This is a genomic window from Leptospira wolbachii serovar Codice str. CDC (assembly GCF_000332515.2).
Taxonomy (GTDB): Bacteria; Spirochaetota; Leptospiria; order Leptospirales; family Leptospiraceae; genus Leptospira_A; species Leptospira_A wolbachii.
The window spans coordinates 1,910,243-1,967,338 of record NZ_AOGZ02000014.1; the positions used below are offsets into that span (position 1 = coordinate 1,910,243).

General features: G+C 38.9%; 55 protein-coding genes and 1 pseudogene (2 of these 56 only partly in view). 26 read left to right on the forward strand and 30 right to left on the reverse strand.

What is annotated here, in order from left to right; translation table 11 throughout:
• Positions 1-1,114: the 3' portion of an acetate--CoA ligase gene (acs, locus tag LEP1GSC195_RS14420; RefSeq protein WP_015682692.1), read on the forward strand. Its footprint begins 851 nt before the window's first position; only the last 1,114 of its 1,965 coding nucleotides appear in the window; the start codon falls outside the window, past its left edge; the stop codon is at positions 1,112-1,114.
• On the opposite strand, the gene LEP1GSC195_RS14425 is transcribed toward acs, so the two are convergent.
• Positions 1,111-2,280, reverse strand: a complete 1,170-nt coding sequence (locus LEP1GSC195_RS14425; RefSeq protein ID WP_040506776.1) for a tetratricopeptide repeat protein — start codon at positions 2,278-2,280, stop codon at positions 1,111-1,113. The two genes, acs and LEP1GSC195_RS14425, sit on opposite strands and share 4 nt — an antisense overlap.
• 70 nt (positions 2,281-2,350) lie before the next feature.
• Between LEP1GSC195_RS14425 and LEP1GSC195_RS14430 the strand changes: the two genes are divergently transcribed.
• Positions 2,351-4,498 (forward strand): sodium-translocating pyrophosphatase, encoded by a 2,148-nt coding sequence (locus LEP1GSC195_RS14430; protein WP_015681155.1) that lies wholly within the window; start codon positions 2,351-2,353, stop codon positions 4,496-4,498.
• A gap of 119 nt (positions 4,499-4,617) precedes the next feature.
• Here LEP1GSC195_RS14430 and LEP1GSC195_RS14435 read toward each other — a convergent pair whose 3' ends face one another.
• From LEP1GSC195_RS14435 to LEP1GSC195_RS14475, 9 genes are read right to left on the reverse strand one after another with little or no spacing between them, the layout of a single operon-like run.
• Entirely contained in the window at positions 4,618-5,040 is a 423-nt protein-coding gene (locus tag LEP1GSC195_RS14435; RefSeq protein WP_015681209.1) for an Ig-like domain-containing protein, read from the reverse strand.
• Positions 5,041-5,061: 21 nt separating this feature from the next.
• Entirely contained in the window at positions 5,062-5,376 is a 315-nt protein-coding gene (locus LEP1GSC195_RS19595; protein ID WP_084597418.1) for a TRL-like family protein, read from the reverse strand.
• Positions 5,377-5,386: 10 nt separating this feature from the next.
• Positions 5,387-5,632, reverse strand: a complete 246-nt coding sequence (locus LEP1GSC195_RS14445) for a hypothetical protein (RefSeq protein WP_015682517.1) — start codon at positions 5,630-5,632, stop codon at positions 5,387-5,389.
• On the reverse strand, positions 5,629-5,946 hold the full coding sequence (locus tag LEP1GSC195_RS14450) for a TRL-like family protein (protein WP_040506778.1): 318 nt from the start codon (positions 5,944-5,946) through the stop codon (positions 5,629-5,631). Before LEP1GSC195_RS14450 ends, LEP1GSC195_RS14445 begins: the two co-directional genes overlap by 4 nt.
• A 3-nt stretch (positions 5,947-5,949) precedes the next feature.
• Complete coding sequence (locus LEP1GSC195_RS14455; RefSeq protein ID WP_015682065.1) at positions 5,950-6,765, reverse strand: hypothetical protein; 816 nt, start codon at positions 6,763-6,765, stop codon at positions 5,950-5,952.
• Positions 6,766-6,767: 2 nt separating this feature from the next.
• On the reverse strand, positions 6,768-7,619 hold the full coding sequence (locus LEP1GSC195_RS14460; protein WP_015682080.1) for an SGNH/GDSL hydrolase family protein: 852 nt from the start codon (positions 7,617-7,619) through the stop codon (positions 6,768-6,770).
• Positions 7,606-8,871 carry a dicarboxylate/amino acid:cation symporter gene (locus LEP1GSC195_RS14465; protein WP_015682755.1) on the reverse strand — a complete coding sequence of 422 codons (1,266 nt, stop codon included), beginning with the start codon at positions 8,869-8,871 and terminating at the stop codon, positions 7,606-7,608. Before LEP1GSC195_RS14465 ends, LEP1GSC195_RS14460 begins: the two co-directional genes overlap by 14 nt.
• A 39-nt stretch (positions 8,872-8,910) precedes the next feature.
• On the reverse strand, positions 8,911-11,754 hold the full coding sequence (locus LEP1GSC195_RS14470; protein ID WP_015680947.1) for a DEAD/DEAH box helicase: 2,844 nt from the start codon (positions 11,752-11,754) through the stop codon (positions 8,911-8,913).
• Positions 11,754-12,464, reverse strand: a complete 711-nt coding sequence (locus tag LEP1GSC195_RS14475; RefSeq protein WP_015681731.1) for a 7-carboxy-7-deazaguanine synthase QueE — start codon at positions 12,462-12,464, stop codon at positions 11,754-11,756. The genes LEP1GSC195_RS14470 and LEP1GSC195_RS14475 overlap by 1 nt, the downstream gene beginning before the upstream one ends.
• Positions 12,465-12,535: 71 nt before the next feature.
• Here LEP1GSC195_RS14475 and LEP1GSC195_RS14480 point away from each other — a divergent pair, with 71 nt between their 5' ends.
• A complete protein-coding gene (locus LEP1GSC195_RS14480; RefSeq protein WP_040506780.1) occupies positions 12,536-14,188 on the forward strand; it encodes a VWA domain-containing protein in 1,653 nt (550 codons plus the stop codon).
• A gap of 5 nt (positions 14,189-14,193) precedes the next feature.
• Here the strand turns inward: LEP1GSC195_RS14480 and LEP1GSC195_RS14485 are convergent, their stop codons facing one another.
• Positions 14,194-14,415, reverse strand: a complete 222-nt coding sequence (locus LEP1GSC195_RS14485) for a transcriptional coactivator p15/PC4 family protein (RefSeq protein WP_002972855.1) — start codon at positions 14,413-14,415, stop codon at positions 14,194-14,196.
• A gap of 1 nt (position 14,416) precedes the next feature.
• On the reverse strand, positions 14,417-15,340 hold the full coding sequence (locus LEP1GSC195_RS14490; protein WP_015681639.1) for an FAD-binding oxidoreductase: 924 nt from the start codon (positions 15,338-15,340) through the stop codon (positions 14,417-14,419).
• A gap of 189 nt (positions 15,341-15,529) precedes the next feature.
• Here LEP1GSC195_RS14490 and LEP1GSC195_RS14500 point away from each other — a divergent pair, with 189 nt between their 5' ends.
• Both LEP1GSC195_RS14500 and LEP1GSC195_RS14505 read left to right on the forward strand, forming a co-directional pair.
• A complete protein-coding gene (locus LEP1GSC195_RS14500; RefSeq protein WP_040506782.1) occupies positions 15,530-15,751 on the forward strand; it encodes a hypothetical protein in 222 nt (73 codons plus the stop codon).
• A gap of 14 nt (positions 15,752-15,765) precedes the next feature.
• Entirely contained in the window at positions 15,766-16,293 is a 528-nt protein-coding gene (locus LEP1GSC195_RS14505) for a DUF3015 domain-containing protein (protein WP_040506784.1), read from the forward strand.
• Here the strand turns inward: LEP1GSC195_RS14505 and LEP1GSC195_RS14510 are convergent.
• The 4 genes from LEP1GSC195_RS14510 to LEP1GSC195_RS14525 form a co-directional block, all read right to left on the reverse strand.
• A complete protein-coding gene (locus LEP1GSC195_RS14510) occupies positions 16,290-16,934 on the reverse strand; it encodes a hypothetical protein (protein WP_015682338.1) in 645 nt (214 codons plus the stop codon). The two genes, LEP1GSC195_RS14505 and LEP1GSC195_RS14510, sit on opposite strands and share 4 nt — an antisense overlap.
• Positions 16,909-19,089, reverse strand: a complete 2,181-nt coding sequence (locus LEP1GSC195_RS14515) for a TonB-dependent receptor plug domain-containing protein (protein ID WP_015681621.1) — start codon at positions 19,087-19,089, stop codon at positions 16,909-16,911. The genes LEP1GSC195_RS14510 and LEP1GSC195_RS14515 overlap by 26 nt, the downstream gene beginning before the upstream one ends.
• Positions 19,089-19,661 carry an HmuY family protein gene (locus LEP1GSC195_RS14520; protein ID WP_015682666.1) on the reverse strand — a complete coding sequence of 191 codons (573 nt, stop codon included), beginning with the start codon at positions 19,659-19,661 and terminating at the stop codon, positions 19,089-19,091. The genes LEP1GSC195_RS14515 and LEP1GSC195_RS14520 overlap by 1 nt, the downstream gene beginning before the upstream one ends.
• Positions 19,662-19,760: 99 nt before the next feature.
• Positions 19,761-20,315, reverse strand: a complete 555-nt coding sequence (locus LEP1GSC195_RS14525; protein ID WP_015682089.1) for a hypothetical protein — start codon at positions 20,313-20,315, stop codon at positions 19,761-19,763.
• A 236-nt stretch (positions 20,316-20,551) separates the two neighbouring features.
• Between LEP1GSC195_RS14525 and LEP1GSC195_RS20055 the strand changes: the two genes are divergently transcribed.
• From LEP1GSC195_RS20055 to LEP1GSC195_RS14540, 3 genes are read left to right on the forward strand one after another with little or no spacing between them, the layout of a single operon-like run.
• Positions 20,552-21,265 (forward strand): hypothetical protein, encoded by a 714-nt coding sequence (locus LEP1GSC195_RS20055; RefSeq protein WP_015681907.1) that lies wholly within the window; start codon positions 20,552-20,554, stop codon positions 21,263-21,265.
• Entirely contained in the window at positions 21,240-23,000 is a 1,761-nt protein-coding gene (locus LEP1GSC195_RS14535; RefSeq protein ID WP_015680844.1) for a sensor domain-containing protein, read from the forward strand. The genes LEP1GSC195_RS20055 and LEP1GSC195_RS14535 overlap by 26 nt, the downstream gene beginning before the upstream one ends.
• A 15-nt stretch (positions 23,001-23,015) precedes the next feature.
• Positions 23,016-23,981, forward strand: coding sequence for a M23 family metallopeptidase (locus LEP1GSC195_RS14540; RefSeq protein WP_015681865.1), 966 nt, complete (start codon positions 23,016-23,018; stop codon positions 23,979-23,981).
• Here LEP1GSC195_RS14540 and LEP1GSC195_RS14545 read toward each other — a convergent pair.
• Positions 23,946-25,001 carry a hypothetical protein gene (locus LEP1GSC195_RS14545; protein WP_015682405.1) on the reverse strand — a complete coding sequence of 352 codons (1,056 nt, stop codon included), beginning with the start codon at positions 24,999-25,001 and terminating at the stop codon, positions 23,946-23,948. The two genes, LEP1GSC195_RS14540 and LEP1GSC195_RS14545, sit on opposite strands and share 36 nt — an antisense overlap.
• Here LEP1GSC195_RS14545 and LEP1GSC195_RS14550 point away from each other — a divergent pair.
• A complete protein-coding gene (locus LEP1GSC195_RS14550) occupies positions 25,000-25,605 on the forward strand; it encodes a hypothetical protein (RefSeq protein ID WP_015681615.1) in 606 nt (201 codons plus the stop codon). The genes LEP1GSC195_RS14545 and LEP1GSC195_RS14550 overlap by 2 nt on opposite strands.
• A 22-nt stretch (positions 25,606-25,627) precedes the next feature.
• Here the strand turns inward: LEP1GSC195_RS14550 and LEP1GSC195_RS14555 are convergent, their stop codons facing one another.
• Both LEP1GSC195_RS14555 and LEP1GSC195_RS14560 read right to left on the reverse strand, forming a co-directional pair.
• Positions 25,628-26,602, reverse strand: coding sequence for an MBL fold metallo-hydrolase (locus LEP1GSC195_RS14555; protein ID WP_015682629.1), 975 nt, complete (start codon positions 26,600-26,602; stop codon positions 25,628-25,630).
• A gap of 25 nt (positions 26,603-26,627) precedes the next feature.
• Positions 26,628-27,209 carry a TetR/AcrR family transcriptional regulator gene (locus LEP1GSC195_RS14560; RefSeq protein ID WP_040506786.1) on the reverse strand — a complete coding sequence of 194 codons (582 nt, stop codon included), beginning with the start codon at positions 27,207-27,209 and terminating at the stop codon, positions 26,628-26,630.
• A gap of 183 nt (positions 27,210-27,392) precedes the next feature.
• Between LEP1GSC195_RS14560 and fliG the strand changes: the two genes are divergently transcribed.
• The gene (gene fliG / locus LEP1GSC195_RS14565; protein ID WP_015681495.1) at positions 27,393-28,406 is read left to right on the forward strand and encodes a flagellar motor switch protein FliG; all 1,014 of its coding nucleotides are present in this window, start codon (positions 27,393-27,395) and stop codon (positions 28,404-28,406) included.
• A 51-nt stretch (positions 28,407-28,457) separates the two neighbouring features.
• Here fliG and LEP1GSC195_RS14570 read toward each other — a convergent pair whose 3' ends face one another.
• Positions 28,458-28,946 (reverse strand): hypothetical protein, encoded by a 489-nt coding sequence (locus LEP1GSC195_RS14570; protein WP_015681699.1) that lies wholly within the window; start codon positions 28,944-28,946, stop codon positions 28,458-28,460.
• Between the two features lie 382 nt (positions 28,947-29,328).
• On the opposite strand from LEP1GSC195_RS14570, the gene LEP1GSC195_RS14575 reads away from it, so the two are divergent.
• On the forward strand, positions 29,329-30,282 hold the full coding sequence (locus tag LEP1GSC195_RS14575) for a glycerophosphodiester phosphodiesterase (protein WP_015680613.1): 954 nt from the start codon (positions 29,329-29,331) through the stop codon (positions 30,280-30,282).
• Here LEP1GSC195_RS14575 and LEP1GSC195_RS14580 read toward each other — a convergent pair.
• Genes LEP1GSC195_RS14580 through LEP1GSC195_RS14595 form a run of 4 tightly spaced genes read right to left on the reverse strand, consistent with a single transcriptional unit; the run spans position 30,279 to position 35,041 of the window.
• A complete protein-coding gene (locus LEP1GSC195_RS14580) occupies positions 30,279-30,629 on the reverse strand; it encodes a TRL domain-containing protein (protein ID WP_015682455.1) in 351 nt (116 codons plus the stop codon). The two genes, LEP1GSC195_RS14575 and LEP1GSC195_RS14580, sit on opposite strands and share 4 nt — an antisense overlap.
• Positions 30,626-30,949 carry a TRL-like family protein gene (locus LEP1GSC195_RS14585; RefSeq protein ID WP_040506788.1) on the reverse strand — a complete coding sequence of 108 codons (324 nt, stop codon included), beginning with the start codon at positions 30,947-30,949 and terminating at the stop codon, positions 30,626-30,628. Before LEP1GSC195_RS14585 ends, LEP1GSC195_RS14580 begins: the two co-directional genes overlap by 4 nt.
• A gap of 9 nt (positions 30,950-30,958) precedes the next feature.
• Positions 30,959-33,601 (reverse strand): aminopeptidase N, encoded by a 2,643-nt coding sequence (gene pepN, locus LEP1GSC195_RS14590; RefSeq protein WP_015681350.1) that lies wholly within the window; start codon positions 33,599-33,601, stop codon positions 30,959-30,961.
• Between the two features lie 15 nt (positions 33,602-33,616).
• Entirely contained in the window at positions 33,617-35,041 is a 1,425-nt protein-coding gene (locus tag LEP1GSC195_RS14595; RefSeq protein ID WP_015680857.1) for a peptidoglycan recognition protein family protein, read from the reverse strand.
• Between LEP1GSC195_RS14595 and LEP1GSC195_RS14600 the strand changes: the two genes are divergently transcribed.
• From LEP1GSC195_RS14600 to LEP1GSC195_RS14610, 3 genes are read left to right on the forward strand one after another with little or no spacing between them, the layout of a single operon-like run.
• A complete protein-coding gene (locus LEP1GSC195_RS14600; RefSeq protein ID WP_198012782.1) occupies positions 34,983-35,489 on the forward strand; it encodes a hypothetical protein in 507 nt (168 codons plus the stop codon). The two genes, LEP1GSC195_RS14595 and LEP1GSC195_RS14600, sit on opposite strands and share 59 nt — an antisense overlap.
• Positions 35,490-35,501: 12 nt before the next feature.
• Entirely contained in the window at positions 35,502-37,109 is a 1,608-nt protein-coding gene (locus LEP1GSC195_RS14605) for a GMC family oxidoreductase N-terminal domain-containing protein (RefSeq protein WP_015682192.1), read from the forward strand.
• A 44-nt stretch (positions 37,110-37,153) separates the two neighbouring features.
• Positions 37,154-38,737: a tetratricopeptide repeat protein gene (locus LEP1GSC195_RS14610; protein ID WP_015682741.1), complete on the forward strand. Its 1,584-nt coding sequence runs from the start codon at positions 37,154-37,156 to the stop codon at positions 38,735-38,737.
• Between the two features lie 71 nt (positions 38,738-38,808).
• Here LEP1GSC195_RS14610 and LEP1GSC195_RS14615 read toward each other — a convergent pair whose 3' ends face one another.
• Genes LEP1GSC195_RS14615 through LEP1GSC195_RS14630 form a run of 4 tightly spaced genes read right to left on the reverse strand, consistent with a single transcriptional unit; the run spans position 38,809 to position 41,595 of the window.
• On the reverse strand, positions 38,809-39,525 hold the full coding sequence (locus LEP1GSC195_RS14615; RefSeq protein WP_015682348.1) for a type I 3-dehydroquinate dehydratase: 717 nt from the start codon (positions 39,523-39,525) through the stop codon (positions 38,809-38,811).
• Between the two features lie 6 nt (positions 39,526-39,531).
• Complete coding sequence (locus LEP1GSC195_RS14620; protein ID WP_015680726.1) at positions 39,532-40,506, reverse strand: KpsF/GutQ family sugar-phosphate isomerase; 975 nt, start codon at positions 40,504-40,506, stop codon at positions 39,532-39,534.
• On the reverse strand, positions 40,503-41,042 hold the full coding sequence (locus LEP1GSC195_RS14625; RefSeq protein WP_015681212.1) for a UpxY family transcription antiterminator: 540 nt from the start codon (positions 41,040-41,042) through the stop codon (positions 40,503-40,505). Before LEP1GSC195_RS14625 ends, LEP1GSC195_RS14620 begins: the two co-directional genes overlap by 4 nt.
• Positions 41,029-41,595, reverse strand: a complete 567-nt coding sequence (locus LEP1GSC195_RS14630) for an LIC_10042 family TonB-like protein (RefSeq protein WP_015682005.1) — start codon at positions 41,593-41,595, stop codon at positions 41,029-41,031. The genes LEP1GSC195_RS14625 and LEP1GSC195_RS14630 overlap by 14 nt, the downstream gene beginning before the upstream one ends.
• Here LEP1GSC195_RS14630 and aroC point away from each other — a divergent pair.
• The 11 genes from aroC to LEP1GSC195_RS14685 all read left to right on the forward strand — a co-directional run bounded on the left by aroC (position 41,586) and on the right by LEP1GSC195_RS14685 (position 52,218).
• Positions 41,586-42,722, forward strand: a complete 1,137-nt coding sequence (aroC, locus tag LEP1GSC195_RS14635; protein ID WP_015682599.1) for a chorismate synthase — start codon at positions 41,586-41,588, stop codon at positions 42,720-42,722. The two genes, LEP1GSC195_RS14630 and aroC, sit on opposite strands and share 10 nt — an antisense overlap.
• 16 nt (positions 42,723-42,738) lie before the next feature.
• A complete protein-coding gene (locus LEP1GSC195_RS14640) occupies positions 42,739-43,479 on the forward strand; it encodes a response regulator (RefSeq protein ID WP_015681025.1) in 741 nt (246 codons plus the stop codon).
• 54 nt (positions 43,480-43,533) lie between these two features.
• Entirely contained in the window at positions 43,534-44,982 is a 1,449-nt protein-coding gene (locus LEP1GSC195_RS14645; protein WP_040506791.1) for a 2Fe-2S iron-sulfur cluster-binding protein, read from the forward strand.
• Positions 44,969-45,496 carry a NuoI/complex I 23 kDa subunit family protein gene (locus LEP1GSC195_RS14650; RefSeq protein WP_040506793.1) on the forward strand — a complete coding sequence of 176 codons (528 nt, stop codon included), beginning with the start codon at positions 44,969-44,971 and terminating at the stop codon, positions 45,494-45,496. The genes LEP1GSC195_RS14645 and LEP1GSC195_RS14650 overlap by 14 nt, the downstream gene beginning before the upstream one ends.
• A 105-nt stretch (positions 45,497-45,601) precedes the next feature.
• On the forward strand, positions 45,602-46,681 hold the full coding sequence (locus LEP1GSC195_RS14655) for a hypothetical protein (RefSeq protein WP_015681608.1): 1,080 nt from the start codon (positions 45,602-45,604) through the stop codon (positions 46,679-46,681).
• Between the two features lie 72 nt (positions 46,682-46,753).
• A complete protein-coding gene (locus LEP1GSC195_RS14660; RefSeq protein ID WP_015680863.1) occupies positions 46,754-47,968 on the forward strand; it encodes an acetyl-CoA C-acetyltransferase in 1,215 nt (404 codons plus the stop codon).
• Between the two features lie 178 nt (positions 47,969-48,146).
• Positions 48,147-48,482: a Zn-ribbon domain-containing OB-fold protein gene (locus LEP1GSC195_RS14665; RefSeq protein WP_015681379.1), complete on the forward strand. Its 336-nt coding sequence runs from the start codon at positions 48,147-48,149 to the stop codon at positions 48,480-48,482.
• 202 nt (positions 48,483-48,684) lie between these two features.
• Positions 48,685-49,023, forward strand: a complete 339-nt coding sequence (locus tag LEP1GSC195_RS14670; protein WP_232227806.1) for a hypothetical protein — start codon at positions 48,685-48,687, stop codon at positions 49,021-49,023.
• A gap of 133 nt (positions 49,024-49,156) precedes the next feature.
• A complete protein-coding gene (locus tag LEP1GSC195_RS14675; RefSeq protein ID WP_015682382.1) occupies positions 49,157-49,576 on the forward strand; it encodes an acyl-CoA thioesterase in 420 nt (139 codons plus the stop codon).
• A gap of 246 nt (positions 49,577-49,822) precedes the next feature.
• A complete protein-coding gene (locus LEP1GSC195_RS14680) occupies positions 49,823-51,574 on the forward strand; it encodes a hypothetical protein (RefSeq protein WP_015681909.1) in 1,752 nt (583 codons plus the stop codon).
• Between the two features lie 89 nt (positions 51,575-51,663).
• Positions 51,664-52,218, forward strand: a complete 555-nt coding sequence (locus tag LEP1GSC195_RS14685; protein WP_232227807.1) for a hypothetical protein — start codon at positions 51,664-51,666, stop codon at positions 52,216-52,218.
• A gap of 191 nt (positions 52,219-52,409) precedes the next feature.
• Here the strand turns inward: LEP1GSC195_RS14685 and LEP1GSC195_RS14695 are convergent.
• A pseudogene (locus LEP1GSC195_RS14695) lies at positions 52,410-54,037 on the reverse strand (glycoside hydrolase family 13 protein).
• A gap of 1 nt (position 54,038) precedes the next feature.
• Entirely contained in the window at positions 54,039-56,588 is a 2,550-nt protein-coding gene (locus LEP1GSC195_RS14700; RefSeq protein ID WP_015680978.1) for a [protein-PII] uridylyltransferase family protein, read from the reverse strand.
• 39 nt (positions 56,589-56,627) lie between these two features.
• On the opposite strand from LEP1GSC195_RS14700, the gene LEP1GSC195_RS14705 reads away from it, so the two are divergent.
• Positions 56,628-57,096 carry the 5' portion of a hypothetical protein gene (locus LEP1GSC195_RS14705; protein ID WP_015682660.1) on the forward strand. The gene runs 5 nt beyond the window's last position, so the window shows 469 of its 474 coding nt (coding positions 1-469); it begins with the start codon at positions 56,628-56,630; its stop codon lies beyond the right edge, outside the window.

The following is a 57,096-nucleotide window of genomic DNA, read 5'->3' on the forward strand; positions in this document are numbered from 1 at the left end:
GCTCGGTGCTAACCTTACGTTTGCAACAATTTTTGATTACAAAGAAACAGATACTTATTGGTGTACAGCAGACATTGGTTGGATTACCGGGCATAGTTATATTCTCTATGGACCTTTGTCGAATGGGGCAACTTCTCTTATGTTTGAAGGAGTGCCAAGTTATCCAGATGCAGGTAGGTTTTGGGATGTGATTGATAAATATAAAGTTACTGTATTTTATACCGCACCAACAGCCATTCGTGCTCTCATGCGAGAAGGACTAGACCATATCAAAAAAAGATCTCTCCAGTCTTTGCGATTGCTTGGTTCCGTTGGAGAACCCATTAACCCTGAGGCTTGGGAATGGTATCATACCAATATAGGAAAATCCAAATGCCCGATTGTAGATACTTGGTGGCAAACAGAAACAGGATCCATTATGATCTCTGGAGTTCCGGGAGCCATTCCGCAAAAACCAGGTTCGGCGAGTTGGCCGTTTTATGGAATTCAACCAGTTCTTGTGGACAATGAAGGTGTGGAAGTCAAAGGCAAAGGGGAAATCTCCGGGAACCTTTGCATTGCCAAACCTTGGCCTTCCATGATGAGAGGTGTGTATGGGGATTCCAAACGATTCTTTGATACTTATTTTTCTCAATTTAAGGGTTACTATTTTACTGGTGATGGGGCCAACAAAGACAAGGATGGATACTTTCGCATAACAGGCAGAGTCGACGACGTACTTAATGTTTCGGGTCACCGGATTGGATCGGCCGAAGTGGAAAGTGCCCTAGTAGAACATAAATCTGTCGCTGAGGCGGCCGTTGTGGGATTTCCACATGATATCAAAGGCCAAGGAATTTATGCCTATGTCACAGTGAAACAGGGAGTGACGACCAATGATGCCTTAAAAAAAGAACTGATTGCCATGGTAGAAAAGGTGATTGGTAAAATTGCAAGGCCAGAAGTAATCCACTGGGCTCCGGGACTTCCTAAAACTCGGTCTGGGAAAATCATGCGACGTATTTTGCGAAAAATTGCCAATAACGAATTTGATACACTCGGAGATATCAGTACACTAGCAGATCCATCCGTCGTACAATCGTTAATTGATGATAAAAAGAAATACCATAGTTAAAGATTTTGCGGGAGTGCAGCAAACGGTCCTATAACCCGCAAGAATTCCGATTCCTCAAATTCTAGATCGCGGTCTTTCAACTTTTGGCGGTATTGGTTCGCCATCGTCTGATCGCGGTTGGAAAACCAGTGGATACAAAAGAGTAAATACTCTCTATTTTTGCGGTAAGTAATTTGATGGTTTTCCAATTCGACTGCTGTGAGTTTATTTTGGTTTTGAAAATCCTTCACCAAGGAGTCGATTGCGAGAGTATCTCTATCTTTTCCGAGATTCGCATAACTTTGACGAATGAGAAATAAAATCTCTCCAGCATCTGATTCCGGATAAAATTTTAATAAATTATAGAAACCACGACGAAATAAAGCCAGAGCTTCCAAATACCTTTGTTTCTCCTGAAGATACACTCCATACCGAGTGAAGTATCTTGTTTCGTTTAAAAATACTGTGGTTGTCCATTGGTAGGCTTGTTCTAAAAGTTCAGATTGCCTTCCCCTTCTGGCAAGAATCAAAGTTTCATACATACCTTCTTCCCGAGGAAAGTACACTAAGTAACGTAAACTTAAATCATCCGCTTCTTTCCATTTTTTGTTTTTGATATTTTTTTGAAGGCTACTTTGCAAAGCATCCTTTTCGGAAACAAAGGTTTTGTCTGATTCTAATTTTTGGAAATACGATTCGTATTCTGATTCTAATCCTAATTGGCGCGCGAGGATGGCTGCGGTATACAATCTGTATTTTGCATTTGGTTTTTGTTCTAAATAAAATTTAGTATAGAACAAAGCCTCTTTTTGTTTCCTTTCTTTTTCATAAAAATCCGCAACATACAAAATCAAATCGAATTGGTCTTTTTTCTTTTTGAGTGACTCTTCATAAGAGTGGATTCCATCGAAGTGCTGTCCAAGTTTTATATGAGCTCTTGCTGATAGATTGTAGTATCGGTAGTCTGGATCTGGATTCAGTTCTTTGGCTTTGATGAGAAAATCAAAGGCTTTGGCTGGTGTTTCCGTGACAATTTTGTCCTCAGCCATCCGCAATAGATCTTCATAACCGTATAAGGCCTTAACAGGGTTCAGAACCTCTGTTTCTGCTAAATTTGGCCTGGAAACCAGAAATAGACTTGTTACCAGAACACCAAATTGCCATATTCTCCTAGACCGAAGTATCATCTATGGATTCTCATCGGTCATCTTCTAAATAATCTTAGAAATTCAAATAAACAATCTCAAAGAGGATCTCATGAATGTAGAGTTAATCATCATCGTCATGGCGCTTGTTTCCATTGCCACGGCGATTTTCTACGCAGCTCGGGTGGTTCGCATCCAAGTGGGCGGAGACGGTAGCGACGCAAAAGAAACCGCAAAGTTAAAAGAAATCTCCGCGGCGATCGCAGAAGGGGCCATGGCTTTCCTTCTCAGAGAATACCGAGTCATTTTGCTATTTATCAGTTTCATGACTGTTCTCATCTATTTACTTTTGGACAATCCGAAGACTGAGTTTAACGAAGGCATTTACACTGCTGTTGCTTTTGTATCAGGCGCCCTCATTTCTTGTCTTTCTGGTTTTATTGGAATGAAAATTGCCACAGCTGGTAACGTTCGTACGGCCCAAGCAGCAAAAACTTCCCTTTCTAAAGCCTTCCGAGTAGCTTATGATTCTGGAGCCGTTATGGGTTTTGGACTCATTGGTTTGGCTGTTCTTGGTATGATTGGACTTTTCCTTCTATTCACTGGAACAAACGTCGGTGTTGCCAAACACATCCTTATGGAATCACTTGCAGGTTTTGGTCTTGGTGGATCATCTGTAGCACTTTTTGGTCGTGTGGGTGGTGGTATTTATACCAAAGCTGCTGACGTTGGTGCTGACCTTGTAGGAAAGGTAGAAAAAGGAATTCCGGAAGATGACCCTCGTAACCCAGCAACTATTGCTGATAACGTTGGAGACAACGTAGGGGACATCGCTGGTATGGGTGCCGACCTTTTTGGTTCTGCTGCAGAAGCCACTTGTGCGGCTCTTGTGATTGGTGCCACGGCATCAGCCCTTGCAGACAACAACTCTGCTTTACTTTATCCTCTTTTGATTTCTGCGATTGGAATCCCTGCCTCTCTTATCACTACTTTCTTTGCGCGTGTAAAAGAAAATGGAAATGTAGAGAGAGTATTAAAATTCCAACTTTGGATCTCAACTTTTATAGTAGCTGCTGCTCTTTACTTTATTACTGACATCTTCATGATTGATAGTTTCCAAATTGGAGACAAAACCATCACAAAATGGAATGTTTATACATCAGTCGCATTAGGTTTGTTTGCTGGTATGTTCATTGGTTGGATTACTGAGATTTATACATCTCATTCATACAAACCAGTGCGTGAAGTAGCCGATGCTTGTGAAACAGGTGCTGCCACTAACATCATCTACGGACTTGCTCTTGGTTACAAATCTACTGTGGTTCCGGTAATCCTACTTGTGATTGTGATTGTTGTTTCCAATATCCTTGCCGGTATGTATGGAATTGCGATTGCTGCGATTGGAATGATTTCCACGATTGCCATTGGTCTTACGATCGATGCTTACGGTCCGGTTTCCGATAACGCGGGTGGAATTGCAGAGATGGCAGAACTTGGAAAAGACGTTCGTGACAGAACGGATACTCTTGATGCGGCGGGTAACACAACTGCGGCTGTAGGAAAAGGTTTTGCGATTGGATCTGCAGCTTTAACCTCACTTGCTCTATTTGCTGCTTTTATCACAAGAACACAAAATGCTACAAAGGAAATGGGAGAAGGTGCGGTTGACCTAACATCTATCGAACTTTTAGATCCACTTGTTTTTGGTGGTCTTCTCTTTGGTGCCATGCTTCCTTTTATTTTCTCTGCGATGACTATGAAGTCTGTAGGAAAGGCAGCTCTTGATATGGTAAAAGAAGTTCGTCGCCAATTCAAAGAAATCCCTGGTCTTATGGAAGGAACTGCAAAACCAGAGTATGCTAAGTGTGTAGATATCTCTACTTCTGCTGCTCTTCGTGAAATGATCCCTCCTGGTCTTTTGGTTCTTTTGAGCCCAATCGTTGTGGGTTATTTATTTGGTGTGAAGTCTCTTGCGGGACTCCTTGCCGGTGCCCTTGTTTCTGGTGTAGTACTTGCCATCTCTTCTGCTAACTCTGGTGGAGCTTGGGACAACGCAAAAAAATACATCGAAAAAACAGCGGGTGGAAAAGGATCTGAAAAACACAAAGCTGCGGTTGTGGGTGATACTGTTGGCGATCCATTCAAAGACACTTCTGGACCTGCGATCAACATCTTGATCAAACTTATGGCGATCACCTCACTCGTGTTTGCTGAATTTTTTGTAACAAAAGGTGGAATCGTTTTAAATTTCTTTAAATAGGAAATTAAAACAAATCCCGTTTCAGATAGAGGAGGCTTTCCTTTGGAAGTTTCCTTTTAAAATATTCTGATCTCTGAAAGGGGAAACTGTGGAGCCGGCGGAAACGTCGGCTTTTTTATTTATAAGGTTGTAAAACTAAAACTTGTATTAGTGCCGAGAGTCAACCCAAAGATGGATTGGATGTTTTGGTTAAGCGTGATAGTGTATGTCGTTCCTGTGATCAAGGCACTAGCAGGTGTAAGCGTAATCGTTCGGTTAGAAGCTCCACCTGTCAGACTCGGACAAGATGGGGAACAACTGATATTTGTATTGAGGGATGTCGATTCAACAGCTTGTGTCATGACAATGGTGATGGTGGGATTTAGTGAAACACCTGTTGCCCCATTGGTAGGAATTGTAGATTCAATAGTGAAATTTTCTGAGGTCTGTGTTACCAAAGGTAATACAAGGACACCCAAAAGAGAAGGTTTTGGCTCTGGAAGACAGGCCAAGGAGGAAAAAACAAACAGAAATAAGATTCGAATTTTCTTCCAGATGAGCATAGGTTCTAGTTTTAGTTTCGACTAATTTCCCTTGGTAACTGTGCATAGTTTTGCGTAAATCCCCAAGAAATTGTAACTTTCTAGTTCAATAGACGTAATTTCTTTAATATTTCCATTCTTTTGGGAAACTTCCACGGAAGCATCCCCCAAGGCAAGCAGACCTAGGTAGGACTTGGCGCAGGCAATTCCTTCTTTATTGGCAAAGAGTCCAGTTTCCATCATGCTGATCCTTTGGTCCTCAAAGAGTAAACCTTGGGTTCCGAATCCAGAACTTGCACAGGAAGATGTGAAGATAAAAATTATAAAACAGACGATTCGAAAACCCCGGAACTTCATTGAGAATTTTTTACTTTTTGAGTTCCTTATCCAAGGTTTCCGAAAGTTTGTTTTGTAGAATAATGATATCGTCATACAGTTTTTTTATTTGTTCTTCTTTCTTACGAATCTTTTCAGTAAGTTCATCTAATGATTTGTTAGATGCATTGATTTTTTTGGAATGAAATTCCTTTAATTTAGATTCTATTTCCTCGTAGATAAGTCCACTCTTCAGTTTTTTTGCAAATTCATTTAAAGAGTCAATATTCTGTTTCATCGTCCGGTGATACGTAAACAAAGTTCTTGGAAAAAGAAATATTGGTTTTTGTAATAATGGTCTAGACTATGGATTTCTTTAGGACGGGAATTGCGAGGTATGTAGTCTAAACTTGCGTTACCTATACTAACCAATCCGAAGTAATTAGTGGCGCAAGATTCAACGAAACTGTCGGTAACTGAAGGAACTTTTCCCGGTGAATACCAACCTTCTTGCCCTTTGTTTTGAAATAAGGTTACCGAAGGATTTCCAATTTGTACACTGAGACAATGAAGAAAGTGTAAGACCAACAGTAACATCCAAAGTTTTCTCATACGTTATTGATTTGTATCAAAAAAGTAAAAGTAAGAAAAACGAATTCCACGATCCATAGCATTGTCTTCTTTCGGTAAGATACCTAAGAGAAGAGAAAAACTAAATGTTCCAAAACTTTCAGTATTCATGGAGATACCGGGATAAAAATTAAAATACCTAAGATTTTTATCTGCGGCTCTATCAATTGGTTCCCTATATTCAATTTCTGTAAATATACGAACTAAATCTGCAATTGCAAAAGAGGGAGCAATACCTACTTGGTAGTACCTTTTGAATTCTTCCAAACTAGATTCTTTTCCATGTCGGTTAGTTTCTGTTTGGAACCGAAATTCAGACATGATTTGAAAGATACCGTATTTGTAACCGAGTCCAAAGTTGGGTCTGATTAAATAAAAGTCTGGATTTTCTCTTTCTCTGAACTCAGCATTCCTTTTTTTATCGTAAAGCCGTAACCCACCACCAATGAGAAATTGCGATGAGCCATTTTCAAAGACTTTACCATATTTGATTCCAGCATTCCAACGATCCCAAGTAACGTCTTTTGCCGTATCGGTTTGTGAGTAATCAGTGCGACCAATAGAGGAAATTACTGAAAGAGAATCTGTAAATTTGTATTCGCCTTCAATATTTATGTTTTTATTTATTTCTTTGACTCCATTAAAATCTTTATGCCAATAACCAACATTACCTCTTAGCTTTGTATACACGGCCACTGGTTCAATTTGAAGAGGGTGTGCAAAGCCAGTGTTTGTTGGTTGCGAGTATAAGGATGAAGTCAACAAAAGAATAAAAAAAGAAATGATTATTATATTTTTCATATTTAAAATCCTACATTAGTAATCGGATAGATTAATCTTGCAAATTTATCGGCAAGATAAGTATAACCTAAGTTATTTGCATGAATACAATCTAACATGAATTCGGCTCGTGAATTTGGTTTACCACCTAATGTATTTCTTAAATCTGCGTAGATGAGAGAAGGTTCTTCCCGAATGGTATCAAGAAGTAAGTTGTTAAATGCATCTAGTTGGTTAGAGGTAAACACAGCTGCGTCAGGAACAACAAGACCAATGCGATCAAACTTTGATTTGCATCCTTCGTCAGAACCAGCAATCACAGGAGTCATATATGGGTTGGGATAGTCGTATCCGTGGATGATCCATTTTAAAGGAGGACCCCCAAACCTGGAAATCTTGTAAGCGTTACCGGAAATGATCATTTGTTTGAGGTTGGCTTTGATGGTTGCAAATCGCTGTGCTTGAACGACTTCTATATTTCCGATATATTCAGAGAGGTTTGCTTGAATGTCATTTCCACCTAAGGATAGAATGATTACCTTCATGTCCGCACCACCTTGGTCTATGACTTGGAACTGGAGGCCTTGGCTGACTACCTGTTGTAAGGTTTTTCCACCAAGTGTAGCACCCACAAATTTATAGTGGAATCGATTTTCCAATTGAGGTCTGAGCGTTTCTACAGCTGGAAATCCGAGAAGGAGGTCTGTCCAACTATCACCAATGATACCAGTTTTTGCAGGTGTTTCACCATTACAAACTGCGTATGTAGTACAAAGTAGATTTGCTCCGACATCATCAAAGTAATCTTTTTTAGTATCACAATGGATAAGGAATACTACCATTCCTAACAAAACTGTGTATTTAATTTTTTTCATTGGGTTTAGTTTCCTTCCAGATATGGTCCATGATATATGCGCAGGATAAATCGCCGGTTAGATTTACTGAAGTTCTACACATATCTAAAAAGCGGTCAACTCCAAAAAGGATAGTGATTCCTTCAATGGGTATATGAAATGTATATAAGATGGAAGCAAGTATCACCAGTCCAACTCCCGGTGTCGCTGCAGTTCCAATCGAAGCTGCCGTGACCGTTCCAACTAACAAAAATAAGTCTATGGATGATAAATTTACTTGGTATACCTGACTCAGAAATACGGTCGCAACGGCTTGATACAATGCAGTTCCGTCCATATTGATTGTGGCGCCGAGTGGAAGGACAAAATCCGCCACAGTCTCTTTCAATTTTAACTTCTCTTTTGCGAGTTTTAAAGAATAGGGAAGCACGGAGCTGGAACTAGAAGTGGAAAATCCAAGTAACGGAATTTCGCGAACCTGGTTCAAAAAACGAAGGGGATTTTTTCCTGTAAAAAGCAGAATCAAAACAGAGTAGAAAACAAGGATACAAAAAAGTCCTAAAATTACTGTTCCAATATAAGAAACAAGTCCGAATAACAGAGAAAAGCCGATCTGGACCATTGCATAACTCATTAAACCTAAAACAGCCAAGGGAGCTAATTTCATTGCAGTAGCCACAACCCATAAGCAAAAACTTTCTAAGGAATGACAAAAAGCTTTTAAAGCGGCTCCTGTATCACGGGAAGTTAGAAAGAAAATCCCTAAAATCATACCAAAAAAAACTACTGATAACATTTGCTGTTTGGACCAAACATTGACTAGATTTTTAGGAATTATATTTGCGATTGTTTCTGGGACCGATTCTAAATTTTGATTTAACTTAGGATCTGAGTTGTTTGTGTTGATTTCTACTGATTGGGTTTGGATGTGATTTCCCGGTTTGATGATGAGTGTCAGTGAAATTCCGATACTTACGGATATAATTGTTGTGAATATAAAGTAGAGTAGAGTTTTACTCCCCAGGTTCCAAAGATCTTTTAAATTTCGTAAACTAGAAACACCGAGAGCGATAGAGACTATCACTAAGGGGATCATAATCATCTGAAGTAAATTTAAAAAAATATCTCCTGGGAGTTTCATCCACAGTAAATAAGGCTTCAAAGTAAGTGCAGATACAATTCCTGTTTCCGGATTTAGCAGGATTCCTAATAACAAACCTAACAATAAAGATACGAGAATTTGAATCCAGAATGCAATTTTGGGAAAGAACATTTCCAAAGTCTATCCTTTGGAAATCTAATGTAAATGAATTTAAATGCTGATGTAAGTTTGGAAGAGTCGAATTTTATGAAAAATTGTGGCACCATTTTTGATTTTGCGAATTTCCACAGTGTATTCGTCCTTTGCACGTTGGATTTCTTTCATTGTTTTGTGCAGAACTGCTTTTTTTTCAGGGCGATTGTCCCATTTGTAAGCGGCTTCTTGACGCATCAATTTTTCTTCTAGTTGGCGTATGGTTTTTTGGTGAGATAGTTCTACTTTGTATTCTTCTTTTTGGAATATGGACAAAGTTTCTTTTCTTAGGATTTCTTTTTTAATCTCTGCTTCCGATTCAACAATCGGATAACAATGGATAAATGCTTCTTCTAGTTTCGAAAGAGGGATTTCCTTTTCAGGAATATATGTTTTTACTTCTGTCCATTCCGGAGGTTTCTCCGTATATACTACAGTTTTCCTTTTTTTTAGATCAAATTCAATAAAGAAAAGATCCTTTCTTTTGAGAGAGAAGTCGAATTCTACTTGGAAAACAAAAAGGATTTTCTGTCCCAAGTTTTCTGAGATAAGATACTTTTTTTTGCGACCAACATCACTCTGAGTGAGTAGCTCCGTTACCTTCTCCACAAAAGGATGTCCGAATGCCAAAAATTCGAGAGAGTCATTGGTTAGAGCCAGGTCAGAATCGAAGGTAGCTTTTCTAACTTTGCCTTCTGTATTTTTGTAGTCGTAGGATCCTTTACTGATCTGTGTGAGAGTGCCGGGTAAATAGTTTTGAAAGAACTTGGATCCTTGCGCAACCACTTCTTCTAAATGGCTATTGTTCCATTCTCTTTCTTCCAGTGTATGATCATAATAATCTTTTAAATTAAAATCTAATACTTTAGGAGTTACGAGTGCATTGAGTTTTTCAAAACCTTTCTGAGCTACTTGTATCCGAAGATCAAATTCTGTTTCTAATTCTTCTTTGGTTTTAGTGCCGGTTACAAACTTCATTAGACTAGAATTAAAATCTAACTCTTCTTCGATAGTTCCGAGTAAGTCATCCGAAGCACCAATGGATTCTTCAAATAAACGGATTTTATTGGTGAGTACTTCTAAAATTCTTTCGGCAACTGTATCTTTAGAAGCAAAGTTAAAGATATAAACATTATCTTTTTGACCGAAACGATGGATCCTTCCGATTCGTTGTTCGATCTTCAGTGGGCTCCAAGGTAAGTCATAATTAAAAAGTATGTTTGCAAATTGTAAGTTACGGCCTTCCCCACCAGCTTCCGTACAAATTAAAATCTCGTAGTCTTCTTTGAATTTTTGGATGGCTACTTCTTTTTCATCCATGCTGAGGGAACCATGGAAGGGAGATACTTTGAAGTCTGGTTCTAATACAGATTGTAAGTGGTCTTGCGTGGTTCTAAACTGCGTGAAGATGATGAATTTTTTATGCCCTTCTTTTTTTAGGCGATAGAGTGTTTCTTTTAATTTTAAGGTTTTTTTATCTTCTTTGATTTGTTTTCCCAAATGGATGAGCCGATTGAGAGTGAACAACTCACGTTTGATCCTTTGGAAACTAGACATTTCTTCATCTTCTAATTCCGTAATAAATTCTTCGACACCTTCAGTTTCATCCAAATCCCAGTCGTCGAGAGTAGTTTCATGTTCCTTCATGTAATGGAATTTCGATTCCAACATAAATTTACGTTTTTGTAAAGCAGAGAGGAGGGCAATGACAGAGGAATCGAGTAATTTCTGAAATACCACCATTACAAAACCAATGGCTCGGTTTTTGGTCCCCATCGCCATATTGTATTCTCTTTTTACATACTCTGTAGTTTCGTCATAAAACGCGCGTTCGATGGGAGAAAGGTCAATCCGAACAGTCTTGGCAAATCGTTTGGTAAATCCACCCACTTCTACTTTTCTGCGGCGTAGGAGTACTTTAGATATCTTTTCCTTTAAGTCACCCTTTTGGCCTACTACATAATCATTAACGAAAGTGTGATAAGGCCCAAGGATATTTGGATCTACGAGGTGTAATAGATAAAAAAGTTCTTCTAGTTTTCCACGAAAGGGAGTGGCTGTGAGCAGAAGTAAACATTCTGTTTTACGTGCAATTTTTTCTGCAAAAAGATAACCACGTGTGATTTTCGAATAATCACGTCTGAGCCTATGGGCTTCGTCAAATACAACAATATCCCATTTGGTTCCTAAAATCTCTTCTGCATACTTTGGGTTTTTTATGAAATCAATAGAAGTGATGATTTTGTTAAAATTGCGCCAATGGTCTGGACCGTTTGTGACAAAGTTTCTTCTACGAACGATGGCAAATTCTTCGTTGAATTTGTTTTTCATCTCTTGTTGCCATTGGACAAGAAGAGGAGAAGGCGCAACCACGAGCACCTTTTTTAAGCCCCTTCGAAACATGAGTTCTTTAATGGCAAGGCCTGCTTCAATGGTTTTTCCAAGCCCCACTTCATCAGCAAGGATAAACCTTGGTTTTAAACTATTGGCTACAATGAAAGTGCACTCAATTTGGTGCGGAAGCAATCGAGTTCTGGAATTGGAAAGAGAGGATAATTTATTGAAATTATAAGTAAGTTTGAGTTGGCTTGCTGCTAGGGCTAAGTCCATGGCTTTGGGAAATTCTTCCCATTCGCGAAGTGATTCTGGATATTGATTTAAAAATTGTAATTGTTTGTTTGATTTATTGACTGTTCGAAAAATTTCCTTGGATTCAAAGAATAATTCAACCGAGGTGGCACTGTCTTTTGTGATTTTAGCAAGGCCTAACTCTGGTTCATCGATGAGAAACCCATACTCATTTGTTTGTTTTGGTTCAACCGTTGTTTCAAAATCTAAACTTAATTGAGTAGGGATGTCCATCAAACTCCTTTCTGATTTCCCCAAAGTACTTTGTGAATTTGTAGCGACAAACGACACTTAGGTGGGTTGTCTACTTTGATCCATTCAACAAGTTCTTTGGCATCCACTTCACCGTGGACTGGCGAATACAATATATTTGTCTGTATTTTTTGTTCGCGAATGACTTCGATACTTCTATCAAAGTCGATTCTATCTCGCACAACGAACTTGATTTCGTCAAGTGAATTATGTCTCTTTTCTAGAATCCTGAAATTTTCCTGATCCATACGATCTTCCATACCCGAACCAGGTAATTTGTAATCCATAGTGAAAATAAAAAAGGAATCTTCGGTAATCCGTTCGCTTCCATTAGTTTCTACACGGGATGCTGGGTAGGGCCTACCGACGTTCATTCTGTGTTCGTAGATCTGTTTGGCAAGCGCAGTGGAAAGATCGCGATTTTTTCCTTCTAAGGGTTCGCCTCCGGTGAGTAGTACTTGGTAGCCATGGTGCGGGTCTAATTTTTCTAGATCGTTCCAAACCGATTCCAAAGTTTTTTCTTCGCCTTGGTTCGGCCCAAGTGCGTAAGCTGTGTCACACCATAACGCTCTTGTTTCCGTTTTGCCACAACGTAAGGAACATCCAGCAAATCGTATGAAGACTGTGGGAATTCCTTGTGAAATTCCTTCCCCAGAAATGGAAGAATAGACTTCATGAATTTTTCCAAACATTGTATTGATTCTCTCTATGCCAGATTACTTTAAATTGTTCTTGCGAAAACATTTATTCAGAATTTCATTTTATGGTCATGTTCGTAGATGCCAAATTGGAATTTCCGTTAATTCAAGAAAAAGAGATACAAGAAAACCATCTCTTACTTCGATTTCGAACTCCTGCCAACCCAAAGATCGATGAAAGGAAACCTTTGGTGATTGGTCTTGCCGTGGACAAAAGTTGGTCCATGAAAGGTGAGAAAATGGAATCTGTGATTGATGCCTCTTGTGCCTTAGTCAATTGGCTTACAAGACATGATGCAGTAACCATCATTGCTTATTCGGCCGATGTCCAATTGATACAACCGGTGACTCACCTAACAGAAAAAGTTTCTGTTACTGACAAAATTAGGAACATTCAAGTAGCTACTTCTACCAATCTGAGTGGTGGATGGTTGTCCGCCTTAAAAAGTCTTAGCCAGTCGAAAATTCCAAATGCATACAAACGGGTTTTATTACTCACGGATGGAAATCCCACTTCGGGAATTAAGGAAAAAGAAGCCCTAGTTAAAATTGCAGCGGATCATTTGGCAATGGGTATCTCCACCACTACGATTGGGGTGGGAAACGATTTTAATGAAGAGATGTTAGTGGAAATTGCCAAAGCTGGTGGGGGAAATTTTCATTACATCGACAATCCAGAAAAGGCATCTGATATTTTTTTTGAAGAATTTGGTGATATTGGTGCTTTGTATGCACAAGCCATAGATGTAGAATTACAATTAGCTCCCGGTGTCCGTTTAAAACAGGTTTTATCCGAAACTTCACACCAAATAGCAGAAGAATTTGATGAATTTTTAGGAGATTCTAAAACTATTTCGAGGCAAAAAATCAATCTTCAGTTAGGTGATCTCAGAGCCGACGATATTCGCAATTTAGTATTACGTGTCGAAATTGATGACCGGGTAAACCAAGCGGAATCTCCTTTTTGTGAAGTGAATGTAACTTATTATAATTTGTTACAACAGAATGCCTTGGAATTAGTAAAAGAATCCTTTCGTTTTCCCAGAGGGAACCATCGAGGAAAACAAGATCCCGATGTTCTTGTGGAAATTCTGATAGCCAATGCAACTCTCGGTATCAGGGAAATTTCAGATTTTATCAAACGAGGTCATATAGACGACGCCAAAGTATTGTTATTTGGTCTTATCCAAGATATAAAAACAAACTTACATTTTGCTCCAAATGCACTGGGTTCAGTTCTCAATCGTTTACAAGTTTTGGAAACAAAAATTACAACCAAGTCGGATGATTTGAATAAACAACTGTTTATGAATTCCCAAATGATGATGAAAGGTCCGGAGAAGTTAGATTTGAAAGATGTGGTAGTTCACAACGAGATTTTTGAATACCGCACTGTAAGTGATATCGATTTGTATAAATGTCCTGAAATCAAACTTTTGATTGAACAAAAAATGTCGGAAGGATACAGATATATCATTTTTGATTTTGCCAATACCTCGCATATTGATTCGTCCGCAATTGGGATGGTGATTCAAATTGTAGGTTGGTTGAGGCGTCGTGGTGGAGAACTTGTGGTTGCCAACATTCATGATTCTGTAAAAAAGATTTTTGAAATCACACGGTTGTACAACCACATTCGAGTAGCAGAAAATGTCTCTTCTGCCAAAGAAGTGTTACAAAGGATTATTTATGCAAACGAAGGAGATGCAAACAAATAGTTGGTTTATGCTAACCAACGCTCTGCTTCTTCGATAGCCTCTTTCAATTCACCAACAAGAGTCGGTGCAATGGCGATCCCTTTTTGAGTGGGCTTCAGTTCTCCATTTGGATCGGTATACCAAACTCTAATATTAAAAAAAGTTTGGCCTTTGTATTCGGAGATCTCCACGCGGATGACTTCTCCTCGACCTTTGTCAATGTCTCGAATGATTCCTGTTTTTGCCATGTTAGTACGTCTCTACAAAAAGTTGTTCTTTTTCCTCTAGGTGTTTTTTGAATTCATCATACGAAAGATCAGTTGCGCAAGCAGACATGATTTCCTGTATCACTCCTTTTTCCATTCCCTTCGGACCGCCACAAATATAAAACTTACCGTTTCCATTGACAGCATTTTTAATCGCTTCGGAATTTTCTTTTACTCGGTGAGTAATGTACATTTTTCCGCCATCGAAAGAGTTTTTTTCCTCTCGGCTAATCGCTGTTATGAAGTGAAAATTAGAATGAGATTTTGCCATTCCTTCAAAATAATCGCGTAAAACAATTTCATCGGAATACGGTGCTCCATAAACCAACCAAACATTTCCTTGGAAGGCGATGAGTTTTTGAACGAGGAGTTCTTCCACCATTCCTAAATAGGGGCTGATTCCTGTACCTGTGGCAAAAAAGAAGATATCGCCGGAAAAATCCGTTTGAGGCAGTAAGAATTTTTTCCCGGCAGGGCCAGTCATTGTCACCGTGTCACCAGGTTTTAAATCACAAAGATAATTGGAACAAATGCCCTTATGAACAAGATTTCCATTTTCATCGTACACATTGTCGCGTTTGACCACAAATTCGATATTGTCCTTGGTTTGGCCAAAACTGAACGATGGTGAGGCGATGGAATACAAACGGATGGTAAACGACGGGTCAGCCGATCCTTTAGCTTGTTTTTCCGGATCTATGCCGGGTGGGATAATTCCTGCACTTTGACCGATCATATAGGGATAAGTGTTATGGTCGATAGCGATCGTGATTCTGTGGACTGCGGAATCCCCTTCCTTACTTGGGCGTTTTCCCTTACCGAGTTCGGGAGTCAAACGGATGTTCGCCACAACTTGGGCTAGGATGGGATTGGATTTCTTAAAGAGATTGATTTGAGGGGTAAGCAAAGTCGTCCTCGTAACAGGTGGTTTTTGGTCAAGTTTGGCATTCCGATAGTTCGGGAAAAGGAGAAGTTGGAGTTTTCATTTTTCCTCTTCGGAATTATGTCTCTTCCTTGACTCCATTTTTAGATTTTTTAAACTTTAGTCATTCCGGCCCCCTCGCCGATCCTATAGACAACCGGGAAAACAAACTGCATGAGATCGACTGAAGCACAAGAAAAGAAAACGTCACCATTTCCAAATACCGTCCTTCATCAAAAATTGGAATCATTCACGAATACAATGCTCCAATCTATGCAAACTAAGGTAAAAGAAGAAAAAACTTGGGCAGTTCTTTCGATGTCGGGAGAAATTTTAGCACACGGTCACCAACTTCCGCAAATCGATCGTAATTCTGATACGTTATTTTCAATCTAATTACGGAGGGTTCTATGTTTACCCGTAGTTACCGACTCTTTTTTAAAACTCAATTAACAGTTGTTAGCATATATTGTCTTATAATTTCTGTTCCCGTTTCTGCGGAACCTTACGGGATGGCAGGTTGCGGACTGGGTTCTATGGTTACTGTTTGGAAAAATGATATTGGCCAAGTTCTTGCTGCAACAACCAATGTTAGTTTTTCATCACAGACTTTTGGAATCACTTCAGGAACTTCGAACTGTACTACCGACGGAATTGTTCGAGCCGATCGAGCCCAAGAAGTATTTATCACTTATAATGAAGAACCATTGGAATTGGAAACCGCACGCGGAACAGGAGAAAGAATACGAGCGATCGCTTCTTTGTTAGGTTGTCCTACTCATAGTGTTGAACTGGGAAAGTTAATGAAAGAGAAACATTCCTTTATTTTTGATAAAACACAAGGTGTAGATTCATATTCCCGATCTAAGGTCATTCTATCTCGATTGAAATCAAAAATAGCCGAAGATTTTGATTTAAAAAAAGCCTGTTTGTATTAGTCGCGAATCACTCGAGAAATTTCTGAGTTGTATCGATGCGCCGCTTCCGTTTGGTTTAGATATCCAAAGGCACCTAGTTCAAATAAAAAGGCAGCTGTAATTCCATAGCCACCATCGGGAACATCGTCACATCCTTTTTTACCAGCAGGATGGATTTTCCAATCACGTGGATTGAGGAACTGAAAGTTTTCGGGACAAACCACGTGACCGTAATTTTTTCCATCAGCATGTCTTGCTTCGTGTAATAGAACAAGGATCCGATCCAATCGATTTAAACTAAAGAAAGCACGACCGAGTAAAACATCTCCATCATGATACATTGCTATGTATTCGCCAGTGGAACCAAAAGAATATTTTTTGATCCGTGATTGGATCCAGCGGGAAAGTTTTTTTCCTGAGAAACCAAACTTAAAAATAGATTCAAATTGTGTGAGACGATTGTAAGTAGATTTGTCGATTCTGATTCGTTTTGGTTCTAAAGTTTCTAAATAGGAGAACGATTCTTTTAAAACTTTAGATTGTTTCGCATTTAACTTTGATTCATCGGAGTACAAAGCAACTCCAGATAACCAATAAAGAACGATTACAATAAAAAATGTTTTCTGCGAATAAAGTTCAAAAAGTGGCTTGGAGTCCACCATAGTAAAACCTGGGACGAATAGGATTGTATGTAAGCTCGTATTGGTCTAGGACGTTGTCCACTCCTAAAAACAAAGACATCCTTCCGTCGAAGAATTTTTTCTCCATCCTTACGTTTAAGAGAGTAAATGGTTTTCCATATACAACTTTGTTGGTTTCCTCTGGAGTTTTTGTTTGTTGGTCGATGAGAGCTGTACTTGATCCCGCAGTAAATTCATTGGTTGTACTATAAAACGGCCGTTTGTCCAAACGTTTAGCACGAAGGGCAAATTCCCATCCACCGGGTGCATTCACAAAAAAGTTCATTGTTCCTTGGTGGAGCGCTCTTCCTTCTAAGGGTCTATCTGTTGTTAGGTCGCGAGTATCTGTTTGGTTGTAACCCAATTCCAAAGCAAAGTATTTGAGGAAACGAACCCGGGATCCAGCTTCCACACCTCTTGTATAGGCTCTTTGCACATTCTTTAATTGGAAATTGGCAAACTCGCTCGTTCTCGTTCCGAAACTGTATTGGATAAGATCGGTGATATCATTCCGAAACACGCTAAGTGAAAGAGTCCAAAATTTATAAGGAGTGTATTCAAGATCTGCATTGACCGTTGTTGATCTCTCTGGTCTTAATTTGTCGTTTCCATCTACAACATAACCAACACCTGGGTTTTCAAAACGTAAGTACAATTCTCGAAAAGAGGGAGGTCGAAATCCCTTACCGTAACTGGCACGGAAAACAAGGTCACTTGTGATATCCACTTTGGATGCAATTTTGGGTGTAGTCTGACCACCAAACTGAGAATCTACATCATGACGAACCCCTGGGACCAGCCGCCAAACAAAACCTTGGCGCCAAATGATCCATTCATCTTGAATGAAGGCTGCTCTTCTCGTTCTATAGGCATTCCTTCTTTGTAAACGATCCGATTGTAATTCTTCTGAATAGGATTCGACCCCAGCTGTCACCATGTGATCTTTATTAATTTCATGATCTACTTGAGCCACACCTTGGGAAGAAAATTCATTTGTAAATTCTTTTACGTCGAGTTCATTGGAATTTCGTTGGTCCAACTTATAGTGGTTTTCCCAACGAGAAAAGTTTCCACGTAAGGACACCATATTACGTTTTCCGTAGGTATATTCCATTGCACCTAACCCGAGAAAGTCGTTTGTGAGGTTAGTTCTATCGAAAACTCCACCATTGGATCTTGAATCAATTCCTGCTTGGTTACGATTTAAATAATTGATTCCTGTTTTAACCTTAAATTGACCATCTGGATTGAAGGTCATATTTCCACCTACGTTTGCATCTTGGAATGCATTTCCTGTTGTGGCTGGTGTTTTGGGATCTAAATCATAAGCAGCCGATTGGTTAAACCCACCAAAAAAATTAGAGGCTACAAAATTATTTTTGAAACCAACATCGGCGATCATATTCTTTTCGCCTTGGCTTCCAAAATTGGTTTGTCTTCCGTTTCCGTAAGAGGTTCGGAATTGGTAGTGTTCTGGTTTTTCTGCTTGTTTGGTGATGATGTTGATTACACCACCAATGGCATCGGCTCCGTATAACGAAGAGGAACTTCCTTTTACAATTTCCACCCGTTCAATGTTCTGAACTTTAAATCGAGTGAGATCAATGGTATTGTTCAACCTTCCCGCAACACGTTGTCCATCTACAAGAAACAGTACATATTTGGAATCAAGCCCGAGCATTTGGACTTGGGAACCGCCAAAAAAAGGAGTAACATTAATACCTGTTTGGGTTTCCAGCACCTCACCTAAGTTACGCGCACCAGTTTGTTCAATTCGTTTTCTAGAGATAACTTCTGTCGCAACAGCAGAATCTTTGAGTCGTCGTTCTCCGCGGGAGCCGGTGACAACAATGCCATTTTTATTATCCAAATCTTTGAACCGGTCCACCTCTTCAGACGGAACTTCCTCTTTATTTCCTTCTTCTGGAACTGGAGTGGTTTGTGTTGTAGTTCCTGTATTTTGTGGATTAGGATCTGTAGTATTTGTTTCCGCTGGAACCGTAACAGGAGTTGGTGTTTGGTCTACAGTTTTAGTTTTTTTTCCCGTTTCACGAGGTCGCGTTTGGGAATGGATCTCTCCAATAAACAATAGAAAGAGGCAAAGGATCGGTAAAAGAAATTGGGTAAAAGAAAGCATTAGGGAAGTTTTTTCCATCGGATGGTCGGATACCCTGAAGTTCCTGCATCACTATAATAATTTTCAATATGGACAGCATATATAGAAGAACTTGTTCCAGAACGAATGAGAAAAATGTCAGATTTCGGTGTTAAATTTCCAATCGTATAGTTGTACCACTCTGTAACTAGTGGGTTTCCTATATACACAGCACCAGCCCCACCAATTCCTTGTGTAGTCGAAGCACTGTCTATGATGAAGGAAGTACAACCTTGACTTGCTGCAGAAGTAGAACTAGCAACTCCAAAATCAGTCGTATTACTTTTGCAAGCTCCACCCAAACCCGAACGATTGGTTTCCCCTGAATTCGTCGCCACCTTGTACCGGTTAAACGCAATATCCCAAGTTAACTTATCTTTTTCAGAAAAGGGGATTTGTTTATTTCCTTCAAAATAGAAATAAATATAGAAATCTAAATTACTAGCATTGATGCGAGTGATATAACTCCCGTCAGCTTGTAAACGGGAGAAAACGATTTTGTCTAACGCATTTGGATTTCCCGCATTGATTGCACTAACAATCAACTGATTCACTAAAATTTCTTGATCCGTCAGGGCTTTTTCCTGACGGGCACAAAAAAAGAATCCGATTGTAATGAGACAAATGTAAATCCTTCGCATACGGTAAGAATTTTAGAGACTTATTGTATAGTTAATCTGTGCGGATTGACCTCTACTTGGGAGGGCATAGATTAAAATATAGATTCCTGCCGTGTTATTAGGTCCCGTAATAGCAATCGTTCCCGTACCTTCTAGTTTGTAAGCATCGGTAAAGGATGCATCCGCAGTAAGAGATCCACCATAAGTGATTCCTGTTTTTACTACTTTAGTCGAATCCAATGGACAAGATCCTGAACCATAAACAATAATTTCTGCATTGCCGGTTAATGAAAAATTGACTGCTCCTGTGCTTGCGTATTTTAACACAGCCGTTGGGTGACCCACAACAGGAACACTGCTCGTTTTAGAAATGGTTCCTGTTCCAACACCTGACGTTGTTGTCCAAGTATTGAGTGATTTACCGTTAGCAGCGACAGAACAATCACCTGCCATGCTAAATAGCGAACCAAGAGCCACTAGAGTCACAACATCTTTGTCGTTATTCTCTTTTTTTTCACACTGGAGGGAGAGTCCAGCCACCAAACTTAAAAGGATCAGTAATTTTGTCTTATTTTGAAGGGATTTCATAGAACCTCGGTCATTTTTATCCAGGCTCAAAGACTGGTAATGAGAATCAAATTCATTTTATCGATTGGCTAAATTTTTTAAGTCTCTGACAAAATCATGACAGATTTCTGAGGAATCGAATAGATTTGGTCATTTTATTTCCTAATATCCAAAGTATATCTTGTTTGAGCTTACAAACGTATCATGGAAAAAATCAATTGTAAGGAAAAGGATTTTTCGTCTACTATGCCTAGGTCATGTCTCTCAAACAAATCACTATCTATATTGAAGAGTTTGATCATGATTTTTATAACAGAATACTGCGCGACATAACGAATATTGAATCTTGTAATGTTCACAGTTTTCGTTCAATCTTGGACATTAAACCGGGCTCCATTAAGGAATCTGCAGTTTTTCTTTTTTGGAATGATCCTAAAGTATTAGAAAAACAAAAATTTATTTTTGAACAGTTTCCTGAATCGCCTTATATTTTGCTTTCGATTGCACCTTTAACACCGATCGAGTTAGCAAGAGCTGCGCACCCTACCTATTTGCACCTCGCAGAAAAAACTTATTCGGTTGGTATCCTAGACTTAGTACTAAACTTTGCTGAGCGATTGATTGAAGATATGAATCGTTCCATTGCTTACGATGAAATTAGAGAAAAGGTAATTGTCCTTCAAAATGTTTTTGAAGAGTCATTAGATGTTTTGATGCAAATTGATCCTGGCACCAAACAGATCATAAACGCAAACAAACAAGCTGTTGTTGTATTAGAATACCCATTGGAAGAGATAGTGGGTAAAGAATTTTCCTTCTTTATGCCGCCGGTGGAAGTAGATGAAGATGAGGAGTTTCAGGGAAATCTAATCGAAAGTACTGCTTTAAAAACAAAGTCAGGCCATTTGATTCCAACAGAGTCTTCCTTTCGATTGTTTCCCGTAAATGGCAATTTGGGCTACCTTTCGTGATATTACCGAAAGGAAAAGATCTCAAGAACAGGTTAGAAATCAAAAAGCATTTTATGAGTTTATTTTAGATAACCTCGACTCTGATATTGCAGTATTAAATTCAAATTTCCAATATGAATATACCAATCCCGTCTTTTTATCCAATAAGGACATTCGGAAGTGGTTGTTTAAAAAAACAGATCTGGACTTAGCTGAGAAATTAGAACTTCCTGCAGAATTTCATGAAAAACGTAAAAAATATTTAGAAATTGCTGCCAAAGAAAATCAAATCGTGGAGTTTGAAGAACTCATTCAAGACAGTAATGATAAAGTAACGTATCTATTAAGAAAATACATCCCCATTGATGATGCAGAAACCGATCAAAAAAGATTTATTAGTTTCGGGGTTGATATTACGGAAAGAAAATTATCAGAAGAAAGAATAACTTACTTAGCTTATTATGATGCCCTGACGGGTCTTTCTAATCGAACATTATTTATTGATCATGCAAACCAAGCCTTAAAAAATCATAAATCAACTGAGACCTTACTTGCGTTCTATTTCTTTGATATCGATAATTTTAAGTTTATCAACGATAGTTTGGGTCATACGAAAGGAGATATTCTTTTGCAAATGGTTGGTGCAAGGCTCAAACGTGTCATGACAGAAGTAGATACAGTGGCGCGATTTGGTGGAGATGAGTTTGCGATTTTAAAAGTGGACGTTGCAAACAAAAGTGCGGCCGCTGAATTTGCCCAAAAAATTCTAGATATCTTAAGCCAACCATTTCATATCATGGGACGTGATTTGTTTACTACCATCAGTATGGGAATTGCCCTTTCCCCAAATGACGGTGTTTCTTCCTCTGAACTTTTAAAGAATGCTGATATGGCGATGTACAAAGCAAAGGAACTAGGTAGGAATAATTATAAATTCTATACTAATGAACTCATCCTTCGCTCTGAAAAACGATTGTACATTGAAAACTCTTTGCGAAAAGCCATTCAGAACGAAGAGTTAGTACTTTTTTTCCAACCAAAAATTTCTACTCTCACCAATCAAGTTTGTGGAGCCGAAGCACTCATCCGTTGGAAACATCCGGAAAGAGGTTGGGTTCCACCTGTAGAATTTATTCCAGTCGCAGAGGACTCAGGTATCATCGAACGGATTGGAGATTGGGTTTTGGAAGAGGCTTGCCGGCTCAAAAAAGAGTGGAAAAAACAAAATCTTCCCACATTTCCCGTAAGTATTAATGTTAGCGGTAAACAGTTAGCACGCGCTAATTGGTCACATCGAGTTCAGTCTACAATTCTTCAATATAACATTGATCCAGAGGAAATTGAATTAGAATTAACAGAAAGTTCGATTATGGAGAATCCTGAAAAAAGTATCGAAGCTTTTGAATATTTATCTGGGCTTGGAATCAAAGTTTCTATCGATGATTTTGGAACTGGTTATAGTTCATTAAGTTATCTTAAAAAAATCAATGCAGATGTTTTAAAAATCGATCGCTCCTTTGTGATTGATTTGGAATTGAATGAAGATGACAGAGCCATTTGTAAGGCCATTATCAATATGGCACATTCGTTAGGGATGGAAGTCATTGCAGAAGGAGTAGAGAACTCTGCCCAAAGGGATTTGTTGCATGATTTGGGATGTTATATGATTCAAGGGTATCTTTACAGTAAACCACTTCCTTCAGAAGATTTTGTTGTTTTCGTGAAAAAATTTAACGAATCTGCAAAAACAAAATAGCCGAAATTGAAAGAGATGATAAGGTTTTTCTCTTTATTAATCCTAATTTTATTTTTTGTACGTGCGGTACCTGCGGAATCGCGTGAAGTCAAAAAAAAATCAATACGTGCCACTCCGACCAATTACTTTGTGAAAAAAGAGGAAAAGAATTTTTCCTTGTTAATGGAAGCGAGACGATTCGGGAGAGGTGAAGTTATTTTTCTTCGTTTAACTCCAAAAGATAAAAAATGGATTAATGAATCTTATAAAGTGAGTTGGTTGGGAAAGGATGTGATCCTGACCAAACGGGAAAAAAGTATGGTAGCTTTTTTACCCATTTCTCCAGACACACCTGCGGGTGCTATGACTCTGGAGATTGTATCAAAAATCTTTTTTGTAAAACGGGGACAAAAACAATACCAAATTATTTTAGAACCAACCAAATTCCAAGTAATCAAAAAAAATCAACAGATCAAAGTGGATGAGAAATTTGTTACCAAGGAACTTCCCAAAGAAACATTAGAATTTATTCAAGAATGTAAAACTGCAAAAGAAGTAGCCTTCTCAAAACAAAGTCGTTTACAATTTGGTGGTAATTTTAAAAATCCATTGGATAAGATTTTTATTACTAGCAAGTTCTATGTTAGGCGAGATTATAATAACAAACAAGGACGTCCTCATGGTGGTGTGGACTTTCGGGGAAAATCAGGAACCCCAGTGTATGCGATCCAAGACGGGGTTGTTGTTCTTGCTCGTAAAACTTATTACGAAGGAAATTTCACAATCGTAGATCATGGGAATAAGATATTTTCTTTTTATATGCACCAAGATGAAATTAAAGTCAAGGTTGGTGATCTTGTAAAACAAGGACAGGAAATTGGAACTGTTGGTTCTACAGGAATGTCTACTGGGCCTCACCTTCACTTAGGGGCAAAGGTAAACGATATCCTAGTGGATCCGCTTTCCTTAATTGCTTTGCAATCGATTTCCGAATCGAATTGAGGATAGAAAGTCACGAATGCCTTGTTCGTGGATTTCGCCTTTTTCTAAATTTTCTGTAATGTGTAACAATAGTTTGTCGTGATTGGGAGTGTCCACAAGTAGAAAACCAGTTTTCGCATACCGAGGTCGTAGTAGGTCATAAAATGTCCAAAATTTGGCTGTGAGAATAAAGGGTTCCAATTCCTTTTGTTGGATTTCTTGGATGTCTTCAATATCGCCTTTACTGACCTGAATTTTTAAAAATTCGGAGAACTCTGAGATGGCCTGGTTTTCTTGAAAACCTATGTAGTCAGGAAAATAAAAGATACGAACAAATGGATATCGTTCCGCATCATGATCACTGAAGGCAAGTAGACCCGCAATTTGTCCTGCCCCCGTTTTGTTTTCCATAGTTAAGTCTTCAGGTTTAAAAAAGTAAAATCCTTCGGGAAGAGTAAATCCCAATTGGAGTTCTTCATTCCAATATTGATTATTTTCTGTAACCGTCCAACCATTGAGATCCTTTTCTTCAATTTGGTATTTGTTTTTGAAAAGGAGATAGGCGGATAATACTTCTGCACCTTGTAAGGCCTTAAAAGCAATCAGCGCATTACTCGCAATGAGGCAGGCGGCCACCAGAAGACGAGCGTACTCCGCAAGATGCAACACACGAATGAGAAAAGCAATGGCGATAAATAAAAATAAAAAGACAGTTCCGGCCTCAAATACTAAAACTTCCGCAAGCCAGAGAGCAAAGATAAAAATAACAACAACACCTAACTCAATGATGGGATGGAAAGTTTCGGTCCAATAAAGTTGGATTACATACAAACTGGCATAGGTGATGAATAAGCCAACAACGAGAGAAACAACACAGAGTGCAAAGATATAATGCCAAGGTAAATGGGATTCATGATAAATGAAGAAGGGGATGGCAATCAGTGAATATAAAATGAGCAGGTTTCTTGAGGTTTTAGGTGCTAAGAACTTGGTAAAGAAACCACTTGCATGATTTTGGATTTTAGTTAGTATTTGTTTCATGTCGGCGATCACAGACTTCTTTCAAAAAATCCAAAACCAAATTCTAGAAATCCAAACTACCATCAACCAGATCAAAACCAGTTGGGAGAATTTTCAAAAGTTTTGGGATTTGTTTTTTACATTAGTCCCTTGGGAAGTTCTCCTCTTACTCATCTTTTCTGTCATCCTCCTTTCCATTTTCAATTCAGTTTCTCCCAAAACTCCTAAGGCCAATCTCACAATTGCGGTTTTGTTACTCGCAGCCCTTTGGATCTATTTTTGGGGACTGTTTTCAAAAGAGGTATCTTATGCCAAGGTCATCATTGCTTCCTTATACATATTGGTTCCTTTACATGCGATCGGTTTGTTTCAGCTAGTTTTCCTATGGGGGAAAAAATGGTACTGGAATAATAGACGGATCCAACCGAAAACTTGGGAGTCTGCCCTCCACCAACTTTCAATAGATTATCATCAATTGGTAGGTAAGGCCCATTTGTATCATGAAGAAATCCAAGAAAACCGGGACAGTCTGCAGCAAGAAATGGAACGATTGGAACTATCCTTGAAAGGAATTAAATCTCTTCTTTCAGAAAAGAACCATTCAATAGTTAAGCCATCAGAGTAGAGTCAAGGCGAGCCAGTAAAACCTATTTATTTTTACCAATCAACATAGGATAAAAACCAAGTGGGGACTGGACATCATGGTCGTGCGCAGGAACCACTTGTAAGTCAGGATTTACTTTTAAAAGTTCGTGAACTCGAGAGATTTCTTCGCCAAGAGTGGCTGTGTCGAAATCTACAATCCAACGAGCACCTCTTGGTTTGTGTTTTTGATTAAGAAAACCTTCTTGTCTCCAAACAATATCTCCCGTAAGAAAAAAAGTTTCTCTATTTTCGGTATGTAAAAACAAACCTACCGAGCCTTCACTATGTCCTTTCATGGGAACAAAAACGGCCGTCCCGTCCCCAAACCAATCCAAACTCTTCGCATAAGAGGCATAAGGTTTATTTTGAAATTCTAAAGGGTTCCAATTCACAGAATCCCCATCAAACTGGGAAGAAATATAACCTAACTCTAGTTTAGGATTATTTAATTCACTGAGTAAACTGTGGATTTTTGCTGAAGGAAAGTCTTTTAATCCACTCGCATGATCCCAATGGAGATGAGAGAAAAAAACATCTTGGATGGAATCCATTTTTACACCATTCGTTTCTAACTGTCCGCTTGCGGTTTGTATCAACTGGTAGTCCATGAGTAACTTTAAATATAAAGGAAAAACCTGGAATTGTTCTTTGATTTTGGTTCCAAGCCCGGTATCGAATAAAAAATTTCCTTTGGGATGTTGGATATAAAAACCTGAGTGAGCCACAGTCACTATTTTGAAAACAGAACCACCTTCGATGACAAGGGCTTCTAAGGTTTTTGCCTCTCCTGTTTTAAGGATCGAAAACACAAGGGATGATTTTTGTTTTGGTTTTGGAATGAGGGAGTTAGTTTCTTTTTGGTCTGAGAATAAAAATGCAATATTCTCATTAGGGTATCCAAGAAAGTACAGAACAAAGAGAAAGAGTGAAACAAAAGTTAGGCAAATTGTAATCAGAATTTTTGATGAGAGTTTCATATTCGATGAGTATCCTATAAAAAAATTAATCTTGTTTGAAGAGTGATTCGGCGGTTTTGGCAGCCACACGTAGTGGCTCGGGAGATTTTTGGAGTTTGGAAAGTAACAAGGCCCCTTCCCATAAGGAAAGAAGGGAAAGGGAAAGATTTTTGGCTATGCGAAGAGTGTAACCTTTACCCACAAGATAGGATTCAAATGTTTTTAGCCATAAGGAATAAACTTGTGTACAGGCATCAGATACCATAGAAACAGTACCGGAAGTTTCCATCGCAGTTGTGGCAATCGGACATCCTTTTTTGTACTCACTCGAAACAATCCGTTCTTCTAAAGCGTGAAATACTTGTTTGATGGCTTGAACTGGGGAATCTGTCTCCACCAATACGCATTGGAAAAACAAGTTTAGCTCGTTACCAGAATAGAGGAGAGCAAGGCTTGTCAGTTCTTCTTTCCCACCTGGAAAGTGAAAGTAGAGAGAACCCTTGGGAGTGTTGGTTTCTTTCCCGAGCTCACTTAGCCCACTCGCCCCATACCCACCCGTTTCTAACAGTTCGGCCATAACTTCAATCATCCGTTGTTTTGTGGTTCCACCTTTTTGCCCATACACCATTCACTCTTAAGATAATAGACCGGTCAACATAAAAAATATCTCGGGATCCTATTTCTGATTTTAAACTCGTTTGTCTTTGATCGGTTTCGAATTCCCCTGAGCCAAAATTTCCCAAAGAATAAATCTCATTGTTTTTTCCAGGCCCGGCCGATAAACTAAGTAGTACGGATTTCGGGACGAAGTATGATCAATAAGAAGCCATCGCTTACAGGAAGACAAAAGGCCGCCATCTTTTTGGTTGCTGTTGGAAACGATGTGGCATCTGAAATCTTCAAACACCTCCGCGAAGACGAGATCGAACAAATCACGTTCGAAATTGCTCGTTTAGATAAAATCACTCCAGAAGACAAAGAAAAAGTCTTAGTTGAGTTCAATGAACTCATGATGGCTCAGGAATTTATCACCAATGGTGGTATTGACTTTGCGCGGGGACTTCTCGAAAAAGCTCTCGGTAACCAGAAAGCTATCGATATCATCAACCGTTTGACATCGTCCTTACAAGTAAGGCCGTTTGACTTCATTCGTAGAACGGATCCGGCCCACCTCCTCAACTTTATCCAGGGGGAACATCCGCAGACCATCGCCCTTATTTTATCTTATTTGGATCCGCAAAAAGCATCTAACATTCTCTCAAACTTACCGCACCAAATCCAAGCGGAAGTGGCCAAACGGATTGCGACCATGGACAGGGTGTCACCGGACGTACTTCGTGAGGTGGAACGAGTGCTCGAACGTAAACTCTCTACTCTTGCCTCCGAAGATTATACTTCCGCTGGGGGTATTGATTCTGTAGTAGAAATTTTGAACTTGGTAGACCGGGGAACTGAGAAAACCATCATTGAAGCCCTGGAAGAAGAAGATCCAGAACTTGCTGAAGAGATCAAAAAACGGATGTTTGTATTTGAAGATATCGTTTTACTTGATGACCGGGCGATTCAAAAGGTTATGCGTGAGGTGGATAACACGGATTTGGCGAAAGCGTTAAAGTCGGTCGATTCCGAAGTGCAAGATAAAATCTTTAAAAACATGTCCAAACGTGCCGCAAACCTACTCCGAGAAGATATGGATTTTATGGGTCCTGTTCGTTTGAAAGACGTGGAAGACGCACAGCAAAAAATTGTAAACATCATCCGTAAACTGGAAGAAGCGGGCGAGATCGTTGTGGCTCGTGCGGGAGAAGACGAACTTGTGGTTTAATCCATAAGTTGTATCTTTATTTCGAGAATTGCTATTATTCTTTTCTTAAAGTTATTTGATTCGGTTGCTAAACTTTCCCCACTTCGGTGGAAATTCTATAAGCGCATCCTTCGGAGAAATTTCACCACGTTCTAACCTTTGGTTGAGAGTGATTAGTTTATGAAGGTTTCCCATAGAAAAAGAAAATTCTGTAATATCAAAATCGTCCAAACGTACTTTGGCATTTCTACAAAATAGTTTGAGTTCCGATAGAATCAAAGTGACTCTTGCATTGGCATAACGAGCTACAATTTCTTCAAATTCTTCTTCATTAAAAAATTCTTTTTCTAAATCATAATCGAATTCGTGTCGGATGAGATCGATAAGCGATAGTCCCAGTTCTTTAGCGACCAACACGACATAATCGAACTTGGATCGGATCCAATCTTCGGATTCCAAGAGTTCTACAGCAGAACGAGGAATATTCAATTTTTCTGATAATTCGATTCTAGTGAGTTTTCGTCTCTCTTGGTAGTTTCTGAACTGGTTTACTTTTTCCATGTTTTAAAAAAAAATTCTAAATTTCCGTTAATAACGGTCTGAAAAGGCTCCAAAAACGTTTTAAACGTTCTGAAGGAATAAGTTTCGCATGGATAGGGTTGACGTTCTCTTCGAAAGAACTGTTAGGCTCAAATTACGCTAAATTTCCTTTCTGGAGTCCGCCACCGAGGTTAGCCTAGGTGGTGTGCTCGTTTTTTCCAGCCTTTTCTTATTTCTTTCCCCCGAATTCCTTTTTTTTCCCCTGTTTTACGATGGAAGGTCCTTGGGTCGCAGGTATTTCCCCTAAGAGCAGAGTGGTTTTCTTTTTAAGATAGAATCAGAAAAAATTCTTTCTAATCACTATCAATGTTTACGATGGAATCCGTTAGAAAGGAAACCTTTGATGAACAAAACCCAATCTTTTAGAATTAGTTTATTCTTAGTTTGTATTGTACTTTATTCCACCAATTGTGCCACTGTGGAATCGCCCAATCGTTTGCGTAAGGTGATTGATTTACAAGGACATCGTGGGGCAAGAGGACTCAAACCAGAAAACACTTGGCCCGCTTTTGAAGAAGCAATCAAGTATAAGATGGTAACCTTGGAGCTTGATACTGTTCTTACCAAGGACAAACGAGTGGTCATCCACCATGATTCTGATACCAATCCAGTCATTTGTCAAAATGCAGATGGTACAGAGATTAAAAAAACATCTCTCTACGAACTGACATTAGCTGAGTTACAATCTTACGACTGTGGATCTAAAAAAAATCCAAACTTTCCAAAGCAGATTCCCGTTCCTGGAACCAAACTTCTTTCTTTGGAAGAATTTTTTGAAAAGGTATTGGCATCGGAAAAAAAATCGAAAGAAATTTATGAATTCAATATCGAAACAAAATTTCCAGATGATGGATCAGCTCCTGATAGTTTGGTCAAAGAACATACGGAAAAACTAATCCAAATTATTGAAAAGTATAAAGTAATCGAAAGGTCCACTATTCAATCCTTTGACCTTCGCACCTTAACGGCTTCCAAATCAAAAAACCCTAAAATCAAAACTAGCGCTTTGTTTGTCCCAACCTACTTCCAAGGTTTTCTAATGACGATTGGGTTAGGGAATGGATATCGAGAAACAATTTTATCGGCAGCAAAAGAAAAACAAGCCGATATCATCTCCCCATATTTTTTGTATGTCACACCTCGGTTTGTGAACGAGTCGCATAACAAATCTATGTTGGTAATTCCTTGGACAGTGAATACGGACAAAGAAATAAAACGACTAGTATCTTGTGGTGTGGATGGAATTATTTCTGACTATCCAGATTTACTAGATTCAGTAGTTCGTAAAAAACCTTAAATTCCCGAAACCACAGTACAGAGCGAAGAATAGAGAGAGAGGTAGTTTGTTGCCTCTTTTTCAATTCGATAGATATCCACAATCCCTCCGGCATTGGCCGCAGAACCAATGCTTGCGTTACCAGATGTAAAAAAGAATCCATAGCGCTTCACACAAGCTTTTCCTTTTTTTAAAGGGAGTTTGGGGAGATTCCTTTCGGATAGGCCTAAAGAATAGGAAGCATATAAAAGCCCTGTTGGACCCAAACCTTGTGGCTGCCCTAAGTTCACACAACCGGCTGTAAAACTCCCAACAGAAACCAAAAATCCAAAAGTGAATGAATGCAGAGAAATCAGTTTCGGTTTCATTCGTTTCCTGAGATTTCTACGCAGAGGTTCGCATAAATGCCGAGGATGGCAAAGGTTGTCCAATTGGTTTCAGTTACATTTTGAATTTTGGATCTGGACTTAAGAAATTCCAAAGAGGCATCGCCGTAGGAAAGAAGACCTAGGACAGAGTGTACGCAAGAAGTGGCTCTTCGTTTGGAAGTTTCACCAGTTCCAAAAATTCCAATTTTTGTCTTTGTGTATAAAAACCCCCTAGGGCCAAATCCAGGGGAGGCGCAGTTACAAAAAAACAAACTAGAGATCAAAACTAGTAATGTAAAAAAATTAAAAACTCGATTCAAAGAATTTCCTTAGTTGTTAATGAGTTCTTTATGTTTGTTTTTGATTTGGATGCACTTTTTTTCTGAATCAATTTGTTTCAAAAGAGTTTTTTTGACAGGTGCGGGAAGCCTTGGATGGTTACCGGTAAACTTCTTTAAAATAAGTAGTGTTTCATCAGTGCAAAAATCGGGTGCCAAACTTTTGGCAAATGCATCCAAATAGTTTTCATCTTCACCTCTATTGAATCTATCAAGTGCATCAAAATACGTATCTAAAAAACTCAATTGGATGTCTTTTTGGTGTTCGGGGAATAAAGAGTAGGAAACCACTCGTAGAGTTGAGGATGAGAATTTACTAGACTTCGGATTCAAAAGAATTTGAATCCATTTTTCTTTTACGGAGCGATTGGGTTCTGCCCCTTCGGCCGCCAAACTGGAGTTCACTCCTCGGCTAGAAGGATCTACTTTTTTCTCTCGATCGATGATGGATTGGATTTGGGTTCTATCTTTTTCTACGGAACTGAGTTTTACAATGAGACTCCATCGTAGATCCTGGTCGATTTTCAATCCGGGGATAGAGAGTTTATTCTCCAAAAAGTCGTATAAGCGTTTTTTCGCAGTCGTTGTATAAGTAGAATCAATTAGCGAGATAAACAAATACCTTTGTTCATCACTTCCCGGTTTTGCTTTGTTTAGTTCTTCCCATAAAAAACTTTGTAAAGCATCGAAGTCACGAATTCGTTTCTCTTCGGGAAACCAAAAACGACTGGTTACGTAAGTAGAACCGTTGTCGCCAGACAAACGAGATAAAATCCAACGTCTGTTTTTCGTATCTGATTCTTTTGGATAAAGACGGACGGCAGTGTCTTTGAATTCATCAAACGTAATATTTGCAAGTTGCACTTGTCTAAAGTAATCAGTCCACAAAATGAGTTTTCGCATGGGATCTGTATCAAATTCTAAAACATATTCCAAATTTTCTTTGTTAGGTTCTGTCCATTTCCAAATGGCAAAGTCATGATCTTCTGCATTGATAAAACTATAATCGGGACAAGATTTTACAGGAAAAATGGCATTGGTAGAGCGACCGGAATAAATCACTGGAACTTCTTGAAAGGAGAGTTGTTTGTTTGGTTTATCAAAAAAGTAAAGTCCGAGTATAGTTTTATGGTCTCTGAGTTTGTTTTCTAAACCAGGAGCTGATTGGACAATTTTCCAATAGAACTGGTTATCAGCACAAAGTGTTGTTAACTCTACTTGGTTTGTTCCTTTGGTTTCCAACCAATCTTTGGACCATTTTTTCATGGGAAACCCACTGGCAAATTCCAGCTCTTTTAAAAAGTCAGTGAGTGTAGAATTCGAATAGGAATACTTACGAAGGTAATTTTGAACTCCTCTTTGGAAGGCATCTTCTCCTATAAAGTAAACCAATTGTTTGAGAACTGATGCGCCTTTGCCATAGGTGATTCCATCAAATTGGGTGAAGGCTTCTTCTGTATCGGATACTTTTGCTTCTACGGGATGGTTCGTAATATAACTATCTTCTTCATAAGCCCATTGTTTCATTTTTTCAAAAAAACTAATCCAAGTTTCTTTGAATTCGGAATTTTTTGCTTGGGCTAAACTTGCCATATAGGTTGCAAAACTTTCATTGAGCCAAAGTCCATTCCACCATCGCATGGTGACCAAGTTCCCAAACCACATATGTGCGATTTCATGTAAAACTACATCCGAAAGGTTTTCTCTTTGAGATCTTGTCATAGGAGCACGAGAAACAAATCGTTCAGAAAAAGTAACAGCGGCTACATTTTCCATTGCTCCAAAATTAAACTCAGGTACAATGATTTGATCGTATTTTAGGAATGGATAAGGAATTCCAAAATAAGAATTAAAAAAAGCAAAACCTTCTTTAGTAAAGGTAAACCAGTCTTTGGGATCTACATATTTAGCGAGTGACTTTCGAACAAAGAGTCGTAAAGGAATAGATTCAAATTGATCTTCCCAAACTTGGTACGGGCCGGCGTGCAAAGAAAAAACATAAGTGGCGATCTTTGCAGATTCAGGGAACGAATAAGAAATTTCGTCTGGGTTTGTTCCTTTGGATTGGACTTCAGGAAGGGTTGCCGAAATGACCTTCCAATTTTTGGGAACTGTAGTATTCAGTCGGAAGGTAGCTTTTAAGTCGGGTTGGTCAAAACATGGGAACATTTTGTTCGCATGGAAGGCTTCAAACTGAGAATAAAGATACACCTCTTTATCATCTGGATCGGTAAACTTGTGAAGTCCGTTTCCCGTTTTGGCATAAGGGGTTTCAAACAAAACAGTGAGAGTATTATTTCCAATCATCAAACTGTTTGCTGGAAGTTGGATGTGGCCGTTTTTGTAAGGAAGGTTGGTTAAATCTTCTTCATTAAGAATGATGGATTTGATTTTTCCTTCATAATAATCCAAACGTAGGTCTTTCAGTTTTTTCCCAAAAAATCGAATTTTGACCTTTCCTTCGAATGAATCTTTTGGACTCAGATGGACATCTAGTTCATAATGAATGTCTTCTAAAATTTCAAATCGACTTTCAGCCTCACCTTGTGTTAGGTGGTAAACTGGTTTTTTCAGACGGCAATCCAAAACCAAAACGATAGAAAGTAGGGAAAGAATTTGTAAGATTTGTTTCATAGAGGCTCCGTCTCGTTATGGTTGAAAGTTACGATATAAAATGGCCCAGTCGATGGACTTTCGATTTTTCCATTCTGGTTCGCTATAGTATTTGCCACCAATGGAATTTAGGATCATTTCCATATAATCTTCCCCTGGATCAAAGTCTTTTGCGTTTAAGAAAATGGAACCACCCCATTTTTTTTTGGCTTGGGTATGGCTAAAGACACCTACTAAATCTTCGACTTTTTCATTAGAAAGGGGAATCTTATATTTGGATGTGAGTTCTGTCACAAGTTCTTTGACAGTTTGGATTTGGTCTGGTTGTTTTAAAAGTTCTTCTGTGTCTTTGGCCACAATTTCAATTTGGATACAATTGTCGTTAGTGCCAGTAGCAGCAGCAGCCCTGTCTTCTAAAACATCCACCAGTTGGTAGGCCTTTCCATTATTGTCTACCATGATGGATGCAGTTAGATTTCTTGCCTCAAGTGTACGCAGGGATTTAAAATATTCGGAAATGGCAGTATAGTGCAAAACCACACAACTGGGTTTTATTTTTCCTCGGAACAAATATTTGACTCTGTATTCTTCGGGAGGGAAACCTTTCTCATCTTTTTCAATTTTTGATATGTTGATCTTTTCTGCTTTTGTGATCCCTCGGCCATTAGTGGGTTTGAAGGTTTCTTTTAGAATTTCTTTGTTTTCTTTTTTTAAGACCCAACCTGTGACAAAACGATCTTTCCAATCATCTTCTTCAAAAAATTTTCCATCAATTTCTGAAAGGATTTGTTTTAGGGCTAGTTCACTTCCGCAAGGTGAAAAATCTACAAAACCACCAAATCTTCGTTTGGTTTGATTGTGAGTGAAAACTCCTCGTTTGGAAATGACATCATAATTGGATTTAGGGATATCAAGTTCCTCTGCCAGATAGGAAATCATTCGGTTCAAAGCACCGCGTTGTTTGCGGTTGTTATACAGAGTTTCTTGAGTGCCTTCGTATACAATATGAATGGATTCTAAATCAATGCCAGGGGCAGCCGACCATTCATGATTTAAAAAATTGGGATCTCCGAAAATAATTCCTTCTGAGTCCACATAGACGTGGAACATAAATTGGTTGTCCACAGAAAGTTTAAGGAAGTCAGGGAGCTTTCTTTTTCCTGAGTTGTGAAGGATGATGGCAGAGATTGATTTTGGATCTCTCTGTTTGGAAAGTAAGTTCCATTTTACATTCTTAATCGACTCTAGTTCGCTATAAGATACCAAACCTTCGATGCGAATGGAAGGATAGTCAGGTGCCTTTCGAAAAATGCCAATACATCCAGTGGAAATAAGGAAAATGAGTGATAATTTTACAAGATTCTGACACAATGGGTTCAAAATCATAGCAAGGAAAAGAGATTTGGAGCCGTATACACCCTTTACTCTATCGCGAAATCGTTTCTTAAAATTTTCTCTCAAATGTTTTGCCCTAACCGCAGTTTCGATTCATGGAGTGAATTGTGGTCCTGGTCTGAACACTCCGGCCCTCAGGGGGATTTCACCAGAACAATACCACAGTTTTCGTAGCTTACAAGAAGTCTTCCTCCAAGACAACCCCATTCCGAATTTTGATCTAGGATTGGCATTGGACCAGTATGTATATGGACATCCGTATCCGATCGAAACTGAAAGCGTTTTACAACTGTTAGCTAGTGTTCCTTCTTCAATTTTAGCAGCAATGGCTCTTGATTTTTCTTTCACTCCAATTGTAAAACTTCCCATGGAAGAGAGAATCAAACGATTGCAAGAGTGGAAACATTCTTCTCTCGGTATCAAACGTGGTGTTTATGCCATCCTTAGGCAAATTTCATTTTTCCTTTTAAGTTCTGACAAAGATTACCAAAAATTTGTCGGTTATATCCAATAAGGCGGACTAGATATGGGAATTCCTATTTTTAACCAAAAAATCATTACTCCAAAAAAACATTCAGAAATTATCAAAGAAAACAAAATCCAAAACGGAAAGTGGGAACTGAGTGCCGATGTTGTTGTCATTGGATCTGGTGCGGGCGGTGCCGTGGCTGCAAGTGAACTAGCACGGAACGGTTGGAAGGTGGTCCTCATTGAAGAGGGGAGTTACTTCACTCCAGCACAATTCAATTCTGATGAATTCATTTCGCAAGCAAGACTCTATCGAGATGCTGGCTTTATTGTTACGGAAGAACAAACATTATCTATTTTGCAAGGAAAGTCCATCGGTGGATCCACAACGGTAAACTGGCAAACATCATTATATCCTCCAGATTACGTAACAACGGAATGGAGTGAACGATTTGGGTGGCAAGGGTATTCAAGAGAAGAAATGGATTCCTTTGTTTCCGAAGTACATGAAAGATTAGGTGTTCATGAAGTTCCTGATAATCTAGTCAATGCGAACAATAATGTCCTTCGTGTTGGTGGAAAAAAAATTGGACTCACTCCACAGGTCCTTCGAAACAATAACCGTGGTTGTATTGGTCTTGGTCGGTGTGGCCTTGGTTGTCCTATCAACGCAAAACAATCGGCTTTTTTGACTTGGATTCCTGATGCGATTGAAGCCGGCGCCATAGTTGTTTCCAATATGCGAGCAGCAAAAATCAAAGAGGGAAAAATCAAAACTGTCATTGCAGAGTTTACACCAGATGCTTATGAAACTGCTCCTTCAGAAGTGATCGAAATTATGGAAATCCAAGCACCGGTTGTGATTGTAAGCGCTGGTGCCATTGAAGGCCCTGCACTCTTACAAAGGAGTGGGATTGGAAATGGATGGGTGGGTAGAAATTTAAAAGTCCATCCTACATCCACTATCTTTGGTAAGTTCGATTCGGAAATCAAAATGTTCCATGGTCCCCCGCAGTCTATCGTGATCAAGGATGGTCACAACCAAAATGGGACTGGTTATGGTTTCTGGTTGGAAGCAGCTCCTTACAGACCTACCCTTGCTTCTTCGCTGGTTCCTTTTTACGGCAAACAACAGTTTGATGTCATGAAAGATTACACCAAATACAATGCAGGGATTGTTCTTGTGCGTGATGGTGCCGATGGGGAAGCCAATGCGAGTGTGAAGTATAGTTTAGGAAGACGAAAGGTCTATTTTGAACTAACACCTACAGACGGTCTCAATATGCTGCGAGGATTGAAGGCCCTGGCAGAAGTGACAGTGGCGGCAGGTGCGAAGGAACTCATCTTTCCTTTCACAAGATTTACAGAGCCTTACAAAGTGACTGGAAACGACAACTTTGATTGGATTTTGAAAGAAAGTATAAGACCGGGGGACCTAACTGTTGGTTCTGCGCATCCGCATGGATCCATTCAGTCAGCAAATGATCCAGAAAAAGGCGCAGTTGATTTAAATTTGGAAATTTATGGCCATAAAAACATATTTGTCATGGATGCCTCAGTTTACCCTACGGGATTATCGGTGAACCCACAAATAACGACTATGAGTATCGTTCTCAGAGCCTCTAGAAATTTGGCCGCACAAAAAGAAGAAAGAACGAAGATCTAACTTTTTTCCAAAAATCCCTTTCATTCCCATGGGTTCCAACTAGTTTGGAATCCGTGCGGAAATATCTTTCCTTAGTTTTTATCTTTGTAATCCTTCACACTACACTCTTCGCCATTGACAGTGATGCGATGAAGGAAGGCAAAAAAGCTTTCTCAAAAAAAGCTTATGGCGAAGCGATTAAAAAATTTACAAAACATGCCGACTCACACCCGCAAGACGGTGAAGCCTATATGTATTTGGGGTATATCTATGAGTATAAAAAAGATTATCCTAAATCCATTCAAAACTTTAGAAGAGCCGCCGATTTGGATTTGGACAAAGACCAAAGAAAAACAGTCCTTCTGAAACTCGCACTTTTTTTTAACTACCACCAAGATTGGAATTTATCTGCAACTTATGCGGCTCGTTATTTGAAATATGATTCCAAAAATGAAGAAGTACAAAAGATATACAACCGCGCTGTGGGAAACAAAGGAAATCCTTCTTCTACACAAAGTTATTCCCATAATGTCAAAGTAGAATCCAAACCTTCGGAAGCAAAACAGTCGGATTCCAAAAAAGATACATCTAAAAAAGTAGAAGAAGTTTCCGATAACGCAGAAGGTACTAAACCAAGCGAGCATTATGAACAAGTTTTAGTAGGCCAACCAAATTTGGAAGATGTACGTTGGGATTATGTTTTAGCATTGTTTGAAGAAAAAAAATATGATCTAGCTGAAACCAATCTAAAGAATCTGATCGAAAAAAATCCATCTCGTTCTAGATACCACTACAAACTTGGGATTGTAAAACTAAGACAAGATGATCCTAAATCGGCAATTGAATCTTTCGAACGTGCCAAAAAGAATCCTTTTTCCAAAGACACAAATGTATTTTTGTATTATGTTTATCTAAACGAAGGAATCGCCTATCAAAAGTTAGCTGAATTAGATAAGGCAGAAACTTCCTTCCAACAAGCATACAAACAACTGCAAAAAGACCCGCCCCTTTTAGCATTAGCAAGATTGTACGAACAAAAATCAGATTGGGAAAATTGTATTTCGTCGGCTGACAAAGCTCTTTCTCTCAATCCAGAACAAATAGAATCCCATATATTTCGTTTTGTTTGTATGTTTGAAGCCGGCAAAAGGACAAAAAAATTCGAAAATAGTTTTGCTAAGTATTCTGAATTTATTGACTCAAAATATCCTGACTTAACCCAAACTCCAGAAAAATACCAAGTGGGTTTTATTAAACTCGCAAGGCGTTATACGGAAACCAATGCATTCGAGAAAGCAGAAACCTATTTTTCATTTTTAGAAAAAGTTCCAGCAAATTTAGAGTCGAGAGAGTTTTTATTCTACCGTGGTCGGAATTATTTTTATTCGGGAAAGGTAGATGCGGCCATTACTATCTTACAAAAAGTTTCCGGTTCCTCATCAGGATACTATCTGCTTGCCAGATGTTATTCTAAAAAAGGGGATCTTACAAAAACCAAAGAACAATTTAAGTTAGCTGCAGATTTAAAACCTGAGTATTGGACTTCTGAATCTTTAGAGAAAGATTTTAAAGATGTTTGGAAAGATGTCAGTTTTCGTGAATTCATTAAAACAAAAGCGGGCACAGTCAGTGCCCAAAGCCTACCTTAATTCCAGGAATCAAACCTAGTTGTATTAACCAACCTCGGATAAGATTCTCTCGCCCGAGGATAGACTACATTCTAATCTTCTTTAGAATCTTTTCCGGAGTTAGGACTTTTAAATAAATCGGCTCTTAGTTTTTTAAAGGTGTCTACTGAGATTTGACCAGGTGCTTTTGCTTCACCCAATGTCATGTAGGTGAAAGATGAGTGAAATTTGTCTCCGAAAACTCGAGAGATAATTCCAAGTTCCCCCATACAGATTCCAATCATAGTATTGGATTTGGATAAAAGTTTAATATCATTCAAAAAATCTGCCGTTTCTTCAATGTCTTCTGGTGTGATGGCAAATTTGAAGATTGGATTTTTCTTTTTTACAGGCTTTGCTTTATTTATGTAATTCGTCATTTCATTGGCAAGGATCGATTTTTTAAACGAATGGTAGGAATAAATAATCCGATAGTTAAGCGTATCATAATTGCGAAAGATGGTATCTTCGCGATTCAATTCGATATCTAAATAATTTGCATTATCATTAAAATCTTTTAGAATTCCTTCTACATCTTCATGGAAGAGTTTTACATAGGAGCGAACACTGCTATCTTCTGCTCTGCGATAAGTAAAAAGCACGGGAAGACCTAAAGCTTTTAGCTTTTTTTTCATTTCTTTTTGGATGTAGTTTCTGGAAAAAAGATCCAATCGGACTTCGATCACGTCGACTTCCTTTACGTCTTTTTTTTGTAAGTGACGAAGATCATCTTCACCTACGGAAGCTATGATTTTGTAAGATTCTGGCATTATTTCTTATAGTCCTTTTTGTAATAAATCGTGAAGGGATATCATTCCTACAAATTGGCCCGTTTCATCCACAACGGGAGCAACGGAAATAGGACGATCCCGACCTTCCATTTTAATTAAAACATCATAAGCTTTTTCTTCAGGTCGAAAACTGCTTGGATTTGCATTCATCATGTCTTTTGCAGTCACAGTTGGTAACAGTGTTTTTTTAGTTAGATACTTTCTGATATCGTAGTCAGTGATTAGGCCAATGAGTTTTGATTCTGAATCCACAACACCCGTGGCACCAATTCCTTTTTCAGTAATTTCTTTGAGAATGGTTTCAAGATTAGCATTTACGGAAATTGACGCGTTTCTTTCTCCTTTTCGCATAACGTCCGATAGGTATAGAGAAAGACGTTTCCCGAGTCGACCTGCTGGATGGTACAAAGCAAAGTCGTTTGCTTGAAAGTTTTTTAATTCCATCAGTGCTACGGCAATGGCATCTCCGAGAACTAGGGCAATGGTGGTGCTTGATGTGGGTGCCAAATCCAAGGGACAAGCTTCTTTTAATACAGGAGTGATGATGACAATATCGGAAAGAGCCGCTAACTTTGATTTAGCGTTTGCAGTGATTCCTACAATTTTTGCTCCAATCTTTCTAAGTGTGGGCAAAATGTAGTTTAGTTCTTCGGATTCTCCACTTTTACCGATAGCAAGGACTACATCATCAGGTCCTACAATCCCTGAGTCACCATGTGAGGCATCGGTAGGGTGTAAAAAATAAGCTGAAGTTCCTGTCGAAGAAAGCGTATGTGAAATTTTTTTGGCAATGTCTCCAGACTTACCAACACCGGTGACAATGACTTTCCCTGATGAATTTAAAATTAAATCGATACAGTCTTTAACAGATGGATCGAGCTGGTCGCGAAAATGAACCAGAGATGATATTTCATCATCGAGCGCTTGTTTTACGATAGATAGTGTATCTTTTTCTTTCATACGAGTAATTCCTCCCAGGCTAAATCATCCACTTTGATTTCATGAGTAATCGCAGTGTCAATGCCTGGAAACCTTAGGACCACTAAGGTTTTATTTTTAACTTTTAAAATTTCCAATGTTTTGCCACTAAACGCTCCACTGACAATACGTACCAGTTTCCCTTTTTCCAAAACCGATTCTGGTCTTACTTTTAGTGAGTCTGCATATTTCTGGAGGCCTTCTTCCAACAGATCTAATTCCTCTTGTGACACCGTTGCTGGTTGGCCCTTATGAAATACAAAATGATGGGAACCAGGTAATTGGAGGACTTTATTTTTATCTCTCCAGAAAACAATTTTTACAAAAATATAAGAAGGGAGTATGGGTGTATGGATCCACTTAAACCTGTCGGTCCATTTTTTTCTTTCTTTGCGAATGGGAACATAGTTTTCTAAAGTATACTTCGTGAGTAACTGACTCAGTTTTTTTTCGGCCCTGGGTTTGGTATACACGATGTACCAAGCACTTTCTTCAATTGGGGGATTAGTCTCGGACATCTAAACGGAACCTAATGGGTAGAACAAATTCTTTACCTTTGGAATATTGGAACTGCCAATCGGCTAGCTGCCGACGCACCTGAAAATCAAAGACCGCATACCTACACGCGGTGACCACTGCAATTTTTTCTAGAGTACCATCTTCTTTGATGGTGAGTTTATAAATGCAAACATCTTCTAATTTCTGTTCCAAAGCGAGTGCTGGGTAACTCAATCGGTTTTGGAATTCGGAGATTTCGTCTTCTAAAGTTTTGGTACCTTCCTCATGCGATGGATTTCTAGAGTCAGACTCAAGGAATTTTCCAATTCCAGAAGAAAATTGTAAATGTATGGTCGATGCGGCCCCACCTTCTTTCCATTTTAAAAATGGCGAATCTATGTCCCTTTGCTGGCTATAGGCAATTAGGGCAAATAGTAACAAGAGGTGAAATCCAAAAGTTATGACCAGAGCCTTATATTTCTGATCTTCAAAGAGAATGTGCATCCCAAGATCATGAAAAACTTTATTGGAGAGAATGCAATCTCCATTTTCATTGTCCGTATATGCCTTCAAGTTGGGGAAAAATTTTTCGAGTATCTACGTTTGGTGAGTCCCACGGAACTTCCGTTGGTGTTGTTGTGGATGGGGTTCCTGCCGGCCTTCCCTTCCCAGAAGAGGAAATCCAAAAAGATTTAACACGCCGTAGACCCGGCCAAAATGATCTCACCACTCCACGTGATGAAAAGGATCGGATGGTTGTGGAATCGGGAGTGTTTGAAGGTAAAACTACAGGTAGCCCTATTCTCATGAAGGTGAACAACCAAAACACGATTGGTAGTGACTACGATGAAATGGCTCACGTGTTTCGGCCTTCGCATGCAGATTATACATATTCAGAAAAGTACGGACATCGTGCCCATGTGGGCGGTGGTAGGTCTTCGGTTCGAGAGACGATCGGTAGAGTGGCAGCAGCGGGTCTTGCTCGAGTCATCTTAGAACGCGAGTTAGGTATTTCTACAGTTGGTTGGGTAGATGCCATTGGCCCCATCGATTCTCATATCAGTGAATCGGAATATCCCATTTCAAGGGATGTTGTGGATAAGTTTCCGACAAGATGTCCTAAACAATCGGCCAATGATGAAATGGAAACTCTCATTCGCAAACTTCGGGATGAGGGAGATTCTGTGGGTGGGGTTGTAAAAATTGCAGTTCGAAATCTACCTCCAGGCCTCGGAGATCCCGTATATGACAAGTTAGATGCAGATTTAGCAAAAGCGATCCTTTCTATTTCTGCTTGTAAGGGATTTGAAGTGGGTTCAGGATTTAGTGGTACTCGCCAAACAGGCAGCATGCACAATGATGAGTTTTATATAGAAGAAGGAACGGGAAAAGTAAAAACTAGAACTAACAATTCTGGTGGGATCCAAGGTGGGATTTCCAATGGAATGGATTTGGTAATTCGTGCTGCTTTTAAGCCAACTTCCACCATTAAAAAAGAACAAAGAACCATTAACGATAAAAACGAAGAAACCATTCTCAAAGCTAAAGGTCGTCATGATCCTTGTGTGTTACCAAGGGCCGTTCCCATTGTGGAAGCTGTGGTAAATCTTGTGCTCGTGGATGCTTACCTTTACCAAAGAGCATTACAACCGAAATGGTTTATGAAATATGCAAATTTAGATTCTATACCAGAACAATAAAGGAATCCTAATAAAGATGAGCCGACCAAAAGTTTACAAAGTCCTCCTCCTCGAAGATGATGAAAGTAGTGCTAAACTATTATTACATACTTTGGAAAGATATAACTTTGACGTCACTCATGTCGTGGATGGAATGTCTGGGCTTACTAAAATCAGAAACAATAGTTTTGATTTGGTGATTAGCGATGTGAATATGCCATATTTGGATGGGATTAGTTTTTTAGAAAAAGGAAAGGATATGTTAAAGATGACGCCGGTCATCATGTTAACTGCGGTAGGTGATAAGGAACAAGTCCGACGAGCTGCTCTTAGTCATGTCACGGCTTATCTTCTTAAACCCATTGCTAACCAAGCTCTTTTGGAAAAAATCGCACAAGTATTGCAGCTAAAACCAGAGAACATCATTGATAAAAAGGAATTTCCATTAGTGATCAATGTCACTGAACTCTCCATTTCTCAAATGCTTTTGGAAATCAAGGGTTGTCCGGGGAAAAAATCCACAGAAGTGATTTATGATCGGTTTATGTTGACTCTGGGTGGTCGCGCCACGTTCTCCAATTTGAGAATCAATCTCGATAAGGCCTTCTTTTATGAAACGAAAGCCTTACAGATATTGGATGACCTCGTAGCAAAAATTATCAAACACACCAATATTCAGGCTAGTTCCTTATTCTTAGAATCCGAATTCTTTAGCGACAACGTAGTGGATTTACAGCCCTATCGCCACCTTTCCGATGTAAATATAATTTCAAAATGAAGGTTTGACAAAAACGTAAGACCTAGGTCTAATCAAACCTAGGGGGCCAGTTCTTTGGTTAAGATAAAGATAGACGGAGTCGAATACGAAGTCGACGAAAAGAAAAACCTCATCGACGCCACAAAAGAAGTCGGAGTCGAAATCCCTTACTTCTGTTACCACCCAGCACTAAGTATTGTCGGTATGTGCCGCATGTGTCTCATTGAAATTGAAGGTGTTCCTCGTTTACAAGCTGCTTGTAACACTCCTGTAAAAGAAGGAATGGGGATCATTACCAAATCAGATCGAGTGATAGAAGCTCGTGCTGGTACTATGGAATTTCTTCTCGCTAATCACCCGTTAGATTGTCCGGTTTGTGATAAAGCTAGTGAATGTCGTTTGCAAGATAATGCATTTGGTTCGGGAACTGGTCATTCTCGATTTGAATTTGATAAACGTAATATTCCTCAAGAAGAGATTGGAACCAATCTCATCATCAATCATAATCGTTGTATTGTTTGTTATCGTTGTGTTCGTTTTGAAGAAGAAAAGGTTGGAGAATCTAATCTTGGTCTTTTTGAAAGGGGAAATCATTCCATCATTGGCCTTGCGAAATCAGAGCCAATCGACCACAACTACCAAGGTGCTTTGGCGGATATCTGTCCCGTAGGAGCACTTCTCAATAATAAAACATTGTTTAAGTCACGCGTTTGGTGGTACAAATCTCATAAATCAGTTTGCCACGGTTGTTCTACGGGTTGTAATGTAACAACGAACGTACGAGACAATAAAATGTATCGTTATATGGTACGTGAGAATTACGACCAAGGAATGTTTTTCCTTTGTGATAAAGGTAGATTTGATTTGGATTGGATGAATGAAAATCGTCTGCATAGTTATCTAGATCACGGGATTCCTTCCACTTCGAAAGAAGTGATTTCAAAAATTGCCGATAGAATGAAATCTGCGAAGTCCATTGCAGTTCTTGGCGGAGCTCATGAATCCAATGAAACATTGGAAAAATTAAAAAAAGGTTTTGCACAGATCTCGTCGGAACTTGGTGGAAAGTCCATCCAATGGGAATCACGTGTGATTGAAGCACAAAACAAAGATACTGAACAGATAGATTTTTTACTCACAAAAGATAATCATCCGAACACACGCGGAGCAATAGAATTAGGAATCACCACACAATCGGGAATTTCTGGAATTATCAGTGCCGTTAAGTCGGGAGTTATTGATTTAGTGATTGTTTTGAAAGAATCTATCCCTGAAGGAATTGATCCGTCCAAAGTGATTGTTTTTGATACTAATTTGACAGAGGCAGCAAAGAACGCTAGTTTGGCGGCACCGATTCAAATTTTTGCAGAAGCAAGCGGTAGTTTTACCAACAAAAACGGTCTCAAACAAAACTTTGAACAGTCTATGAATGCTATCAAAGGATTGTCAACATCGGCAGGAGTTGTCGAATTGATCTTTCAAAAACTGACCGAAAGAATGGAGGCATCCGTTGGGAACAGTTAATGTAGTCAACGTCGCTAAAAGACACCAGTTCTCTTGGTATGAGAAGTTTTATTTTTGGTCTATTGGCAAAGGTCTTTGGATCACACTGAAACATTTCCTCAAGGTAGCTTTGTTTAACAAACAGGTTACCATTGAATATCCGGATAAAAAAAGACAGTATTCCACTAGGTTTCGCGGAATGCACTCGATGAAACGAGATGAACAAGGTCGGGAAAGATGTACTGCTTGTTTTTGTTGTATGTGGATTTGTCCTGCCAATGCCATTCATATCGAAGCGGCCGAAGTTTCTTCGGAACGCCAACACCTCCATCCAGAAGACAAATATGCGAAGAAGTTTGAAATCAACTTACTACGTTGTATCTTTTGTGGACTTTGTGAAGAAGCCTGTCCTAAGGGTGCTATCTATTTGGATGGAACGGGTGAGATGGCGGCTGACAACCGTGAAGATTTATTTTTAACGAAAGAAAGAATGATGGAAAAGACAGGTGGCCCAATTCTCGGCCAAAGGAATTAATTTTATTCTGCCATTTCTACTCTATTCCCCGGTAGATGTTTCCTATAGGAAACCGCCGGGTTTCTTTTTTTTAATTCTGCTTACTGATTTAATCTCATACAATTTGTGAATTTAACTCCTTTGTATTTAAAACATATAAATAGTATTTCTTATATAAAATTCGCAAACATTTTTAATGTAACGAAGTACTCTAAAAATTTTGTTTGTATTTTTGTTTGGTTGGTACTATTTGGATTTCCTTTTGCACTTTCGGCAGAGACCACCATCATCGAAAACGAAGAAGATGAAAAACGTGTTTTAGAAAATCATGCCTTTGAGAAGTTACGATTTGGTCTCGCCAATCATATTCATTATTACAAAGTAAAAAAAACCAAAAACACTGTGGTGGAACAAAGATCAGGTCGTAAACGATTGTACGACCACAATTTGATTCTTCGTTCTATCTTTCGAAATCGAATTTTACACCATGAGTATGGTTCCATTGGACGTTTGTTAGATGGTGCGAGTTTTATTGATTTTGGAAGTGCCATTCTTTATGAAGAAGGTGCTGTTACAGTGCGAGATTTGTATGAGGATCAGTTCCTCTCTCGTTATATCAAAAAAATTGTCGCCACTGATATTAATGACCCGGAATACGATCACACTCGTTATATAGAAATTCATATAACGGAAAGGGATCCTTTTCCCTTTGCCTTCAACGAAATTCCCTACCGCCTGGATGACCCAGAATACATTCGGGTCCTCACAAGGATCTACACTCCGAATGAATTTTCACCGGTGATTTTTCGTAGTACCAATTCTGGGCCTGACTTGTTTTATACGGTGGAAGAGATGCGGGAACATTTCCGTTCGGTTCTGGATGCGAACCCGCACCGAACCATTCTGTACTTCTTCAATCGTTACATTTTCTTCCGAACTCCTTGTGAATCCAAATTTCAACTCCTCGGAACCATCGATGAAAAGGTGGGAGTGAACCATAGTTTCAGCGCTTGGCGCTATGTGGACTGGAACAAACGGGAGTTTTCGGAAGCCATTGATCCCAACTTTCGGTACATTCGAATCGCAGAAGAACGAAATGAAAGCAAAGCAGATCGCTTGGATTCCCTAATTTCGAGCTACAACTGCCAAATCCGAGCGAAAATAAACCACTACCGTCACAAAATCATGAAAACTATGACGAAATGATGATTTTTTTACTTTTCTTGTGGAGCGAACTCTGTACGTTTTTCCTAGAAACACCCAGAGAGAGGTAAACCCATGGGGAATTCCTATATTATTGATGCTGTCCGAACTCCGAGAGGAAAGGGCAAAAAACGCGGGACACTTGCATCCGTCCACCCACAAGAATTAGCTGCCGCCACATTAAAAGCCATCCAATCACGTACCGGAATCGATCCAAAAACGGTTGAAGAAGTTGTAATGGGTTGTGTATCCCAAGTTGCTGACCAAGCTGCATGTATCGCACGTTATGCGGTTATGGCTGCTCATTGGCCAAAAGAAGTTCCAGGTTATACTGTGAACCGATTTTGCGGTTCTGGATTACAAGCATTGAACAACGTGGCAAACCATGTTGGATCAGGAGCTATGGAACTCGGAATCGGTGGTGGAGTAGAATCCATGAGCCGAGTGAAAATGGGTGATGATATGATGGGACGTGATTTTAACGTTGGTAACGATAAAATTGCATCTTATTACAACCTAGTTCCACAAGGTATTTCTGCTGACCTAATCGCAACCAAGTATGATATTTCACGTGAAGAAGCAGATCGTTTTGCTGAATCTTCACAACTTAAAGCACATGCTGCAGTTCAAAACGGTTACTTTAAAAAATCTGTGATCCCAATTACTTTGGATGATGGAACTGTTGTGACTGAAGAAGAGAACCCACGTTTGGAATCGGATTATGCATTCCTTTCTGGACTTGGCCCTGTATTCAAAACCATCGGTGAAAAAGAATTGGATGCCATTGCATTACGTTCTTATCCAGAAGTAACAAAAATCAACCACATCCACACACTTGGTAACTCTTCCGGTATCGTGGATGGTGCTGCTGCGATTCTTGTAACTAATGATGAAGGACTTAAAAAATACGGTTTAAAACCACGAGCAAGAGTTCTTGCAACAGTGGCAACTGGTGAAGATCCAACTATCATGTTGACTGGTCCTGTTTCTGCTTCGCAAAAAGCTTTGAAACAAGCAGGTCTTAGTGTAAAGGACATTGACCTTTGGGAAATCAACGAAGCATTCGCCTCTGTAGTGTTATATGTAAAGAAAACACTCGGAATTGATGAATCCAAAATCAATGTAAATGGGGGAGCGATTGCTCTTGGACATCCACTCGGAGCAACGGGAGCCATTCTTACTGGAACCGTTCTAGATGAGTTGGAAAGAAGAGACCTTCGTTACGGCCTCATCACTCTTTGTATCGGTGGTGGTATGGGTATTGCCACTATCATTGAAAGATTGAAGTAAAACCTTAAAAATTTGAAATAACACGTTTAGATTCCGCACAAGGAATTTAAACGTGTTTCGTTTATTACGCCATTCTCAAACAGAGATTTAGTCCCATCGGTATAGCTGAGACGATTTTACCCTACCCGAGAGATTTAAACGTATTGCATTTATTTCACAAAAAAATGAGTAATGTTCTATGAACGTAACAGAAACTCTACCTGGCACACACTGCAAACAATGTGACTTTAAAGTGGCAGAGGTAACAGAAGGTTGTCCTTCCTGCGGAAGTGAATCCGTAGAAATGGTAGATTTAAAACAGAACGGGATCATCCATTCTTTTACAGTTGTGCATGTTGGTTTTGGTGCTCTGTCCAACCGTGCTCCTTACGTTCTGGCGATTGTTCAAACAGAAGAAAATGTAAAACTTACAACTGTTGTGGATGGTGTAATAGACTTTGGATCAGTAAAAATTGGTGATAAAGTTCGATTCAAAAATGTGGATCCAAAAATTGGCCCTATATTTCAATATTAGGATTTCTCATCGGATTTGAATCTCCAAAACATAGAATCATGTTTAAGGGTTTGAATTTAGGAATGGAAGGCCACCTAATGAAGATCAATTCAAGGCTGATCCGGTGAAAACAAATTCAAAAACCAAACAAAAATATCCCATCCCTTCGGATTTGCTCTCCTCTTATTATTTCAATTTAACGCCCGTAATGCTGGATAAGGTTATGGAAATTCGTGATTGGGTTTATGACCTGTCCGTTGCTGATGCTCGCATCGGAGAGATTGAAGAATGTATCAAATGGGGCCAACCCAGTTTTCTAACACCGATAACAAAATCTGGTTCCACCATTCGGATTGGTAAGGTGAGTGATACGGAATTTGCACTATTCTTTAATTGTAAAACCACCATTGCACAGGAAATTGCGATTGAATTTCCTGAATTAAAATGTGATGGGAAAAGGGCTTTGTACTTTGCAGCAAACCAGAAACTCGCTAAAACCAAAGTGATTTCTTGTTTGCAAAAAGCATTGTTGTATCATAAAAGAAAATCCGACATTCATTAGTTAGGCGTAAATTTTCTTGTTTAAAACGATATGAAACAAATCAGTATAACAACCATCGTCCTTCTTCTTCTTTTCCATTGTGCTGATTCGGAAAGGCAAAACTGTCGGGAAAATTCGGAGTAACTGACTTTCAATGAAAGCAAAGGAAGATTTCCAGCATTCGTTCCGAGTTCGGTATTCGGAAGTGGATTCTCAAGGGATCGTTTTTAACGCAAATTATCTAAACTATTTAGATGTAGCCATTACAGAATATTTTCGTGCCAAGGGCATTTCGTATTCTGAATTTATAGAACGTTTCCAACTTGATTTTCATGTAGTACAATCGTTGATTGATTATCGTAATGGTGCAAAGTTTGATGATCTGTTAAATGTTTTTTTAAGTCCGAGTTATAAATCTTCTAAGATCTATTGGTCGTTTCAAATTTTATGTGAAGGGAAAAAAATTTGTTCGGGGATGCTTACTTATATTACTGTGAGTCATGTAACAAAGAAGATTGTATCATTGCCGGATGAAGTGAGCGAGTTGTTAGAGTTTCAAAAAATTCAAATATAAAAGATTAAATTTAATTTAACCTCCCTTCATTTAAAATCACAGTAAAAATATCATTCTTATTCGAATCATTCTAAACTATGTTTCCAAACAAAAAAAGATAACTCACATCAAAATATCAAAGTTAATCCTCAATCATACATATACCAATTGGTAGATTGGACAAATGGTTCAAAATTTGTTTTTGAATTGACTTATCAATTTATTTCCTTTTAAGATTCCAGACACTTCATTCATAATAGGAAACCTATGATTACCAATAATTCCATAGTACGATTTTCTTTAACCATTCTGGTTTTAGGCATTGCACTTACTAATTGTGCTAAAAAGAAAGTGCAACCATTAGACCCACCCATGCAATTCTATTTCTACAATTCAAAATCAGAATTAGAAATTCTTCAGGATACAAAGTTTCCTGGAAAAATGATCGGAAAAGTAAATGCGAAAGACATTGTGGAAGTAACCGCAGTCATCGAAGTAACAGAAAAAGATTCTACCTTATCTTACTTTGAAGTGTTATGTCCTGAACGATTAAAAGCAGATTGTAATGACGGGAAGGCATATTTCCAAAGTAAGTTTCGATTACATACAAATTCAATCAAATCGAGTGTCAGTGAAGGACATGCTGTTTTTCCAGATATAACAGTTGGTACCATAGTTGCCAAAACAGAATACGTTACATTAAACTCAATACGAGAATGGTTACGTAACCCTGAAAAAATCAAATCAATCGATCTAACGAATGTGAATGATAGCCTTTTCAATACAGCATTGGGAATCGAATTTCCAAAAGTAGATGATCGTTTGAAAGTAGTAAGTGAAATCATTCTTTTGCCAGCACTCAAAGCAAATCCTAATCCAAAAGATACGAGAATGCAATTAATTGCGAAACGTTTCTCAGGCCTTAAAGAAAAAACCAATGGGATCACTTTACCTTCTGGATCATCGACAGATTTATTTGATAAACTAAAAGAACAGCAGGAAAAAATATTAAACCAACTTTTTGTCGAATATCCAGTTCGAGCAGATTCCTACAAAGGATTGGTTTCTCAATTTAATAAGTATAAAAATCAATACTTAGTGACGGAAAAATTATTCCAACTCATAGCAAAAAATGGTGCATATTCGGCAAAGGGACTACCTTTTCAATACTTCTCATATTCTGAATCAAGCCAATCGGCAATGGAGATTGTTAAAAAATTCCAAACAAATATAGATCCTTCTGCAGTTGTAGCCAATGGCAAGTTGGTGTTTAAAGAACATGATGGAGTCTATTTGGAAATCACACAAATGGATGCCAGTGGAAACCTAGGTTCCGATGAAACTTTAGAAGTGATTTCCATCACTGCTGAAGAATCAGGTAAATCAATTGGGTTTCGTATCAAATTGGCTGCTGGGGAACTGATATTGAGTCCACTAGCCACAACAGATCTTTTGTTAACTTCTGGACAAGGATTTAAAGAGTTTTTAGCAACAATCCCAAAGGACTATAAAGAAATTCTGAAAACAAATCCTTATGAAAAAGCACTGGTTCTTATCGCTGCAAAATTTGGTGAAGGTGGGTATGATGAAACGATCGGAGAAATGCAATATCGATTGTATACAACGGATCGTTATTGGATGATTTACGAAATTGTTCGCTCCCATCCCAATATCAAACGTGATAAAGAGTCAAGTGGATCTTTTGTGACAAGTCATGGAAGTGCCGAAGATGGAACGTGTTTCAGTGATTTCCAATGGAGGCAACCGAAGGGTGAGTTTTATATGTCTGGAATTTATTCTGGATGCCAAGGGGAAGGTGGATCAGAACCAACACGCGAAGAGGAATTGTGTTTTTCGGAATCCAAAGGTGATTTGCTACTGATCACTTTTTCTGCAAAAGACTTAAGAGCCGACAAACCAAAAGTAGATTTGGAATTAGAAAGTATGGGAAGTATTTGCCAATATCTCAATCGATTGGTTTTCCAATCGAGACGCTACAATGAAGCAATTGGTGAATAATTAAAAGATAAACTTTGAATGGAAAGAAATTAAAAAAAATATAAAGGCATCGTATGAAGGAATCAATATTTAGAAATTTTAAAATGATAATGATGGTAAGCATTGCAGTGATGTTTATGACAATCCATTGTAAAAAAGAAGTAGAAGGTCCAACGGAAGCGGAGAAAGCCGAAACGTTACGTTTGCAAGAAGAGGAACAAAAAAGAAAAGAGTCTATCATTGTTGGTTTAAAAAAATCAAATGAACCAATTACTTTTGAGAGCATTGAAGAAAACATAGGTGGAATTACGATTACCAGTTGGGGAAGTCTTACAATAGAAGAGGTAAAACCTTTTCCATATTTTTGTGAATCGTCTCCTGTAAATTTTGGTATCAAAATGTATCCTGATTTTACTGTAACTTCGCAAAGTGATTACGATGTTCCGGAATTAAAGGGGGATTGGAAAGTGTTATCAAAAACAAAGGCATCCTTCAATTTAAATGACGGAAGTGGGACTACGACTATTGAAGTTACCGAAAAACCTCAAGTGTTAAAATTATCATTTATGAGCAAAGGAGAAGAGATAGTTCGCTTCCATACTTTTTGTTATGATGAAACCCATAAATTTGCACAAGAAGTTGTGATACCGAAACTTTCTTTGTAAAAAAAGATTTTGATTCAGAATTTTGAATCATTGTGTTCCCGCGCCACTGATTGCAGCGGAAATCCTTTCCGTGTTGGAGGGTAGGTTTGCTACAAATGGATTGGAAAGATTGGAGCGAAAAGCGGGGTCATTATACTTTGAGATTGGGAAACCTCGAACCATTCGAGGCGCCCCACTCTTAGATCAAAAAATCACCTGCCAAAGATAACAGCTTCATTCGGGAACAATACTAAACCGCCAGTGTCCAATTCCTTTTCTAGTTCAAATGATGAGGTTCTGTTTGCTGTGCTGAATAGAATTTCGTTTAGGATCCATTTTCTAGGATAGGAAACTTTGACTGGTTTTGCAGAGAAGTTTAAAAAAATATAAGTATCTTCTTTTCCGTCTCTTCTGCGATAGTATAGCGCTTGTTTGTCGTCGGATATTAATATTTTTAACTTACCTTTTCGCAGAGATTTTCTATCTTTCCTTAATTGGATTAGTTTTTTGTAAGTATGAAATAGTGAGGTGGGATCTTCCATTTGTGATTCCACATTCACTGTGTTTGCTTCTTCGTACAAAGGAAGCCATGCTTTTCCAGTAGTGAAACCTGTGGTTTCTGAACTATTCCAAGGCATAGGAATTCGTTCGGGATCTCGACCGGGATGGAAAGGCCAATAACGTTTTCCCACAGGGTCTTGGATTTTTTTGTAGGGAACTTTTTGGCGTTTCATACCAATCTCTTCACCGTAGTAGAGGAAAGGTGTTCCGCGAAGCGTTAACATCATACAGGCTGCAAGTTGGGCGCGGGCTTTTGTATCGACACCTTTTTCATAACGAGTGATGTGGCGAGGAAAGTCATGGTTGGAGAGAGTATAGTTCGGCCAATTGTCTTCTCCGAGTGCGGATTCAAAGTCCTTTACAATTTGAAAAAATCGTTCTGCTTTCCAAGGAGAAAAAAGAAACATAAAGTTGAATGCAAGGTGTAGTTCGTCGTTACGGCCACAATAGGTAGCAGGAAGAAGGACGTTTCCTGGGAAGTCTTGCATGATCTCACCAACAAACATACGTTTATCGGAATACGAATCGAGTAGTTTGCGCATACGTCGTAAGATCCCATGCATTTCGGGACGGTCACGATCATAAGTATGTACTTGTTTGTCGTAAGGTCTTGGGCCTTTCATAAAATAAGAAGCATTGTTTCGGAGGAATTCATCTTTTACATATAAGTTGACCACATCCAAACGAAACCCATCCACACCCATATCCAACCAATACTTCATCATTCTGAAGATGGCATCTTCTACATCGGGATTACGCCAATTGAGATCTGGCTGTTCTTTCAGAAAGGAATGGAAATAGTATTCACTGGTACGTTTGTCGTATTCCCAACCCGATCCGCCAAAAGCACCGAGCCAATTGTTAGGTGGTCCTACATGAGTTGGTTCTTTCCAAATGTACCAATCTCTTTTAGGGCTATTGACAGAGGATCTGGATTCTAAAAACCACGGGTGGAGGTGAGAGGTATGGTTGACCACAAGATCCATATGATTCGGATTCCACGTTTGTGTGCTTCCTTTAACAACCGTTTGAAGGTTTGAGTGTCACCATAAACAGGATCAATTTCTTCATAGTTTGAAATATCATAACCAAAATCAAACATGGGAGAAGGATACACCGGTGATAACCAAATCGCATCAATCCCAAGAGAATCTTTGGAACCTGCAAGATAATCCAATCTTTCGATGATTCCTTCTAAATCACCAATGCCATCTCCATTGGAATCTTGAAAACTACGTGGGTAGATTTGATAGATAACTGCTTCTTTCCACCATGCCATATTAAAAGTTAATCTCCATGATTCCTAGGTTTTCTTTCACTCGAGCTACCGAGAGGATTTTTTCTTTGATTGCCAGTAGCAGGCCTGTATCTTCAATTTTTTTACCATTTTTGGTTTGGATATGAAAGGAGTCATAAGCAAAATCCGCACTGGTTGAGATCCTAACAAAAATCACTTCGAGTTCAAAGTCGAGTAATGTTTTTAAGATTCGATACACAAGTCCAATGGAATCAGGAACTCTGACTTCTAAAACAGAATAAGATTCAGAAAGATCGTTGGCAAATTTGACCAACTCTTCTACCATTCCGTCGGGAATTTCAGGTAGTGTTTTCCAGATATTGGTTGTGGAGGCCAAATCTTCAATATTGGTTTTCCCTTCGATACAATCGGCGAGTGTAGATTCAATGTCTGATATTTGTTCTTCTGCGATCTCACCACTTCCGAATTCATCAGTGATTTGTGCTTGTAAAATGAGTTGGTCCTCTTCAGTTCTAAATAAACGGAGTCCTACCAAATTAAGTCCTAAAGAAGAGATGGTTCCCGAAAGGTACAGTAACATTTGTTTGTCGGATTGGGCAAAGATGGACAAAGTGACGAAGGCAGGTTCTCTTTCTGCGATCATCCGGAATGGCAATCCTGAACTTTTCCAATCATACAGTAAGATGAAATGCTGATACACTCGTCTGGGAGTGTTGTAGTTTAAATAGGAGGAAGGCCTTATCTGCATTCCAAACTCAACAATCCGTTCCGATTGTTCGGTGGTTAGTCCTTCTTTTTCGATTAAGTAGGTTTCGAGAGTTGATTCAATCCGTTCTTGGGTATCGGCAAGATTTCCTTTTTGCAGATATGCTAGAGTGGAAGTGAATAGGAAATGTAAGATTTCTTTTTTCCAGTTGGTTAGGATTCCTTGCCCTACTGACTTAGTATCGATAATGGTAAGTATGTATAACAACCGCAAGGTGTTTTCGTTCGAAAATTGTTTTGCAAAAGAGGCGATGAGTTTGGGATCATAAATATCTCTTTTAGAAGAAAGTTCTGACATCACAATATGTTCGGCAACGAGGAATCGTAAAAGTTCCGTATCTTCTTCTGACAACCGAAACCTTTCTGCAATGATGAGAGCAAGTTCCGCACCATATTGGCTATGGTCTCCTTCTTTAACCTTTCCCGCGTCATGGATGAGAATGGCTAGGGCCAAAATCTCAATTTTTTCACATACATTAAATACATCTTGAATTTGTCGGTCTTCCCATAAATCGGCGATGAGAACATCAAGTTCCCTTAAGATAAGGAGAGTGTGTTCGTCCACGGTGTATTGGTGGTGATAACTAAATAGAGGAAAGTTTGTACAAGCGCCAAATTCAGGAATCAGTTTTCCAAGAATGTTACACTCATGCATAAGAGTGAGGGTATGCCCAACACGTTTTTTTTGCCGTAACATGCCGAGAAAAGTATCTAAAACAGATTTTTGGTTTTTGAAATCATCATCTAAGAAGTGTGATGCGAATCTGATTTCATTTAAATCGATTCGAGAAGGTTCTTCTTCGTTTAATTGAGATTCCGCAAAGAATTGGATGATGTCATCATACAAACTGTCCGGATTAGAAAGTTCTCTTTGGATTCTTTTTTTGTTTCGATTGGTTTTTTCATCCAAATATGTTCCAATATAAAAATACACTTCCTTTTGGGCTTTGTAGAATTGGCTCATAAAGGATTCGAGAGTTTTGATTTCGTTTTTTGGTCCAAAACCTAAAAACTCCGCCACTTCCGCTTGCAAACCCAAATCCAATCGATCATTTTTACGACCGCTGATGATGTGAAGTGCCGATCTTGTTAATAGTAAAAAATCGTAAGCTGATAGAAGAGTTAAACTATCACCAATCAAATAAAAATCGAAAATACCCCCATCAGCGGAGTCGGCCAAAGGATTGGTTTTTTCAATCCAATACATATGTTGTATATCACGAAGTCCTAATGGATCATTTTTAATGTTAGGTTCAGAAAGTAGGATGGGATTGTAAGAATTGATGATTCGTTCGCGAAGGTAAGACAATTTCCATTCGTTAAAAACTTTGATGGTTTTTTCAGGAATTTTCCCGAGAAATTCTGTTTTGTATTTTTGAAAAAGGACTTCTGACCCCACAAGAAACCGCGAATCAAGGACAGCATGGAAGGTTTCGATTTGGTCTAAATACAAAAAAGATTCTTTGATCGTGCGGCAAGAATGCCCCACTTCCTTTTCGTTGTTATATAAGAATGTGTTAATTTTTGAAATGATTTCGCTTAGGAGTTTGTCGGAGAGTTTTCCGTCATGCAGATAAAGAAGATCAATATCGGAATAGGGAGCCAGTTCCCTTCGGCCATACCCACCAACGGCAATCAAACAAAGATGGTCTTTTAATGGGATCCCATCGGATACTTCGTTAAAAAGAGTCCGAATGGACTCATCAACAAGATTACTCAACTGGCGTGTGAAGAGCCGACCAGATGAAACTGTTTTGGCTTTTGGGAATGTCCGTTGCAGTTTTGCCTTGAGTTCTGATTTCATCATGTTAAGATGGGATCTCCTACCTTATTGGACAACTTTAACATGAATCCGAAGATTAAAATCACAATTCAGTTTATTTTCAGCCATCTTTCCGCTTATCTCCTGGTTTCGATTCCCTACTTCCAGTTGGTGATGAAGGATTATTATGAAGGGGACAGTGCTGTTTTCCCATTGTTTCTTATCACAGCAAACGATGGCGCCGCTTGGTCAAGAGCTATGACTTGGTTATTTCCTGCTTTAATATTTCAGGCAGTCCTAATGGTGAGTTTTTTAATCGTGATTTGGGATTGGTTTCGAACACAGAGCTTCGGTAAACAAATGTTTGTTTTGGTTTGGATGAGGACAGTCCTTGGTGGACTTGCTGCGATCTCTCCTGCTGTGGGGAGTTTGGAAGGAATGGTATTCTTAATTCCAGAGGTTTCTTTTTCGATCCATCTCTATGTGGTATTCGAAATTTTTTTACAGTCACTTGTCCAAGCAGGAATTTTTCTGGGCCTCATGAATCGTTTTA

What these genes read in the sequence shown, in the direction of transcription:
- LEP1GSC195_RS19595 (WP_084597418.1), bottom strand. Translation starts at nt 5,376, where the DNA reads ATGAAGTTCCGGGGTTTTCGAATCGTCTGTTTTATAATTTTTATCTTC.
- LEP1GSC195_RS14615 (WP_015682348.1), bottom strand. Translation starts at nt 39,525, where the DNA reads ATGCCAGAATCTTACAAAATCATAGCTTCCGTAGGTGAAGATGATCTT.
- LEP1GSC195_RS14575 (WP_015680613.1), top strand. Translation starts at nt 29,329, where the DNA reads ATGAACAAAACCCAATCTTTTAGAATTAGTTTATTCTTAGTTTGTATT.
- LEP1GSC195_RS14480 (WP_040506780.1), top strand. Translation starts at nt 12,536, where the DNA reads ATGGTCATGTTCGTAGATGCCAAATTGGAATTTCCGTTAATTCAAGAA.
- LEP1GSC195_RS14660 (WP_015680863.1), top strand. Translation starts at nt 46,754, where the DNA reads ATGGGGAATTCCTATATTATTGATGCTGTCCGAACTCCGAGAGGAAAG.
- fliG (WP_015681495.1), top strand. Translation starts at nt 27,393, where the DNA reads ATGATCAATAAGAAGCCATCGCTTACAGGAAGACAAAAGGCCGCCATC.
- aroC (WP_015682599.1), top strand. Translation starts at nt 41,586, where the DNA reads ATGCCTTCAAGTTGGGGAAAAATTTTTCGAGTATCTACGTTTGGTGAG.
- LEP1GSC195_RS14570 (WP_015681699.1), bottom strand. Translation starts at nt 28,946, where the DNA reads ATGGAAAAAGTAAACCAGTTCAGAAACTACCAAGAGAGACGAAAACTC.
- LEP1GSC195_RS14525 (WP_015682089.1), bottom strand. Translation starts at nt 20,315, where the DNA reads ATGAAATCCCTTCAAAATAAGACAAAATTACTGATCCTTTTAAGTTTG.
- LEP1GSC195_RS14580 (WP_015682455.1), bottom strand. Translation starts at nt 30,629, where the DNA reads ATGAAACCGAAACTGATTTCTCTGCATTCATTCACTTTTGGATTTTTG.
- LEP1GSC195_RS14685 (WP_232227807.1), top strand. Translation starts at nt 51,664, where the DNA reads ATGATGGTAAGCATTGCAGTGATGTTTATGACAATCCATTGTAAAAAA.
- LEP1GSC195_RS14515 (WP_015681621.1), bottom strand. Translation starts at nt 19,089, where the DNA reads ATGCTTTCTTTTACCCAATTTCTTTTACCGATCCTTTGCCTCTTTCTA.
- LEP1GSC195_RS14680 (WP_015681909.1), top strand. Translation starts at nt 49,823, where the DNA reads ATGATTACCAATAATTCCATAGTACGATTTTCTTTAACCATTCTGGTT.
- pepN (WP_015681350.1), bottom strand. Translation starts at nt 33,601, where the DNA reads ATGAAACAAATCTTACAAATTCTTTCCCTACTTTCTATCGTTTTGGTT.
- LEP1GSC195_RS14510 (WP_015682338.1), bottom strand. Translation starts at nt 16,934, where the DNA reads ATGGTGGACTCCAAGCCACTTTTTGAACTTTATTCGCAGAAAACATTT.
- LEP1GSC195_RS14500 (WP_040506782.1), top strand. Translation starts at nt 15,530, where the DNA reads ATGAGATCGACTGAAGCACAAGAAAAGAAAACGTCACCATTTCCAAAT.
- LEP1GSC195_RS14555 (WP_015682629.1), bottom strand. Translation starts at nt 26,602, where the DNA reads ATGAAACTCTCATCAAAAATTCTGATTACAATTTGCCTAACTTTTGTT.
- LEP1GSC195_RS14455 (WP_015682065.1), bottom strand. Translation starts at nt 6,765, where the DNA reads ATGAAAAATATAATAATCATTTCTTTTTTTATTCTTTTGTTGACTTCA.
- LEP1GSC195_RS14675 (WP_015682382.1), top strand. Translation starts at nt 49,157, where the DNA reads ATGAAAGCAAAGGAAGATTTCCAGCATTCGTTCCGAGTTCGGTATTCG.
- LEP1GSC195_RS14435 (WP_015681209.1), bottom strand. Translation starts at nt 5,040, where the DNA reads ATGCTCATCTGGAAGAAAATTCGAATCTTATTTCTGTTTGTTTTTTCC.
- LEP1GSC195_RS14505 (WP_040506784.1), top strand. Translation starts at nt 15,766, where the DNA reads ATGTTTACCCGTAGTTACCGACTCTTTTTTAAAACTCAATTAACAGTT.
- LEP1GSC195_RS14545 (WP_015682405.1), bottom strand. Translation starts at nt 25,001, where the DNA reads ATGAAACAAATACTAACTAAAATCCAAAATCATGCAAGTGGTTTCTTT.
- LEP1GSC195_RS14460 (WP_015682080.1), bottom strand. Translation starts at nt 7,619, where the DNA reads ATGAAAAAAATTAAATACACAGTTTTGTTAGGAATGGTAGTATTCCTT.
- LEP1GSC195_RS14670 (WP_232227806.1), top strand. Translation starts at nt 48,685, where the DNA reads ATGGAAATTCGTGATTGGGTTTATGACCTGTCCGTTGCTGATGCTCGC.
- LEP1GSC195_RS14605 (WP_015682192.1), top strand. Translation starts at nt 35,502, where the DNA reads ATGGGAATTCCTATTTTTAACCAAAAAATCATTACTCCAAAAAAACAT.
- LEP1GSC195_RS14625 (WP_015681212.1), bottom strand. Translation starts at nt 41,042, where the DNA reads ATGTCCGAGACTAATCCCCCAATTGAAGAAAGTGCTTGGTACATCGTG.
- LEP1GSC195_RS14665 (WP_015681379.1), top strand. Translation starts at nt 48,147, where the DNA reads ATGAACGTAACAGAAACTCTACCTGGCACACACTGCAAACAATGTGAC.
- LEP1GSC195_RS14550 (WP_015681615.1), top strand. Translation starts at nt 25,000, where the DNA reads ATGTCGGCGATCACAGACTTCTTTCAAAAAATCCAAAACCAAATTCTA.
- LEP1GSC195_RS14425 (WP_040506776.1), bottom strand. Translation starts at nt 2,280, where the DNA reads ATGATACTTCGGTCTAGGAGAATATGGCAATTTGGTGTTCTGGTAACA.
- LEP1GSC195_RS14540 (WP_015681865.1), top strand. Translation starts at nt 23,016, where the DNA reads ATGATAAGGTTTTTCTCTTTATTAATCCTAATTTTATTTTTTGTACGT.
- LEP1GSC195_RS14640 (WP_015681025.1), top strand. Translation starts at nt 42,739, where the DNA reads ATGAGCCGACCAAAAGTTTACAAAGTCCTCCTCCTCGAAGATGATGAA.
- LEP1GSC195_RS14450 (WP_040506778.1), bottom strand. Translation starts at nt 5,946, where the DNA reads ATGAGAAAACTTTGGATGTTACTGTTGGTCTTACACTTTCTTCATTGT.
- LEP1GSC195_RS14430 (WP_015681155.1), top strand. Translation starts at nt 2,351, where the DNA reads ATGAATGTAGAGTTAATCATCATCGTCATGGCGCTTGTTTCCATTGCC.
- LEP1GSC195_RS14470 (WP_015680947.1), bottom strand. Translation starts at nt 11,754, where the DNA reads ATGGACATCCCTACTCAATTAAGTTTAGATTTTGAAACAACGGTTGAA.
- LEP1GSC195_RS14700 (WP_015680978.1), bottom strand. Translation starts at nt 56,588, where the DNA reads ATGATGAAATCAGAACTCAAGGCAAAACTGCAACGGACATTCCCAAAA.
- LEP1GSC195_RS14445 (WP_015682517.1), bottom strand. Translation starts at nt 5,632, where the DNA reads ATGAAACAGAATATTGACTCTTTAAATGAATTTGCAAAAAAACTGAAG.
- LEP1GSC195_RS14485 (WP_002972855.1), bottom strand. Translation starts at nt 14,415, where the DNA reads ATGGCAAAAACAGGAATCATTCGAGACATTGACAAAGGTCGAGGAGAA.
- LEP1GSC195_RS20055 (WP_015681907.1), top strand. Translation starts at nt 20,552, where the DNA reads ATGTCTCTCAAACAAATCACTATCTATATTGAAGAGTTTGATCATGAT.
- LEP1GSC195_RS14620 (WP_015680726.1), bottom strand. Translation starts at nt 40,506, where the DNA reads ATGAAAGAAAAAGATACACTATCTATCGTAAAACAAGCGCTCGATGAT.
- LEP1GSC195_RS14535 (WP_015680844.1), top strand. Translation starts at nt 21,240, where the DNA reads ATGGCAATTTGGGCTACCTTTCGTGATATTACCGAAAGGAAAAGATCT.
- LEP1GSC195_RS14465 (WP_015682755.1), bottom strand. Translation starts at nt 8,871, where the DNA reads ATGTTCTTTCCCAAAATTGCATTCTGGATTCAAATTCTCGTATCTTTA.
- LEP1GSC195_RS14475 (WP_015681731.1), bottom strand. Translation starts at nt 12,464, where the DNA reads ATGTTTGGAAAAATTCATGAAGTCTATTCTTCCATTTCTGGGGAAGGA.
- LEP1GSC195_RS14560 (WP_040506786.1), bottom strand. Translation starts at nt 27,209, where the DNA reads ATGGTGTATGGGCAAAAAGGTGGAACCACAAAACAACGGATGATTGAA.